At 63.0% G+C, this 54,390-nt stretch carries 61 protein-coding genes, 1 tRNA gene and 2 pseudogenes (2 of these 64 only partly in view); 31 read left to right on the top strand and 33 right to left on the bottom strand.

What is annotated here, in order from left to right; all coding sequences use genetic code 11:
* Both NKI97_RS00870 and NKI97_RS00865 read right to left on the bottom strand, forming a co-directional pair.
* Positions 1-11, bottom strand: partial view of a sensor domain-containing diguanylate cyclase gene (locus tag NKI97_RS00870; protein WP_352832189.1) — the beginning only. Its footprint begins 2,221 nt before the window's first position; only the first 11 of its 2,232 coding nucleotides appear in the window; the start codon lies at positions 9-11; the stop codon falls past the left edge of the window.
* Between the two features lie 121 nt (positions 12-132).
* Positions 133-699, bottom strand: coding sequence for a putative glycolipid-binding domain-containing protein (locus tag NKI97_RS00865; RefSeq protein WP_352832187.1), 567 nt, complete (start codon positions 697-699; stop codon positions 133-135).
* 217 nt (positions 700-916) lie between these two features.
* Here NKI97_RS00865 and ubiG point away from each other — a divergent pair, with 217 nt between their 5' ends.
* Complete coding sequence (gene ubiG / locus NKI97_RS00860) at positions 917-1,666, top strand: bifunctional 2-polyprenyl-6-hydroxyphenol methylase/3-demethylubiquinol 3-O-methyltransferase UbiG (RefSeq protein ID WP_352832184.1); 750 nt, start codon at positions 917-919, stop codon at positions 1,664-1,666.
* Positions 1,667-1,685: 19 nt separating this feature from the next.
* Here ubiG and NKI97_RS00855 read toward each other — a convergent pair whose 3' ends face one another.
* Complete coding sequence (locus tag NKI97_RS00855) at positions 1,686-2,576, bottom strand: DMT family transporter (RefSeq protein WP_352471318.1); 891 nt, start codon at positions 2,574-2,576, stop codon at positions 1,686-1,688.
* 101 nt (positions 2,577-2,677) lie between these two features.
* Here NKI97_RS00855 and NKI97_RS00850 point away from each other — a divergent pair, with 101 nt between their 5' ends.
* A complete protein-coding gene (locus NKI97_RS00850; RefSeq protein WP_352832181.1) occupies positions 2,678-3,163 on the top strand; it encodes a MarR family winged helix-turn-helix transcriptional regulator in 486 nt (161 codons plus the stop codon).
* Between the two features lie 40 nt (positions 3,164-3,203).
* Here NKI97_RS00850 and NKI97_RS00845 read toward each other — a convergent pair whose 3' ends face one another.
* On the bottom strand, positions 3,204-3,857 hold the full coding sequence (locus tag NKI97_RS00845; protein WP_352471321.1) for a Vgb family protein: 654 nt from the start codon (positions 3,855-3,857) through the stop codon (positions 3,204-3,206).
* Positions 3,858-3,866: 9 nt separating this feature from the next.
* Positions 3,867-5,087 carry a helix-turn-helix domain-containing protein gene (locus NKI97_RS00840; protein WP_352832178.1) on the bottom strand — a complete coding sequence of 407 codons (1,221 nt, stop codon included), beginning with the start codon at positions 5,085-5,087 and terminating at the stop codon, positions 3,867-3,869.
* A gap of 180 nt (positions 5,088-5,267) precedes the next feature.
* Here NKI97_RS00840 and NKI97_RS00835 point away from each other — a divergent pair, with 180 nt between their 5' ends.
* Entirely contained in the window at positions 5,268-6,068 is an 801-nt protein-coding gene (locus NKI97_RS00835; RefSeq protein WP_352453073.1) for an SDR family NAD(P)-dependent oxidoreductase, read from the top strand.
* Positions 6,069-6,281: 213 nt separating this feature from the next.
* Here NKI97_RS00835 and NKI97_RS00830 read toward each other — a convergent pair whose 3' ends face one another.
* The 5 genes from NKI97_RS00830 to NKI97_RS00810 are packed head-to-tail and all read right to left on the bottom strand — an operon-like array spanning position 6,282 to position 9,248.
* Complete coding sequence (locus tag NKI97_RS00830) at positions 6,282-6,842, bottom strand: hypothetical protein (protein WP_352832175.1); 561 nt, start codon at positions 6,840-6,842, stop codon at positions 6,282-6,284.
* A gap of 8 nt (positions 6,843-6,850) precedes the next feature.
* Positions 6,851-7,276: a DUF1178 family protein gene (locus NKI97_RS00825; protein WP_352453071.1), complete on the bottom strand. Its 426-nt coding sequence runs from the start codon at positions 7,274-7,276 to the stop codon at positions 6,851-6,853.
* Positions 7,273-8,139 carry a carbon-nitrogen hydrolase family protein gene (locus NKI97_RS00820; RefSeq protein WP_352832172.1) on the bottom strand — a complete coding sequence of 289 codons (867 nt, stop codon included), beginning with the start codon at positions 8,137-8,139 and terminating at the stop codon, positions 7,273-7,275. The genes NKI97_RS00825 and NKI97_RS00820 overlap by 4 nt, the downstream gene beginning before the upstream one ends.
* A gap of 10 nt (positions 8,140-8,149) precedes the next feature.
* Positions 8,150-8,419: a glutaredoxin 3 gene (grxC, locus tag NKI97_RS00815; protein WP_352453069.1), complete on the bottom strand. Its 270-nt coding sequence runs from the start codon at positions 8,417-8,419 to the stop codon at positions 8,150-8,152.
* A gap of 28 nt (positions 8,420-8,447) precedes the next feature.
* A complete protein-coding gene (locus NKI97_RS00810; protein ID WP_352745490.1) occupies positions 8,448-9,248 on the bottom strand; it encodes a ComF family protein in 801 nt (266 codons plus the stop codon).
* A gap of 54 nt (positions 9,249-9,302) precedes the next feature.
* On the opposite strand from NKI97_RS00810, the gene NKI97_RS00805 reads away from it, so the two are divergent.
* Positions 9,303-10,175 (top strand): methyltransferase domain-containing protein, encoded by an 873-nt coding sequence (locus NKI97_RS00805; RefSeq protein WP_352745487.1) that lies wholly within the window; start codon positions 9,303-9,305, stop codon positions 10,173-10,175.
* A 50-nt stretch (positions 10,176-10,225) separates the two neighbouring features.
* Here the strand turns inward: NKI97_RS00805 and NKI97_RS00800 are convergent, their stop codons facing one another.
* The 5 genes from NKI97_RS00800 to argJ form a co-directional block, all read right to left on the bottom strand.
* Positions 10,226-10,405 (bottom strand): Flp family type IVb pilin, encoded by a 180-nt coding sequence (locus tag NKI97_RS00800; RefSeq protein WP_352453066.1) that lies wholly within the window; start codon positions 10,403-10,405, stop codon positions 10,226-10,228.
* Positions 10,406-10,530: 125 nt separating this feature from the next.
* Complete coding sequence (locus NKI97_RS00795) at positions 10,531-10,836, bottom strand: hypothetical protein (RefSeq protein ID WP_023677980.1); 306 nt, start codon at positions 10,834-10,836, stop codon at positions 10,531-10,533.
* A gap of 127 nt (positions 10,837-10,963) precedes the next feature.
* Positions 10,964-11,386, bottom strand: coding sequence for a (deoxy)nucleoside triphosphate pyrophosphohydrolase (locus NKI97_RS00790; RefSeq protein ID WP_352832169.1), 423 nt, complete (start codon positions 11,384-11,386; stop codon positions 10,964-10,966).
* Entirely contained in the window at positions 11,383-12,162 is a 780-nt protein-coding gene (locus tag NKI97_RS00785; RefSeq protein WP_031212044.1) for a GNAT family N-acetyltransferase, read from the bottom strand. Before NKI97_RS00785 ends, NKI97_RS00790 begins: the two co-directional genes overlap by 4 nt.
* Positions 12,162-13,403 (bottom strand): bifunctional glutamate N-acetyltransferase/amino-acid acetyltransferase ArgJ, encoded by a 1,242-nt coding sequence (gene argJ / locus NKI97_RS00780; RefSeq protein ID WP_352832166.1) that lies wholly within the window; start codon positions 13,401-13,403, stop codon positions 12,162-12,164. Before argJ ends, NKI97_RS00785 begins: the two co-directional genes overlap by 1 nt.
* Positions 13,404-13,582: 179 nt before the next feature.
* Between argJ and NKI97_RS00775 the strand changes: the two genes are divergently transcribed.
* Positions 13,583-14,809: a caspase family protein gene (locus tag NKI97_RS00775; RefSeq protein WP_352832163.1), complete on the top strand. Its 1,227-nt coding sequence runs from the start codon at positions 13,583-13,585 to the stop codon at positions 14,807-14,809.
* A 3-nt stretch (positions 14,810-14,812) separates the two neighbouring features.
* Here NKI97_RS00775 and NKI97_RS00770 read toward each other — a convergent pair whose 3' ends face one another.
* Positions 14,813-15,049, bottom strand: coding sequence for a putative antibiotic biosynthesis monooxygenase (locus tag NKI97_RS00770; protein ID WP_352471336.1), 237 nt, complete (start codon positions 15,047-15,049; stop codon positions 14,813-14,815).
* A gap of 110 nt (positions 15,050-15,159) precedes the next feature.
* Between NKI97_RS00770 and NKI97_RS00765 the strand changes: the two genes are divergently transcribed.
* On the top strand, positions 15,160-15,816 hold the full coding sequence (locus NKI97_RS00765; RefSeq protein WP_352832564.1) for a TetR/AcrR family transcriptional regulator: 657 nt from the start codon (positions 15,160-15,162) through the stop codon (positions 15,814-15,816).
* A 43-nt stretch (positions 15,817-15,859) separates the two neighbouring features.
* Here NKI97_RS00765 and NKI97_RS00760 read toward each other — a convergent pair whose 3' ends face one another.
* A complete protein-coding gene (locus tag NKI97_RS00760; protein ID WP_352453062.1) occupies positions 15,860-16,777 on the bottom strand; it encodes a peptidylprolyl isomerase in 918 nt (305 codons plus the stop codon).
* Positions 16,778-17,029: 252 nt separating this feature from the next.
* Here NKI97_RS00760 and secA point away from each other — a divergent pair, with 252 nt between their 5' ends.
* Positions 17,030-19,762, top strand: coding sequence for a preprotein translocase subunit SecA (secA, locus tag NKI97_RS00755; RefSeq protein ID WP_352816602.1), 2,733 nt, complete (start codon positions 17,030-17,032; stop codon positions 19,760-19,762).
* A gap of 148 nt (positions 19,763-19,910) precedes the next feature.
* On the opposite strand, the gene NKI97_RS00750 is transcribed toward secA, so the two are convergent.
* Entirely contained in the window at positions 19,911-22,565 is a 2,655-nt protein-coding gene (locus NKI97_RS00750; RefSeq protein WP_352832161.1) for a helix-turn-helix transcriptional regulator, read from the bottom strand.
* Between the two features lie 142 nt (positions 22,566-22,707).
* Here NKI97_RS00750 and NKI97_RS00745 point away from each other — a divergent pair, with 142 nt between their 5' ends.
* From NKI97_RS00745 to NKI97_RS00735, 3 genes are all read left to right on the top strand, one after another.
* Complete coding sequence (locus NKI97_RS00745) at positions 22,708-22,980, top strand: DUF4242 domain-containing protein (protein ID WP_023677971.1); 273 nt, start codon at positions 22,708-22,710, stop codon at positions 22,978-22,980.
* 67 nt (positions 22,981-23,047) lie between these two features.
* Positions 23,048-23,269 carry a hypothetical protein gene (locus NKI97_RS00740; protein ID WP_352832159.1) on the top strand — a complete coding sequence of 74 codons (222 nt, stop codon included), beginning with the start codon at positions 23,048-23,050 and terminating at the stop codon, positions 23,267-23,269.
* 162 nt (positions 23,270-23,431) lie between these two features.
* Positions 23,432-23,932, top strand: a complete 501-nt coding sequence (locus tag NKI97_RS00735) for a hypothetical protein (protein ID WP_352471340.1) — start codon at positions 23,432-23,434, stop codon at positions 23,930-23,932.
* 345 nt (positions 23,933-24,277) lie between these two features.
* Here the strand turns inward: NKI97_RS00735 and NKI97_RS00730 are convergent, their stop codons facing one another.
* Positions 24,278-25,228, bottom strand: coding sequence for a 2-hydroxyacid dehydrogenase (locus tag NKI97_RS00730; RefSeq protein WP_352832156.1), 951 nt, complete (start codon positions 25,226-25,228; stop codon positions 24,278-24,280).
* A 229-nt stretch (positions 25,229-25,457) separates the two neighbouring features.
* Positions 25,458-25,615 (bottom strand): annotated as a pseudogene (locus tag NKI97_RS00725) (IS1380-like element ISCARN79 family transposase); the annotation flags it as partial.
* On the opposite strand from NKI97_RS00725, the gene NKI97_RS00720 reads away from it, so the two are divergent.
* On the top strand, positions 25,571-25,828 hold the full coding sequence (locus tag NKI97_RS00720) for a hypothetical protein (RefSeq protein WP_352832592.1): 258 nt from the start codon (positions 25,571-25,573) through the stop codon (positions 25,826-25,828). The pseudogene NKI97_RS00725 and the gene NKI97_RS00720 sit on opposite strands and share 45 nt — an antisense overlap.
* 102 nt (positions 25,829-25,930) lie before the next feature.
* Here NKI97_RS00720 and NKI97_RS00715 read toward each other — a convergent pair whose 3' ends face one another.
* The 3 genes from NKI97_RS00715 to NKI97_RS00705 all read right to left on the bottom strand — a co-directional run bounded on the left by NKI97_RS00715 (position 25,931) and on the right by NKI97_RS00705 (position 28,101).
* Entirely contained in the window at positions 25,931-27,049 is a 1,119-nt protein-coding gene (locus NKI97_RS00715; protein WP_352832153.1) for a helix-turn-helix domain-containing protein, read from the bottom strand.
* A 1-nt stretch (position 27,050) separates the two neighbouring features.
* The gene (locus tag NKI97_RS00710; RefSeq protein ID WP_352832150.1) at positions 27,051-27,593 is read right to left on the bottom strand and encodes a hypothetical protein; all 543 of its coding nucleotides are present in this window, start codon (positions 27,591-27,593) and stop codon (positions 27,051-27,053) included.
* 310 nt (positions 27,594-27,903) lie between these two features.
* Positions 27,904-28,101, bottom strand: coding sequence for a hypothetical protein (locus tag NKI97_RS00705; protein ID WP_352832147.1), 198 nt, complete (start codon positions 28,099-28,101; stop codon positions 27,904-27,906).
* Between the two features lie 266 nt (positions 28,102-28,367).
* Here NKI97_RS00705 and NKI97_RS00700 point away from each other — a divergent pair, with 266 nt between their 5' ends.
* The 5 genes from NKI97_RS00700 (at position 28,368) to NKI97_RS00680 (ending at position 32,936) form a co-directional block, all read left to right on the top strand.
* Positions 28,368-29,768 (top strand): lipopolysaccharide biosynthesis protein, encoded by a 1,401-nt coding sequence (locus NKI97_RS00700; protein ID WP_352832561.1) that lies wholly within the window; start codon positions 28,368-28,370, stop codon positions 29,766-29,768.
* Entirely contained in the window at positions 29,768-31,048 is a 1,281-nt protein-coding gene (locus NKI97_RS00695) for a GNAT family N-acetyltransferase (protein ID WP_352832144.1), read from the top strand. Before NKI97_RS00700 ends, NKI97_RS00695 begins: the two co-directional genes overlap by 1 nt.
* Before the next feature lie 209 nt (positions 31,049-31,257).
* Positions 31,258-31,866 carry a hypothetical protein gene (locus NKI97_RS00690; protein ID WP_352452432.1) on the top strand — a complete coding sequence of 203 codons (609 nt, stop codon included), beginning with the start codon at positions 31,258-31,260 and terminating at the stop codon, positions 31,864-31,866.
* Positions 31,867-32,070: 204 nt separating this feature from the next.
* Positions 32,071-32,547 carry a hypothetical protein gene (locus tag NKI97_RS00685; RefSeq protein ID WP_352832142.1) on the top strand — a complete coding sequence of 159 codons (477 nt, stop codon included), beginning with the start codon at positions 32,071-32,073 and terminating at the stop codon, positions 32,545-32,547.
* 182 nt (positions 32,548-32,729) lie between these two features.
* Complete coding sequence (locus NKI97_RS00680; RefSeq protein WP_023677964.1) at positions 32,730-32,936, top strand: hypothetical protein; 207 nt, start codon at positions 32,730-32,732, stop codon at positions 32,934-32,936.
* A 94-nt stretch (positions 32,937-33,030) separates the two neighbouring features.
* On the opposite strand, the gene NKI97_RS00675 is transcribed toward NKI97_RS00680, so the two are convergent.
* Together NKI97_RS00675 and NKI97_RS00670 are read right to left on the bottom strand one after the other, a co-directional pair.
* Positions 33,031-33,768, bottom strand: a complete 738-nt coding sequence (locus NKI97_RS00675) for an SDR family NAD(P)-dependent oxidoreductase (protein ID WP_352832139.1) — start codon at positions 33,766-33,768, stop codon at positions 33,031-33,033.
* A 149-nt stretch (positions 33,769-33,917) separates the two neighbouring features.
* Positions 33,918-34,736, bottom strand: a complete 819-nt coding sequence (locus tag NKI97_RS00670; protein ID WP_352452435.1) for an antibiotic biosynthesis monooxygenase — start codon at positions 34,734-34,736, stop codon at positions 33,918-33,920.
* A gap of 150 nt (positions 34,737-34,886) precedes the next feature.
* Here NKI97_RS00670 and NKI97_RS00665 point away from each other — a divergent pair, with 150 nt between their 5' ends.
* Positions 34,887-35,318 carry a winged helix-turn-helix transcriptional regulator gene (locus NKI97_RS00665; protein ID WP_352452436.1) on the top strand — a complete coding sequence of 144 codons (432 nt, stop codon included), beginning with the start codon at positions 34,887-34,889 and terminating at the stop codon, positions 35,316-35,318.
* Positions 35,319-35,687: 369 nt separating this feature from the next.
* Here NKI97_RS00665 and NKI97_RS00660 read toward each other — a convergent pair.
* The 3 genes and pseudogenes from NKI97_RS00660 to NKI97_RS00650 form a co-directional block, all read right to left on the bottom strand.
* A tRNA-Leu gene (locus NKI97_RS00660) sits at positions 35,688-35,772 on the bottom strand.
* 157 nt (positions 35,773-35,929) lie between these two features.
* Entirely contained in the window at positions 35,930-36,709 is a 780-nt protein-coding gene (locus tag NKI97_RS00655; protein ID WP_352452437.1) for a CPBP family glutamic-type intramembrane protease, read from the bottom strand.
* Between the two features lie 126 nt (positions 36,710-36,835).
* Positions 36,836-38,694 (bottom strand): annotated as a pseudogene (locus NKI97_RS00650) (ABC transporter ATP-binding protein).
* A 378-nt stretch (positions 38,695-39,072) separates the two neighbouring features.
* Between NKI97_RS00650 and NKI97_RS00645 the strand changes: the two are divergent.
* On the top strand, positions 39,073-39,660 hold the full coding sequence (locus NKI97_RS00645) for a YqaA family protein (protein ID WP_023677958.1): 588 nt from the start codon (positions 39,073-39,075) through the stop codon (positions 39,658-39,660).
* A gap of 29 nt (positions 39,661-39,689) precedes the next feature.
* Positions 39,690-40,208, top strand: a complete 519-nt coding sequence (locus tag NKI97_RS00640) for a disulfide bond formation protein B (protein ID WP_352452439.1) — start codon at positions 39,690-39,692, stop codon at positions 40,206-40,208.
* Positions 40,209-40,364: 156 nt separating this feature from the next.
* Here NKI97_RS00640 and NKI97_RS00635 read toward each other — a convergent pair whose 3' ends face one another.
* Entirely contained in the window at positions 40,365-40,922 is a 558-nt protein-coding gene (locus tag NKI97_RS00635) for an HNH endonuclease (protein WP_023677956.1), read from the bottom strand.
* 129 nt (positions 40,923-41,051) lie between these two features.
* Positions 41,052-41,693: a DNA-3-methyladenine glycosylase family protein gene (locus NKI97_RS00630; RefSeq protein WP_023677955.1), complete on the bottom strand. Its 642-nt coding sequence runs from the start codon at positions 41,691-41,693 to the stop codon at positions 41,052-41,054.
* A 122-nt stretch (positions 41,694-41,815) separates the two neighbouring features.
* Between NKI97_RS00630 and gluQRS the strand changes: the two genes are divergently transcribed.
* Both gluQRS and NKI97_RS00620 read left to right on the top strand, forming a co-directional pair.
* On the top strand, positions 41,816-42,691 hold the full coding sequence (gluQRS, locus tag NKI97_RS00625) for a tRNA glutamyl-Q(34) synthetase GluQRS (protein WP_352452440.1): 876 nt from the start codon (positions 41,816-41,818) through the stop codon (positions 42,689-42,691).
* A gap of 149 nt (positions 42,692-42,840) precedes the next feature.
* Positions 42,841-43,731 carry a DMT family transporter gene (locus tag NKI97_RS00620; protein ID WP_023677953.1) on the top strand — a complete coding sequence of 297 codons (891 nt, stop codon included), beginning with the start codon at positions 42,841-42,843 and terminating at the stop codon, positions 43,729-43,731.
* Here the strand turns inward: NKI97_RS00620 and NKI97_RS00615 are convergent.
* Complete coding sequence (locus tag NKI97_RS00615; RefSeq protein ID WP_031212039.1) at positions 43,698-44,552, bottom strand: YihY/virulence factor BrkB family protein; 855 nt, start codon at positions 44,550-44,552, stop codon at positions 43,698-43,700. The two genes, NKI97_RS00620 and NKI97_RS00615, sit on opposite strands and share 34 nt — an antisense overlap.
* A gap of 57 nt (positions 44,553-44,609) precedes the next feature.
* Here NKI97_RS00615 and NKI97_RS00610 point away from each other — a divergent pair, with 57 nt between their 5' ends.
* The 7 genes from NKI97_RS00610 to NKI97_RS00580 all read left to right on the top strand — a co-directional run bounded on the left by NKI97_RS00610 (position 44,610) and on the right by NKI97_RS00580 (position 50,166).
* On the top strand, positions 44,610-45,476 hold the full coding sequence (locus tag NKI97_RS00610) for an SDR family oxidoreductase (RefSeq protein ID WP_352832133.1): 867 nt from the start codon (positions 44,610-44,612) through the stop codon (positions 45,474-45,476).
* A gap of 23 nt (positions 45,477-45,499) precedes the next feature.
* Positions 45,500-45,691 (top strand): twin transmembrane helix small protein, encoded by a 192-nt coding sequence (locus NKI97_RS00605; protein ID WP_023677950.1) that lies wholly within the window; start codon positions 45,500-45,502, stop codon positions 45,689-45,691.
* 29 nt (positions 45,692-45,720) lie between these two features.
* On the top strand, positions 45,721-46,302 hold the full coding sequence (locus tag NKI97_RS00600) for a cob(I)yrinic acid a,c-diamide adenosyltransferase (RefSeq protein WP_023677949.1): 582 nt from the start codon (positions 45,721-45,723) through the stop codon (positions 46,300-46,302).
* A gap of 25 nt (positions 46,303-46,327) precedes the next feature.
* Complete coding sequence (locus tag NKI97_RS00595; RefSeq protein ID WP_352456677.1) at positions 46,328-47,131, top strand: rhomboid family intramembrane serine protease; 804 nt, start codon at positions 46,328-46,330, stop codon at positions 47,129-47,131.
* A 208-nt stretch (positions 47,132-47,339) separates the two neighbouring features.
* Positions 47,340-48,089: an electron transfer flavoprotein subunit beta/FixA family protein gene (locus tag NKI97_RS00590; protein WP_352452443.1), complete on the top strand. Its 750-nt coding sequence runs from the start codon at positions 47,340-47,342 to the stop codon at positions 48,087-48,089.
* 154 nt (positions 48,090-48,243) lie between these two features.
* Positions 48,244-49,173 carry an electron transfer flavoprotein subunit alpha/FixB family protein gene (locus NKI97_RS00585; protein ID WP_352832130.1) on the top strand — a complete coding sequence of 310 codons (930 nt, stop codon included), beginning with the start codon at positions 48,244-48,246 and terminating at the stop codon, positions 49,171-49,173.
* Positions 49,174-49,287: 114 nt separating this feature from the next.
* Positions 49,288-50,166, top strand: a complete 879-nt coding sequence (locus tag NKI97_RS00580; RefSeq protein WP_352832127.1) for a 3-hydroxybutyryl-CoA dehydrogenase — start codon at positions 49,288-49,290, stop codon at positions 50,164-50,166.
* Positions 50,167-50,174: 8 nt separating this feature from the next.
* Here NKI97_RS00580 and NKI97_RS00575 read toward each other — a convergent pair whose 3' ends face one another.
* Together NKI97_RS00575 and NKI97_RS00570 are read right to left on the bottom strand one after the other, a co-directional pair.
* Positions 50,175-50,813: an NrsF family protein gene (locus tag NKI97_RS00575; protein ID WP_352832124.1), complete on the bottom strand. Its 639-nt coding sequence runs from the start codon at positions 50,811-50,813 to the stop codon at positions 50,175-50,177.
* Between the two features lies 1 nt (position 50,814).
* Positions 50,815-51,357, bottom strand: a complete 543-nt coding sequence (locus NKI97_RS00570; RefSeq protein ID WP_352832121.1) for a sigma-70 family RNA polymerase sigma factor — start codon at positions 51,355-51,357, stop codon at positions 50,815-50,817.
* A 202-nt stretch (positions 51,358-51,559) separates the two neighbouring features.
* Between NKI97_RS00570 and NKI97_RS00565 the strand changes: the two genes are divergently transcribed.
* The 3 genes from NKI97_RS00565 to NKI97_RS00555 all read left to right on the top strand — a co-directional run.
* Positions 51,560-52,567 carry an iron ABC transporter substrate-binding protein gene (locus NKI97_RS00565; protein ID WP_352452473.1) on the top strand — a complete coding sequence of 336 codons (1,008 nt, stop codon included), beginning with the start codon at positions 51,560-51,562 and terminating at the stop codon, positions 52,565-52,567.
* Positions 52,568-52,736: 169 nt separating this feature from the next.
* A complete protein-coding gene (locus NKI97_RS00560; protein WP_352832118.1) occupies positions 52,737-54,320 on the top strand; it encodes an ABC transporter permease in 1,584 nt (527 codons plus the stop codon).
* Positions 54,317-54,390, top strand: the 5' portion of a protein-coding gene (locus NKI97_RS00555; protein ID WP_352743791.1) for an ABC transporter ATP-binding protein. 1,009 nt of this gene lie beyond the right edge of the window; only the first 74 of its 1,083 coding nucleotides appear in the window; its start codon is at positions 54,317-54,319; the stop codon falls past the right edge of the window. Before NKI97_RS00560 ends, NKI97_RS00555 begins: the two co-directional genes overlap by 4 nt.

The following is a 54,390-nucleotide window of genomic DNA, read 5'->3' as shown; positions in this document are numbered from 1 at the left end:
CTTATGCGCACCGGGCTGCCCCTACTCGGACAGCAATCTAAATGCCAAACACTGACCCAACGTTAAGAAACCGCCAATATCGTAAATTTGCCGTTAAGCCACACCGGCCAGCTGCACTCCCAATGCGGGCGGTCAGCCCGTCCGCACGATGGCCTGCCACAGGCGCGGATAGTCGAGGACGAAACCGAGCGGCGAGACCTCCAGTGTCTCGTGGTAGTCGAACATCGGGGCGGCATAGGCGTAATGTGCAGCATCGACGCGCTGATAGGTTTGCTCGAGGCGAACGAGCCTGAGTTCGGGAAATGTCAGATAGGCTGCCGGCGCGGGCGTCGCCATACCGACATCGAGGGCAAAACGGCGAAGCGCCAAAAGGTTTGTGGCGGGCGTGAAGCCGAGATCGACATCGATGAGACCGTCGACTTCCGCTTGATGCTCGCCGTTCAGCGTCCATTGGCGCTCGGTCAGCCGGTCGATCCTGTAATGCAGCTGTTGCGTGCCGAGAAAGCCGTCGGCGCGCGCCGATCGTGTATGCCAATCGGCGTCGCAGTCCGCCTCGTAGGCGATGCTGCACGGCTCGCCGTCCTGGACGAAAAGCGCGTGTCCCCTGAGGTTCCACCCGGAACTCGCTTCCGACAGAAGGCAAGCGTCGTGGCCTTCCTGGTCAAGCCGGCACCAAAGAATGGAAGCAACCGCTCGCATCGTTGCGCACTCCTCCGAACCCGATGTCTCTGCTTCGTCCGCCAAAGCCTAGGCGTTTCCTTCCGGCACACCATCAGCTGACACGTGCTGACACAAATGCAGCCGGCAAAAGGCGGCGACGGAAGGCATCGCGCGCATCGCACCGCCGGCGGTGAATTTCGCGCCTTGACATTCGCAGCCTCGCGCCCGACTTCCTAGCGTCCGAGGAGACCACGCCATGCCAGAGCCCCGACGATCGACGATCGATGCCGGAGAGGTGGAACGCTTTTCCGCCCTTGCCGCCGAATGGTGGAACCCGAACGGCAAGTTCCGCCCGTTGCACAAGTTCAACCCGATCCGGCTTGCCTATATCCGCGACCAGGTGGCGGCCCGCTTCGGCCGCGATCCGCGTGCGGCACGGCCGTTCGAAGGCCTGCGCTTCCTTGACATCGGCTGCGGCGGCGGGCTCTTGTGCGAGCCGATGGCGCGGCTTGGCGCCGAAGTGGTCGGCGCCGATGCCTCCGCCACCAACATTGAAGTGGCCAAGCTGCATGCGGCGGAAGTCGGCGTGAGCGTGGATTATCGCGCCACGACCGCGGAAGACCTTGCCGATGCCGGCGAAAAATTCGACGTCATCCTCAACATGGAAGTGGTCGAGCATGTCGCCAATGTCGATCTGTTTCTGGCCAAATGCGGCGAGATGGTCAAGCCCGGCGGCATCATGTTCGTCGCCACCATCAACCGCACGCTGAAGGCCCTGGGCCTGGCCATCATCGGCGCCGAATATGTGCTGCGTTGGCTGCCACGCGGCACCCACCAGTTCGGCAAGCTGGTGCGCCCCGAGGAACTGGAAAAGGCGCTTGCCGGCGCCGGTCTGACCGTCATCGACCGCACCGGCGTCACCTACAACCCGCTCGCCGACCGCTGGCAGCGCTCGAAGGACATGGACGTCAACTACATGGTGCTGGCGGAGGAGGCATCCGTCTGAAGCTTACGCCTTCTGGCCCCTATGGCCTCTGGCTTTGCGCCTTGGTGGTGATGAACACGCCGGCGGTGATGATGACGGCACCGGCCCAGGTCAGCAGTTGATAGCGCTCGCCGAGGAAGAGCGTCCCGGCAAACAGCCCGACCGCCGCCGCGACATAGCCGATCTGGCTGAGATAGACCGGGCCGCCGACCGCTTGCAGGCGGAAGAAGAAGGCGAACATCGCCGAGGCTGATGCCACCTGTGCCGCGGCGACCAGCGGCACGCCGCCGAGCGAGCCGAATGCATTGCCGCCAAGCAGGACCAGAATGCCGGCAACCAGCATCAAGGCTGCTGCCAGATGGCTGCCGACGGCGAGCTCGATCGGGCCGGTGCCTTCGGGCCAGTCGACGGTGCGGTAAATGTTGCCGGCGGCGAGGCTGACCGGGATGAGCAGGCCCATCGCAACCCAGAAAAATTCGGCCGGCTGGCCCGCTTCGCCGCGCGTCACCGCCACCATGACTGCGCCGACGAAACCGACGACTATGCCGACGATGCCCAGCATGGTCGGGCGCCTGACGCCGAGCAGCATCGAGAACACCAGCGTGACGACCGGCGACAGCGTGAACATGATGCCGCTGTAGCCGGCGCCCAGATGCGGAATGGCTGAAAACATCAGCAGATTGGGGATTGCATATGAGACGGCCGCGGTGACGAAGAAATAGCGCAGCCTGTGCGGCGTAAGCCGCATGCGCTTCCCGTTGAGCAGCAATGCGCACAAAAGCACGCCGCCGGCACCAAGCGAGATGACGAAGGCCCAGACCATGGCGGCCACGCCGGCCGCCGTCGCGATCTTGCCGAACGGCAGCGTCAGGCCGAGCAGTCCACCGGTGACAACCAGAAGGCCAAGCGCCGAGTCCCAGAGAAATTTCATCGCACCGTCCCGTCGTCCGTTCGCGGCACTTGGCCAATATCGCAAGCTGAGGTAAGATAAGGTAAAGATTCTTCACGTCAAGATACATAACGGTGAGAGACATGGATCGCGCAGCAAAAGCGATCGGGCAATGGAAAAAGGAACGGCCGGATCTCGATGTCTCGCCGATGGCCGTGCTGGGACGGTTGAACGAGGCCGCCTCGCTGATCGCACGAGAGCGGCTGGCGCCGCTGTTTGCAAGTTACGGGCTGCAATCCGGAGAATTCGATGTGCTGGCGACGCTGCGTCGTTCCGGGCCGCCATACGCGCTGACGCCGACGGCTCTCTACGAGGCGACGATGGTGACGTCGGGCGCGATGACCAACCGCCTCGATCGGCTCGAGAAATCCGGCCTGATCAAGCGCGGGCCGCACCCCGACGATCGCCGCGGCATTGTCGTGCAGCTGACTAAAAAGGGTCTGGCGTTGATTGACGAGGCGGTTACCGCTCACGTCGCCAACGAGCACCAGATACTTTCTGGGTTAGTACGCCCGGAGCAGATCATGCTCGCACGCCTGCTCGAAAAATTGATAGCGAGCCTAGGCTAACCCAGGGCGGCCAAGAGGGCCGGCCGAGAGGGTGGAAAGCTTAAATCCTGGTCGCCGAGCCTCGTTTGGGCCGGCGAACAGCTCTGATCTTGCCGCTGTTTCCGCCGCCACAGAAAAACTGGTCGCCGCCATCGGATTCGAGCCCCGACACGCCTGTTCCCGGCGGCATATCGAGCTTCTCAAGGACCTTTCCCGTTTCAGGATCGATCCGCCTGACATCGCTCTCCTCCCCCTCCCAGGTGCCATGCCACAGCTCGCCGTCGACCCAGCTGACCCCGGTGACGACGCGGTTGGAAACGATGGTGCGAAGGATTGCCCCTGTCTCGGGATCGACCTGATGAATCTTTCGGCCCCGATGCTGCCCGACCCAGAGCGTTCCTTCGGCCCAGGCGAGCCCGGAATCACCGCCATTGCCAGGAGCCGGGATCGTCGCCAGCACCTGGCCATTCTTCGGATCGATCTTCTGGATACGATCCTCGGCGATCTGATAGAGGTGCTGGCCGTCGAAGGCCGTTCCGGCGTGTGCCGCGACGTCGATCGAGCGCACCACTTTGCCGCTTGCCGGATCGAAGGCGTTCAATCTGTCGCCTGAGGCAAACCAGACATGCTCACCGTCAAAGGTAACGCCGTCTACGTGGTCGACACCCGGAAAGGGCCCATATTCTCGAAGGATTTCGGCTGCGGATCGTTCCATGATTCCATCCTAGTAGCCCGGCAGTGGGCCGGGGAGTAACAAGATTGTCGGGAAACCCGTCAGCGGCGGGGTCATCCAGCGACGCGCCCGTCCGCGGCCGAACGACTGCACCTTGCCGGCCTGGGCGAGCTGCTCGAGCGCTCGCTGCACGGTACGCGAACTGGCTCCAAGCGCAATCGCCAGGGCCGAACTCGACCAAGACTCGCCGTCCGCGAGGAAGGCGAGCACGGCGGCATGCTCTTCTTCGACGGGTGGCGCCAGCACGACGACCTCACCTGCGCGGCGCGGGGCCAGCGCAAAGCCCCGCTTCGTCGCGCTCACATCCGCCAAGCTCCGAAGCTCCGCGCGAAGCCGCCCGACTTCGACGCGCAATCGTGCGCGATGTGATTCGTCCGCGTCCTTTCCGCGGAAAGCGCGCGCAATGAGCGTCGCTCTTGCCACGTCCCCCGGCCAGGCTTCGGCCAGCGCGCGGGCCAGCGCGAACAGCACCGGGCGGGTCGCCAGCGAGACGACGGTGTCTGCGACACGCACGACATTGCGGCATGCATCCACCACGAGCGCCCCCGACGCCAGGAGCGCTTCGACTTCATCGAGCAGGAGGGGCCGTTCCCCGCCACGCGCGACAAGGCGCGCGGCCGGCGTGTCCAGCACCAGCGATGCGCTCTCCACCTCCGCGATCAGCGCGGGGATGCCCGCCGCGCGCGCCGCCCGCGCCGCCAGCCCGAGCGCGGCGCGCGCAGGACCGGTCCGCAAGCGGCGGATGGCGATGCCGGCGACAGCCAGCTCGTGGGCGGCCCGCGATGCCGGCGGCAGCGGCGACGGATCGAAGCCGTCCAGCCTGCGCTCGGCTTCGTCGAGATGGCCGATCAGCAGCAGGCGCCGAACGTCGAGGTTGCGCGCATGCGCGGCGTTGACGCGGTCGCCATGCTTTTCAAGCGTCGCCCGTGCGGCGTCGAGTGCCTTGGCCGGCCAGGCAAGGTCGCGCGAGACGAGCGCGATCTCGGCCTCGGCGACGATACACCGCGCGCGGGCCACAGCCTCCCTCGGGCTGAATGCGCGCGCCGCCCTCTTGAGAAGAACCTTCGCCCGAACCAGGTCGCCAAGCTGCGCCATCGCGATACCGCGCAACGCCAGTGCCGGCGCATCGTCGCGCAGCGCAACCCGCTTCAAGGCGCCGAGCGGATCGCCCGCCGCAAGCGCATGCGCCGCGGCCGTGATCAGCGAGTCCATCGGAATCCCGTCACACTTGTCACTCCCATGGCTTCGACATCCGGCGCTAAGTCCATCTCACCAACCAGTCGTATCGACAACGGCGACTGTAGCCAACCTGAGTTGCGGTGCGCCAACCTTGAGTCGCGGCTAGACTGTGCACTGGGCTCGAACACAACGATAAGCATTAGGAGAGACGCAATGAAGATCGAAGGTACAACCATCCTGGTGACTGGAGCCAATCGGGGCATCGGTCGGGCACTGGTCGAGGAAGCCCTGAGCAGAGGCGTAAAGCGCGTCTTCGCCGCAAGCCGCCAACCGATGGCTCATCCGGATCGGCGTGTGACGTCCCTGACCATGGATGTGACCAACGCTGCGCATATCCGGGAGGCGGTCGAGAAGATCGATGCTCTCGATATCCTCATCAACAACGCCGGCGTATCGCCCTTCGATGACCTCAGCGACCGTCGTGTGCTCGAACAACAGCTCGCCGTAAACCTCTTCGGCTCGTACGACGTTACCCAGGCTCTGCTGCCGTTGCTGGCCCGGTCGCGGGGAGCCATCGTCAACATTCTGTCGCTGGCCTCGATTGCCGCCGTGCCGTTCAGTCCGGCCTACTCGGTCTCGAAGGCGGCCTCGTTCTCGCTGTCGCAGTCGTTGCGCACGCTCCTGGCCGGACGGGGTGTCAGCGTCCACAGGGTCCTTCCCGGCCCGGTGGACACGGACATGACACGGGGCCTGGACATCGCGAAGGCTTCTCCGGAGTCTGTCGCGCGGGCAATCCTGAACGGCGTGGAGAACGGCGAAGAGGAAATCTTCCCCGATCCCATGTCGGAATCCCTGGCGGAGGGCTGGCGCAGCAGTGCAGTCAAGGCGCTTGAACGCCAGTTTGCAGCCTATGCGGAAGCAAGTCCGTCAAGTGAAGCAAGCCCGTCAGGCAGTGGGCATGAAAGAAGCAGCGAAACGATTACCCGCGAGGCCCATCCTTGCTGCTCGGCCTGAAATTGCGGACGCTTGTGCAGGGGGCGGCGGCATCGCCGCTCTGGGCGGAAGCGAATCCCCACAAGCGAAACGGAGCATCATTTTCGCTTGTCGAAATGCGCTTCAGCTTCTTGTCGCCTGATACGCCTCTGATATCGCCGCCGGGCGAAAAAGACGATCAAGTCTGCCAGCCAACCTGGAGCATTGAGATGGAGCAAGGCATCACGCGCGCTATCAATTTGCCGACCATTCATCGCTACATTGGAAAAATCCGAGGGTTTCCGTTTGTCGAGCTTCGACCCATTGACGAATACTCGCCCCGTCCGGCAGTTTCGCCGCAAAAGCCAGTTCACGTCTCATGCAAACCCACTCCACCCGGTGGCGCAATTCCTCCTCATAGCCAATGCCTCGCTGATGGAGACGCGCATGCGTCGCCTCATGCACTATCGCGCTGGCGATCTGGTCGGTCGGCGTGTGCTCGCCTAGAACAAATCGCCGATCAAGCTCGCAAGTCGAAGTCGATTTCACAAATTGCGCAGCGGCACCTGGATTGATTGTAATCCAGATCCGTTTGAGATCGCGGACCAGGCGGCTATATCGAACAGGGTCAAATTCTTGAATCAATCGCAGCGCGGCGGCAACCTTATCTGCATCTTTCCCACCGCTCTCGCCATTATAGAAAATTGGCAACCCATCGATCGTTCTCTTGTCGATCGACTTTATAGCCAACCAGCTGAAAACACGGATCACTATCTCTGAACTACGCCGCTTTTCAGTCTTCTCCGGATGGGGCAAGACTTTCCTCAGTTGCGGTCGTCGGGGAAGCTTGGAATAGGCATGAACTCGACGCCGTCTTCGGCCAGGCTCTTGGCCTCGTCTAGCGTCGCCTCGCCATAGATGCCGCGCGGATCGCTTTCGCCGAAATGGATCTTGCGCGCTTCCTCGGCAAATTTGTCGCCGACATAATCGGCGTTTTCGCGCACCTTCTCCGCCATCGCCTTGAGCTGCGCCAGCGCCTGCTTCTGCGCCTCGCCCATGGCCAGCGCGATGCTTTCGCGCTTGCGCCCGGTGGAGACGGCAGGCGCCATCAGCGCCTTGTCGACCTTGTGCGAGCCGCAGGCCGGGCAATCGACGAAACCGCGCCTCTTCTGTGTGTCGAAATCGTCGTTGCTGCGGAACCAGGCCTCGAATTCGTGCTCGTGTTCGCAGATCAGGGAAAAGCGGATCAAGAGGCGGCACCCCTGAGCGGCATTGCCTCCGCCGAACCGGCGTTTACGGCAAAATCGCGTGCGTTCTTGAGATTCGGTATCTTCTTGCGCGCAGCGACTGACTGCGCCGGGTCGATCTCGGCGACGATCACCGCCGGCTCGTCATGGGCAGCTTCGGCGACGATGCGGCCCCAGGGATCGACGATCAGCGAATGGCCATAGGTTTCGCGGCCGTCCTCGTGCACGCCGCCTTGCGCGGCGGCAACGACATAGGCGCCGTTCTCGATAGCGCGCGCCCTGAGCAGCACATGCCAATGCGCTTCGCCGGTCTGGCGGGTGAAGGCGGCGGGCACCGAAAGCAGATCGGCGCCGGCCAGCGCCTCGGCACCGAACAGCTGCGGAAAGCGCAGATCGTAGCAGACGGCAAAGCCGAGCTTCGCGCCATTGATTTCGGCGACGACGGCCTCGGTGCCCGGCTCATAGGCGGCGGATTCGCGCCAGCTCTCGCCTTCGTCGAGATCGACGTCGAACATGTGGATCTTGTCGTAGGTGGCAATCGTGGCGCCGTCCGGCCCGAACAGAAGGGCGCGGTTGGCAAGCTTGCCGTCGGCGCGCAGAATGGCGGTCGAGCCGATATGCAGGAAAATGCCGAGCTCCTTGGCCAGCCGCCGCGACGTCGAGACGACGATGTCCTTGTCTTCGGAGGTGAAGGAAGCGGCCCGCGCCTGGCTGTCGCGGATCAGCGCGCCGGTCATTTCCGGCGTCTGGATATAGGTCGCGCCAAGGCCTGCCGCCTCGCGCACCAGCCGTTCCAGATCAACCGCATTGCGCTCCGGGCTGGTTCCCGAACGCATCTGGATCGCCGCCGCCTTGAAAGCACCCATGGTCATGTCCTTATCTGGTCGAGCCGTTGGCGAGCAATTTGTCCAGCCGTCCTTCCGCCTCCAATTCGTGGAGATCGTCGGAGCCGCCGACATGCGTGTCGCCGATGAATATCTGCGGAAAGGTGGAACGGCCATGGGCCCGGGAAATCATCTCCTGGCGCAGCTCCGGCGAGAACGAGGCGTCGTGCTCGGTATAGGTCACGCCCTTCCTGTCGAGCAGCCGCTTGGCCGCGGTGCAATAGCCGCACATCATCCGCGTGTAGATCGTCACATCGACCATCGGTCAGCAATCCTGCCTCGTTCCTAGGCTATATAGGCGCCGATTCGTCGGCCCGAAAGTCCCCCGGCAGCACGCGCGCGAAGGTCAGTACGTCGACCGCGCCGGCACCGCCCTTCTTCAACGCCTTGGCGACCGCGCGGACGGTGGCGCCGGTGGTGTAGACGTCGTCGATCAGCAGCACCCGGCGGCCGGCGATTTCGATCTCCGCCTCATCCGGCACTTTGAATGCGGCGCGAACATTTTCCTCGCGTTCCCGCCGCACCAGCCCGACTTGCTGGCGCGTGAGTTTGATGCGCCTGATGGCTGATGGCGCGAAAGGCCGCTCCCCGAGCTGCGCCACCGCCCGCGCCAGTTCCGCCGACTGGTTGAACTGCCGTCGGAAGAAACGCCGCCAGTGCAGCGGCACCGGCACGACCACGTCGGCCTCGGCGATGAGTTCGGCACCGGCGCGAAGCATCCAGCGCGCCATCCACGGCGCCAGATCGGTGCGGTCCTGGTATTTCAGCCCTTGCACCATCTGGCGGGCAACGCCGGAATAGGCAACCGCCGCCCGCGCGCGCTCGAACGGCGGCGGGTCGGCTATAGCCTCCGCCGACAGGAAACCCTCACCCATATTGTGGGTGAACGGAGTGCCCATCACCGGGCACCATGGCCGTTCCAGCAACCTGAGTTTCGGCCAGCAGGCGCCGCACAACACGCCGGGCTGCGAGACATGGCGGCGGCAGCCGGCACAGACCGGCGGGAACAAGAGGCGCGCTGGCCAGCCCAATGCCTTGCGGGCAATGCTCTTGATCGCAATACGCTTGATCTCTGGCATGGGATCGGCCACGTGGTTGGTCCTCCGCATCACTATATCAGAGAGCGAAGCACAAGGACCTGCCAATTGCAGCCTGTAATTGACACCTCGCTCTGGCTGGCGCGCAAGCGCCGGGCACTGACCCGTCCCATCGCCGGCGCGGATTTCCTCATGCGGCGGGCGGCCGAGGATCTTGCCGACCGGCTCGGCGCCGTCGAACGCAGGTTCGGCAAGGCGGCCTCATTGTTTTGCCAGACGCCGGCAGCAGCAGAGGTGCTCGCCGAAAGCGGCAAGGTGACGGAAAACGTGCGCGTCGAGGCCGACGCCGCTTTCCTGGGTGGCCAGCCAGGACTGTTGGCGCCGTTGGAAACCGTGCCATTCGAGCCGGAAAGCCTCGACCTCGCAGTCTCGCTGCTGTCGCTGCAGGCGATGAACGACATTCCCGGCATGCTGGTGCAGGTCCGCCGGGCGCTGAAGCCGGACGGGCTTTTCCTCGGCGCCTTCGCCGGCACAGGCACACTCTCCGAACTGCGCGAAAGCCTGCTTGCCGCCGAGACCGAGCTCTATGGCGGCGCCAGCCCGCGTGTGATCCCGTTCACCGACGTCCGCGACGCCGGCGCGCTGCTGCAGCGCGCCGGCCTGGCACTGCCGGTTGCCGACGTCGAGACGATCACGGTGCGCTACGATTCGCTATTTGGTCTGATCGCCGATCTGCGCGCCATGGGCGAGACCAGCGCGCTTGTCGACCGCAGCAGGCGGCCGGGCACGCGAGCGCTGTTCGCGCGCGCCGCCGAAATCTATGCGGAGCGGTTTTCGGATGCCGATGGCCGCGTCAGGGCGAGTTTCTCGGTGGTCTGGATGTCAGGCTGGGCGCCCGATGCCTCTCAGCAAAAGCCGCTGAAGCCGGGCTCCGCAAAAATATCGCTGAAGACAATCCTGGAAAACCCCGGCGGCCCCTGAGCGGATCCTTGCGCAAAAGCTAAGCGTATCCCACGCAAAAGCTAAGCGGGTCACTGTGCAAAAGCGTTGGCAAGCTTGCTGCTGTTGTCGCTGAACAACCACTGGATGGCGCCGGCAGCCTGGCCAATACCAGCGACAATGGCAAGCGACAGCACGGCGACGATCAAACCATATTCGATAGCCGTCGCACCCCTCTCGTCTTCTAAAAATCGTTGCAGCAAGATTTTCATGGGCGCCATCCCTCTTGCCCGAACCTAGCGCCGACCCGTTAAGAAAGGTTAATGCGACAGGCTTAACGCGCGGTGAACCAGCTGCATTCTAGGAAACAGCCGAATCCTGGAGATCTGTTGAGCGGTCAGCAGTCGCCGCTGCTTCTGCCATCGGCCCGTATAACGCAGACCGAACTGGGCAGCGGCTGCAGCACGCTCTTGCGTAGCGTATAGCTGTCGCGCTGGCCGATCGAGCCGGTGCTCATCGTATCAAGCCCGTCGCGGGCAAACTGCGAGCGGGTCCGGCTGTCGAGGTAGGGCGTCGCGATCAAGGCCAGAGCCACCGCGGCCGAGCCGAACAAGAGGGCGATGCGCAATATTCCCATGCCGGCATTCGCGGCGCCAGGAAGGCGGTCGGGCCAAGGCGAGTCCCAGTCCTTTTCAAGGCTCATGCAAATCGCTCCCCAGCGGTGGAATCGGCGTAACCGCCTAGCGTCAATTTTTCACGGTCAGATAAATCTTTCATTAACGCTGCTGCCAGCGCGTTGCGGCGCTGCCCGATTTACGGCAGGTCGGCCGTTACAGCAGATCGATGAGGAACTGGATCAGCGGGGCATCGGCCGGCGGAATTGGAAAATCGCGCATCTGGCGCGGCCGCACCCATTTCAGCACCTGGCCTTCCTTCGGCTGGGCAATGCCGCGGAATCGACGGCAGACGAACAGCGGCATCAGCAGGTGAAAATCATCGTAGGAATGGCTGGCGAAGGTGAGTGGGGCCAGGCAAGGGATGTCGGTTTCGATGCCGATCTCCTCGTACAATTCGCGGATCAGGCATTGTTCCGGCGTCTCACCGGGCTCGACCTTGCCGCCCGGAAACTCCCATAGGCCGGCGAGTTGCTTGCCTTCGGGCCGCTGCGCCAAAAGCACGCGCCCGTCGGCATCGACCAGCGCGCAGGCCGCGACCAGGAGCAGGCGTTTGCCGATCGTATCCAAGCCGCTCATGCGCCGGGTGGCCGGCGATAGCGATAGCGATAGACTTCGTCGAATCCGAGCGAACGGTAGAGCGCCAGCGCCGGCGCGTTGTCCGCCTCGACCTGCAGCCAGGCTTCCCGCGCCCCGCGCAGCCGCGCCCATTTCAGCGCCGACCGGATGAGATGGCGGCCATGGCCCTGGTTGCGCACCGACCTGTCGGTGGCGATCTCGAACAGGCCGGCAAGGTCGCCGTCATGCACGCAGATCAACGTTGCCAGCGGTTCGCTGCCGGCCTCCAGCGCAAACAGCCCGGCCTCCGGCTGGATGGCGCCGATGATCTCCGACAGGCCCGGCCGCAGCGACACATCCGAGCCGCTCACCTTGAGCGCCGCGCCGATGAAACGGCTGATGTCCTTCAACGGAATCTGGTCCATGGCGTCGTCGAGCGCGGCGTCCGCCAGCGGCAGCCGCATGACCAGCGACTCCGCGAATATGCTCCAGCCTTCGCTGTCGAGATACTTCGAAAGATCCGGCCCCGACAGCGGCGAGATGCGAAAGGTCAGCGGCCTGCCATAGGCGTCGAAGCGGCGGCTCGCACGGCCGATGCGCTCGGCAATGTGCTGGATGTCGCCCGGATCGAGCGGATTGACCGAGTTCAGCCGCTTGGCCGGGTGGCCGGCCGTCAGCCGAACCACCCAGGTGCCGTCATAATGGACGGCGGCCGCCGGCCAGGCGCGAAAGCCGGCCGCCTCATAGCGGCGCACGATCGCCAACACGCTTGCCGGATGTCTGGAAGCCAACGCCATCAGCTCCGATAATCGCCGTTTATGGCGACATATTCCTTGGTGAGATCGCAGGTCCACACCGTCGCCTTGCCGCGGCCGATGCCGATATCGGCGCGGATGCGGATCTCGTCGCGCTTCATATACGCCGAAGTCGCCTCCTCGGAATAGGCGGCGTCGCGCTCGCCCTGATAGGCCAGGCGGTTGTCGCCGAACCAGATCGACAGAAGGTCGCGGTCGGCCGGTTCGCCGGCCTTGCCGACGGCCATGACGACGCGGCCCCAATTGGCGTCCTCGCCGGCGACTGCCGTCTTGACCAGCGGCGAATTGGCGATCGACAGCGCGATGCGCTTGGCCGAGCGGGCCGATTTGGCCCCGGTGACGGTGACCTCGACCTGCTTGCGGGCGCCCTCGCCGTCGCGCACCACCTGCAGTGCCAGCGATTTCAGCACCTTGCCAAGGGCACGGCGGAAGGCGCCGAGGCGCGCATCCTTGGGGTCGGAAATTGCCGGCGCGCCACGCCTGGCGGCAGCACCCGTGGCGAACATCAGCAGCGTGTCGCTGGTCGAGGTGTCACTGTCGACTGTAACCGCGTTGAAGGTCTTGGCCGTGCCACGCGACAGGAGGTCCTGCAGCACGGGTGCTGCGATCGGCGCATCGGTGGCGATGAAGGAAAGCATCGTCGCCATGTCGGGCGCGATCATCCCGGCCCCCTTGGCGATACCGTTGATGGTGACGTCGGCATCGCCGAGCTTGACCGTCGCGGTCGCCAGTTTGGGATAGGTGTCGGTGGTCATGATCGCCTTGGCGGCTTCGGTCCACAATTCCGGCTTGCCGTCCTTGACGAGACCGGCCAGCAGATGGCTGAACTTGCCGGCGTCGAGCGGTTCGCCGATCACGCCAGTCGAGGCCAGGAACACCTCGCCCGCTGTGCAGTCGGCCGCTTTCGCCGCCACCTCGCCCGTGAGTGCCGTCGAGGCGCGGCCTTTCTGGCCGGTAAAGGCATTGGCATTGCCGGAATTGACGACCAGCACGCGTGCTTTGCCAGCCACGAGGTTCTGCCGGCAGAAATCAACTGGCGCCGACGGGCATTTCGACCTGGTGAACACGCCGGCGACGGTGGTGCCGGCGTCGAACACCATGGCCAGCAAGTCGGTGCGGTTCTTGTATTTTATGCCGGCCTCGGCGGTGGCGATGCGCACGCCCTCGATCACCGGCATCTTGACATATTTCTTCGGCGCGAGCGGCGAAACCTGTGTGGACATGGAAGACCCCGGGCGGGAAAAATCGCGAAATGAACGCCGGTTTGCCCGATAGCACGCGCCGGCGCAAGGCGTTTCACAGCCGTTACGGGTGCCGGAAGCCTGACACCGCCTCATGCAGCAAGCAGGCTGTTGCAAATTTGTTGGCGTCGCTGCGACCGATAGCGCTATGATCCTACCCCATGGGCAGGCTTGTGGTCTTGGCACTGGCGTTTCTGGGCTTTCTGCTGCTGCGCGCCGATGCGCAGACGGCGCGGCGCGTGGCGCTTGTGGTCGGCAACGGCAGCTACGCCGAAGCCGGCACGCTGGCCAATCCCGTCAACGATGCGCTCGACATCGCCGACAAGCTGCGCGCCATCGGTTTCGAGGTGATCGAAGGCAACGATCTCGGCAAGCGCGAGCTCGAACGCAAGATCGGCGAATTCTCCGATGCGCTGCAAGGCGCCGGTGCCGGGCTGTTCTACTATGCCGGCCACGGCCTGCAGGTCGACGGGCGCAACTTCATCGTGCCGGTCGACGCCCGGCTGGACATGCCGGTCAAGCTGCAGCTCGAGGCGGTGCCGATCGACGAGGTTCTCGACATCATGGAGCAGCAGACCAAGGTCAGCCTGGTCTTCCTCGATGCCTGCCGCAACAACCCGTTTGCCCGAAGTCTCAGCCGCAGCACCACGACGCGCTCGGCGACGGCTCTCGCCGGTCTTGCCCAGTTCGAGTCGACACGCGGCTCGTTCATCGCCTTCTCGACGGCGCCCGGCGCCGTCGCAATGGACGGGACGGGGCGCAACTCGCCCTTTGCGGCGGCACTTTTGCGGCATATGGCCGAGCCCGGACAGAGCATCAACGACATGATGATCGCGGTGCGCCGCGACGTCGTTTCCGCAACGCGCGAGGCGCAGCGTCCCTGGGAGCAGGGGTCGCTGCTCGAGCGTTTCGAATTCGTTCCGGGCGCAGACACTGCCCAGCAACCGAAACCGGCTGTGAGCCCGGCTCCCGCGTCGCAGGTGGCTGCGCTCGAACGCTCCGTCGGCGACAAGAGCGCCATCGAGCAGTTTCTGCGCGAGGACTATCTGGCGCCTGATGCCAAGAGAATGCGCGAAACCGTCAAGCGGCTCTACGGTGCGTCGGCCATCATCTACGGCACGCGCTACGACAGCGAGGCGATCGTCAAGGTCAAGACCGACTGGTTCGCGCAATGGGCATCGTGGTCGTTCGGTCTCGAGCCCGGCAGCCTTGAGGTGACGCCGCACGGCAAGGACCGTGCCGACGTGGTTTTCGCCATGCGCTACGACTATGTGCCGAAGGACAAATCGGCGCAGCGCCTGACCGGCAAGGCGCGGGTGACGCTGGAACTCGTGCTGGCCGATGGCGCGTGGCGCGTTGCGTCGGAGACGTCGCAAGCGCTGGAATGAACATCAGCGGACCGCCGGGTTGATGAACCCGCGAAACGCCCGCTGCACGCCCGGAATCAGTCCCCAGATCATGATCGAGACCATCAGCGGCGCGATGACCAGCGTGCGCTGCCAGATTTGCCATTCCTGCGTCAGCGGAAAAACCACGTACAAAATGGCAGTGATCAGCGGATAGACGCCGAGCAGCACCAGCAGGGCGAAGCGCAGGCGCGAAAAGCGGGTCACGGCGGTCGAGTTCATCAAACTCTCCTTTATCGTTACGGAACGTTCCGTTACATATAAAACGGATCGTTCCGTTTCGTCAAGAGTTGTATATGATGGCTGCTGAAATCGCGGGTAAGGAAGAAAAGATGGGCGAAATCACCGATCCCGGGCGCAAGTCGGCTGGCGCACGGCGCAGCCCGGAAAGCGCCGATGCCATTCTCGATGCCGCCGAGGCGGTACTGGTCGAAGCCGGCTATTCCGGCTTCTCGATCGAGGCGGTGGCGCGCCGCGCACGCGCCGGAAAACCGACGATCTATCGCTGGTGGCCAAGCAAGGCCGCCTTGCTGCTCGACGTTTACCAGCGGCAAAAGCGCGTCGACAATCCCGATACCGGGAACCTTGCGGAGGATCTCGTCGGCTTCCTGAAGAGCTTGTTCGCGCATTGGCGCGACACGTCGTCGGGCAGCGTGTTCAGATCGCTGATTGCCGAGGCGCAGTCGGACGAAAAAGCCGCCGCCGCCCTCGCCGAATACGCAAGAGGCCGTCGCATCCACACCGGCCAGATGGTCGAACGCGCCAAGGCAAGGGGAGAGATAGCTGCCGACGTCGATGCCACTGTCGTCGCCGACCTGGTCGCCTCGTTCGCCTGGACGCATCTTCTGACGAACCGCCTGGACGAGGACGAAGCAACGCTGCGCAGGGCGGTCGGCTATGTCTTGAAAGGCATAGTCGCTGACGATGCCGGCGACGCCACGGCGGTCCGGCGGCGACGTCGACGCATCATCGCTCGCCCTACCAAATAGAAGCGACAGGGCGGCAGCGCGCCCTGTCGTAGCCTAATCTGGCCTATTTGGCGCTTTCCAGCGCGTCGACCGTCTTCTTCAGGTTCGCATCGGGGATGTCGACCTTGGCGTTGGCGCGCAGCGACTTGACCAGCGCGAAATACTTGTCGCGGATGACCGCCTGGCGCGCCTGGTCCTTGACCTGGTCGAACGCCGGCGGCTGCTTGGTGCGCTTGTCCTCAACCTTGATGACATGCCAGCCGAACTGTGACTGCACCGGCTGGTCGGTATATTTGCCGACCGCCAGCGCAAACACCGCCTTGTCGAATTCCGGCACCATCTGGCCAGGTCCGAACCAGCCGAGATCGCCGCCGCTGGTCTTGCCGCTCGGATCGCTGGTGTGCTCGTTGGCAAGCTTCTGGAAGTCGGCGCCGCCGTCGAGCTGCTTGATGATGGCGTCTGCCTCCTCCTTCGTCTTCACGAGGATGTGACGGGCGTGCACCTCATTGGTGGGCGGCGTGTTGGCGATTTCCTGGTCGTAGCGGGCGCGGACCTCGGCATCGGTAACCTTGTCGACGACGCCCTTCTCGACCATTTCGCCATGCAGCGCGCGCTGCTGCAGGAAGGCCATGCGGCGCTGGAAGTCGGGATCCTTGTCGAGGCCGGTGGTCACCGCCTGAGCCGCCATCACGCGGATTTCGATCGCCGCCGAAAGCGCCGCGGCGCGGCGCTGCTCGGGCGGAAGCTGCGCGAACTGCTGCGACAGCTCGCCCTCGGCAAGCCCAAGGTCTGCCTCGGTCAGCGTCTGGCCGTTGATGGTGGCGACCACGGCGTTCGGATCGACCGGCTTGGCCGCCGGAGCGGGTGCTGCCGGCTGGGCAGGGGCGGCCTCCTGTGCCATCAGCGGCGACAGCGAGAGGGCCGACAGGCCGAATGCCAGACCAAGGATGGCGAGCGACGCGCGGCGGAACAATACTGACATTACGATTATCTCCAAAGCGGGGTAGCTAGAGCGGAATGGCTTCCAGACCAGCAGGATTGTGGCGGAATTTGGCGCGGTCGACAGGGCGAGCGCGGCGTTGACATCGAATGAGCCCCCTCTTATCTGTCCAACGACTTTGCGTCCAGAACCGTTTTCCGGGCGCTTTTTGCGTTTGTCCGCGTTCACGTGGAGTTGATGGGGCCAGCCGGCGCCCGTCGCAATGACTTGGAATGCTATCGAAAGGGCCATTGGATGGTCAGTCTCGGCGGTCTCGCCCGTAAGGTTTTCGGCTCCTCCAACGATCGTCGGGTCAAATCGACCCGGCCGCGCGTCGAGGCGATCAATGCCATGGAAAACGAGATGCGGGCGCTTTCCGACGCCGAGCTTCAGGCCCGCACCGACAAATTCCGCCAGGACATTGCCAACGGCGCCAGTCTCGACGACCTCCTGGTGCCGGCCTTCGCCACCGTGCGTGAGGCCGCCCGCCGCGTGCTCGGCATGCGGCCGTTCGACGTACAGCTGATCGGCGGCATGGTGCTGCACAATGGTGGCATCGCCGAGATGCGCACCGGCGAAGGCAAGACGCTGGTGGCGACGTTGCCGGTCTACCTCAACGCGCTCGCCGGCAACGGCGTCCATGTCGTCACCGTCAACGATTACCTGGCCACGCGCGACTCCGAATGGATGGGCCGCGTCTACAAATTCCTCGGCCTCAAGGTCGGCGTCATCGTCCACGGCCTGTCCGACGAGGAGCGCCGCGTCGCCTACGCCGCCGACGTCACCTACGCCACCAACAACGAGCTCGGCTTCGACTATCTGCGCGACAACATGAAATACGAGCGCGCCCAGATGGTGCAGCGCGGCCACAGCTACGCCATCGTCGACGAGGTCGATTCCATCCTGGTCGACGAAGCCCGCACGCCGCTGATCATTTCCGGTCCGCTCGAGGACCGTTCGGAAATGTACAACACCATCGACACCTTCATCATCCAGCTGCAGCCGCAGGACTACGAGATCGACGAGAAGCAGAAGACCTCGATCTTCACCGAGGAAGGCACCGAGAAGCTGGAGAACATGCTGCGCGATGCCGGCCTGCTCAAGGGCGAGGCGCTCTATGACGTCGAGAACGTCGCCATCGTCCACCACGTCAACAACGCGCTCAAGGCGCACCGGCTGTTCCAGCGGGACAAGGACTATATCGTGCGCAACGGCGAGATCGTCATCATCGACGAGTTCACCGGCCGCATGATGCCCGGCCGCCGTTATTCGGAGGGCCTCCACCAGGCGCTCGAAGCCAAGGAGCATGTGGCGATCCAGCCGGAGAACCAGACGCTCGCCTCGGTCACCTTCCAGAACTATTTCCGCCTCTACAAGAAGCTCGCCGGCATGACCGGCACGGCGCTGACCGAGGCCGAGGAATTCGCCAACATCTACAATCTCGACGTCACCGAGATCCCGACCAACCTGCCGGTCATCCGCATTGACGAAGACGACGAGGTCTACCGGACGGTCGAGGAGAAATACAAGGCGATCGTCAAGGAGATCAAGGAAGCCCGCGCCAAGGGCCAGCCGACGCTGGTCGGCACGACTTCCATCGAGAAGTCCGAGCAGCTGGCCGAACGCCTGCGCAAGGAAGGTTTCAAGGATTTCGAGGTGCTGAACGCCCGCCACCACGAGCGCGAGGCGGCGATCGTCGCCCAGGCCGGCAAGCCCGGCGCCATCACCATCGCCACCAACATGGCCGGCCGCGGCACCGACATCCAGCTCGGCGGCAATGCCGACATGCGCATCGCCGAGGAGCTTGGCGACATGCCGGCCGGCCCCGAGCGCGAAGCCAGGGAAAAGGAAATCCGCGACGACATCGCCCGGCTGAAGGAAAAGGCGCTCGCCGCCGGCGGCCTCTACGTGCTGGCCACCGAACGCCATGAATCGCGCCGCATCGACAACCAGTTGCGCGGCCGCTCGGGCCGCCAGGGCGATCCCGGCCGGTCGAAATTCTTCCTGTCGCTGCAGGACGACCTGATGCGCATCTTCGGTTCCGAGCGCATGGACGGCATGCTGCAGAAGCTCGGCCTCAAGGAAGACGAGGCGATCATCCATCCGTGGATCAACAAGGCGCTGGAAAAGGCGCAGAAGAAGGTCGAGGCGCGCAACTTCGACATCCGCAAGAACCTCTTGAAATACGATGACGTCTCGAACGACCAGCGCAAGGTGGTGTTCGAGCAGCGCATCGAGCTGATGGACGGCGAGGGCCTGTCCGAGACCATCACCGAGATGCGCGAAGGCGTCATCGAGGAGATCGTCGCCAAGAACATTCCCGAAAATGCCTATGCCGAGCAGTGGAACGTCGCCGGCCTCAAGGCCGAGATCGCCGAATTCCTCAACCTCGATTTGCCGGTCGAGGACTGGGTCAAGGAAGAGGGCATCGCCGAAGACGACATCCGCGAGCGCGTCAGCCAGGCCGCCGAGGCCGCCGCCAAGGAGCGCGCCGAGCGTTTCGGCCCCGACGTGATGACCTATGTCGAGCGCTCGGTGGTGCTGCAGACGCTCGACCATCTGTGGCGCGAGCACATCGTCAATCTCGACCATCTGCGCTCGGTCGTCGGCTTCCGCGGCTATGCGCAGCGCGATCCGCTGCAGGAGTACAAGGGCGAAGCGTTCGAGCTGTTCCAGGCGATGCTGGGCAATCTGCGCCAGGCCGTCACCGCGCAATTGATGCGCGTTGAGCTGGTCCGCCAGGCGGCGGAAGCGCCGCCGCCCGAGGCCCCCGACATGTTCGGCAGCCACATCGACGGCTTCACCGGCGAGGACGATTTCGAAGGCGGCGAGACGGCCGTGCTGGTCCGCCAGGAGACCAACGCCATCGTCGCCCCCGAAGACCGCGACCCGAAGAACCCGGCCACCTGGGGCAAGGTCGGCCGCAACGAGGCTTGCCCGTGCGGGTCAGGGAAAAAATACAAGCATTGTCATGGGGCGTTTGCGTAAGGCACTGCTTTCCTTCGCCCCGTTCACGGGGAGTAGGTGCCCGAAGGGCGGAGCCAGCGTTTGCGATTAGCCAATCTCCCCACCTGAGGGGGAGATGGCCGGCAGGCCAGAGGGGGGCGCGAAGGATCGCGACCCGAAGAAGACAGGCTCAAATCAACCCCGAATCGCGCGCCGCGGCCGTCGCCTCACCCCGCGAAACCGCGTCCAGCTTGCCCAGAACCGCCGAGACGTGGTGATCGACCGTCTTCGGCGAGATGGTCAGGTGCTCGGCGATCCGCTTGTTGGAAAAGCCGCGCTCGATCAGTTGCAGCACCTCCATCTGGCGCTGGGTCAGGCCGGCGCGATTGGCGCGCGTGGTTCGGCGCGGCCCCCTTGCGATGCCGTTGACGCCGTTGCGGCGCATGATATCGCGCAGGTGAACGGCGACCGCCCTGGCGCCGAGGTTTTCGAAAATCTCCAGCGCCAGGCGCTGCGCGGTCTCGTCGCCCTCTGCCAACGCCAGCCCGCGTTCGTAGGGCGCGTTCATCTCGGCCCATAGTTCTGCCGCCGCCTGCCAGTCGCCGGCGAGCAGCAGCCGGTAGGGCGCGGCCATGCCGATGGTGTCGCCTGGATCCATGTCCGGCGCCAGCTTCTGCCGCCACGTCGCCAGCTCGCCGAAACCCGCCCGCGTCGTCGACAAGCTCTCAGCCAGTGCGATCAGGCCGAGCGCCTCATCCTTGTCAGCCTGGCCGAGCCACGCCCGTTCGGCCATCAGCGCCGCATAGGGCGCCAGCCGCTGCAATTCCAATCCCTTGTCCAGGAACTGCGTCATTTCGGCAAAAAGCGGCTCGGCGGACGGGTCGCCGCGCCGTATCCGCAACTTTGCCAGGGCCACCACGGCGGGATAGCGGACCAGCATCGTCGCCTGATCGTTGGCGATCACCTCGAGCGCCTCGCCGGCAGCCTCTTCCCATTGCCCCTGGCGCAGCAGCAACTGGGCCAGCACGCCGCGCATATAGTCGCGCCAGGTGACGAGATCGTTTTCGACGCAATAGTTGATGCCGCGATCGAGGAACGACCGCGCCTCAGCGAAGCCGAGCTGGTTCATCTCGCTGCAGGCGCTGTTGGTGAAGGCGCGCGCCGCATGTTCCTGAAAATTCTGCTCCAGCGCGATCTCCAGGCTGCGAGCAAGGTGCAGCCGTCCGTTTGCCAGATCCAGCCACTGCTCGGCGCTGCCGACATTGTTGAGCGCGTGGCAGACGATGTCGGGCCGGTTCAGTTGTTCGGCGAGCGCAATCGCCTTGTTGCCGAGCCGCAGCGTGTCGTCGAGCCTTTCGGCCAGCATCGCCAGTTGCGAGAGGTTGGAATAGGCCATGGCCAGCTCCGGCCCGGCCGGCGCGGTCTCCAGCAGCTGAACCGCCTGCTCGCCAAGGGCATCGGCAGCCATGCGGTCGCCAAGCAGGTAAGCAAAGCGCGACAGCCATCTGAGGCAATCCCCTTCCTTCGCCGTATTCCCCTGGGCCTGATGCAGCCGGCGCGCCTGGTCCTGCGCGGCGATGGCCTCGTCGATCTTGCCGATGAGGTGGCACTCGAAGGCATATTTCTCATGGAGCGCCGTGCGCTCCTCCACCGGCAGGCCGTCGGCCTGCCGCAACACGGCTTCATAGAAGCCGGCCGCATCGCGATGGGCGCCGACGCGGGAGGCCTCGCGCGCCGCAACCGGGGCCAGCTCGCGCACCGCCTGCAGATTGTGCGCCTCCACCGCGTGATGCACCAGGCGGCCGGTGGAGACCTCACTGTTTTCGAGCAGGGCGGCCAGGGCGCGCTGGTTGAACTGCCGCCGGTGGCTCGTCGTCAGCATCGCCTCGATGGCGCGGCGGGCGATCTCGTGCCGGAACGCATAGCCGTCGCCCTGATCCTCCAACAAGCCGTTGGCGACGCATTCGGCAAGCTGGCCGGCGCTGGCGACGCCGCACAGGCCCTGCAACGCCCAGGCATCGGCCCGCCGTGGAAACACCGACACCGCGTCGAGCATCGCGCGGGCGCCGGCCGACAGGCGCTCGGCCCGCGCCAGAACCGCGTCGCGCACGCTTGCCGGCAGCGCCGTTTTTTCCTCGCATCCGCTGCACAACAGCTCGGTGACGAAAAAGGCGTTGCCCGCCGTCGCCCGGTAGATAGCCTCGCCATCGCGCCCCGCCGCCTCGGCCAGCGACAGCACCGCCGACTCGCTGAGCAGCGGCACGTCGATGCGCGCGACGCTGCCTGCCGGTATCTCGCCGAGCGCGCGGCGCACCCGCATCTGTCCCTCGCTGCGATCGGTGCGCGCCGTCAGCAGCAGCAAGAGATGCCTGTTGGCGATGCGCCGGCCGAGAAAGCGGACGAAATCGAGCGTCGCATCATCGGCCCAGTGCAAGTCCTCGATCACCAGCAGGGTCGGCTGCGCCTTTGTCTCGAAGATGTCGAGTGCATCCGAAAACAGCGGCAGCCCCTGTCCCTGCCGATGATCGATCGCCTGCGGCAGCGCCCATTGCGCGTCCCGCGCCAGATCGTAAAGCGGCCCGAGCGGATCGGGTATCGACAGATCCTCGCAGGCGCTGCGGAATATGCGCGTGGCTTGCGCAGTCCGGTCGATGAAGGCCTCGACAAGCGCGGTCTTGCCGGCCCCGGCCTCGCCAGCAAGCACCGCGACGCAGCCAGGGCCGCGCCCGGCATCGGCCAGCAGCCCGTCGAGTCGCTCCAGCTGTGTCTGCCGTTCCAGAAGCATCATTCGCTCACGCAGATCGAGTTCGCCGAAAAGGCGGACCCGCGATGGACCCGCCAACATATCCCCCGCTCATAACGCTGCCAACATAGGGAATCGTCCCGCCAAAAATGGGGAAAGGCTCCGATGTGCGCTCTTGCCGGGCGTGATCAATGTCGAGCCGCGCTCAAACCGGGCGTGACCCACTGGAGAAAGGAAGGCTTCCATGCCTCGCTATCTGATCGAACGCACATTCCCGGACGGCCTCAATGTGCCGATGAACGAAGCCGGCGCCGACGCGCTGGGCGGTGTCGTCATGCGCAATGCCGAAAAGGGCGTCACCTGGCTGCAGTCCTACGTGTCGCCGGACAAGAAGCGCAGCTTCTGCATCTACGACGCGCCCTCGCCCGAGGCGATCCGCAGCACCGCCCAGAAGAATTCGCTGCCTGTCGACAAGATCACGGAGGTGCGGGTTCTTGACCCCTACTTTTACCGTTGATGGCAGGCAAACCCCAAGTGGCGGACAAAAGGATGAGTATCAAACTGCCATTCGCGGCAATTGCGACATGCCTGATAGCATGCCGGTCGGCGAACCGGCGCCTGTCGTGGGAAACCCCGGCGGTTCCCTGCTTGGCCGTCTATGGCGGATCGCGGCGGCGCTGCCTTCGCGTCTGCTGGGCAGGCGGCGCCGGCTGCCCCCGCAAGACGATTATCTGAGGCAGGACATCGGACTGCCCGAACGCGAGCAGCGGCGCGAATACTGGGAATATTATTGGTGGGACCATTAGGCCGCCGCGCCGTTTGGACGGGCTGAAACAAGCCGTGCAACCGGCCGCGTCATTGCGGCCGACATGAAAACAGGACGAGCGACCTGTTTCGCAAAATTCCAATGGACGCCGCAGCGTTGAGCAGACCCGATCGGTGCGCGTCCTCAAACAACCGGAGAGAACATGAACATCAATCTTTGCACCGGGCGTCTTGCCGCCCTGGCCATCCTGTCGATCGCCGCCACCGCGGCCCAGGCAAAGGACGGCAATCCGCTGGCCGACATGGTACGCGCCGCCAACAGCCGCTTCGAGAATGTGGCGGCGGCGACCGCTGAGGGCTACGCGCCCATCCCCTGCGCCAGCGGCATCACCGGCGGCGCCATGGGCATCCATTACGTCAATCCCGGCTACCTCAAGGACGATGCTGTCGATGTCGCCAAGCCGGAAGCGGTGATGTACGAGCCGATGGCCGACGGCACGCTAAAACTGATCGCGGTCGAATACATCACCTCGAAAGGCCCGGCCTCGCTCGATGGGCATCTGTTCAACTTCAACAGCGCCCCCAACCGCTACGGCCTCGGCCCGTTCTACGAGCTGCATGTCTGGGCCTGGAAGGGCAACCCGACCGGCGCCTTCGCCGACATGAACCCGAATGTTTCATGTGATGCGATGAAGGGGACGTAGAGGCGCCCTTTCCTTCTCCCCGTAATACGGGGAGAAGGTGCCCGAAGGGCGGATGAGGGGCAGCGCGGACGTCCGCCGTTGGCCAATCTCCCCACCTGAGGGGGGGGTGAGAAGCGGTCCGCGCAGCGGACGAAAAGCCAATTGCTTGGCTTTTCGAGCTTCGAACGCCGGCAGGCCAGAGGGGGGCGCTGTCCCGCCGACACCAAAATACGCATTCGAATTTTCTGTATCTCGACCGTCGGTGGTATTTCAGTTTGAAATCTAATAGCCGGGTGACGCACGCGCTGATGTCCGCGCTTCATGAAGATCGGAACCTGCTAAAGTGGGTAAAGACACTACTTCGATTCAATAACCCCGTTCGAGGTCGATTTTATTGGACAGAGGCTCTCCTCTTGCGACTTGACCACAGAGATCGGCGACCTGGTCGATTCCAGAATCCACCCAGAAGCTCGCGACATGAGGTGTGATGGTCACCTTGGGATGAGTCCACAACGGCGATGAAGCCTCCAGCGGTTCACGCTCAAACACGTCAAGACAAGCACCAGAAAGCTGACCTTCGTCGAGAGCGCGGATCAGGTCGGCTTCGTTGACATGCGCGCCCCTGCCGACATTCACAAGGTAGGCACCTCGATTCATTTTTCCAAAGGCACTGGAGTTCAGTATCCCACGAGTGTCACCAGTCAGGGGAAGTGAACAGATAACGTAGTCCCGACTTGTGAGTGCGTCCGCAAGCTGGGCAGGGCCAAAGTAACTATGTATACCAGGAAGCGTCTTTTGATGACGAGACCAGACTGCCGTGTCGTAGCCAAAGTCCGCAAACAGCTTTGCGGCCCAGCCGCCGATCCGGCCCGCACCCAGCACAACAATTCTTGTCTCGGAGATCTTCTGCGGCGCGATCGGATTCCACAACTTGCGGGCTTGTAGACTCATGTAATCCGCAACATGCCGTTGCTGGCAGAGAACGCGAAGGGCGATGTACTGCACCACTTCCGAAGCTTGCTCACGCGTTGCGAGCCTGATGAGCGGAACACTCTTGGGAAAGCTCTGAAGTTCAATACCCTCGACACCGGCTCCCAAATAGACGACGGCGCTTAGCCCCGTCATGGTATCAAAAAAGCCAGGACTGGCGCCCTTGTCGATCAGCACAATATCTATGTCACTTTTGTTCCCGGCGTCTGGCCAAAGCCTGAACTCCAGCTGCGGCACACGGATTTTCAGCTCAGCAGCCCATACTTGTGCATCAATGTAGTCAGGATACTCATTGACCATCAGAACGGTAATGGGCTCGCCTAACACTTCGCCCCTCCCAGATTCAGGTAATCAGGCATCCACCGGATTACGGTCTGTTGAGACTGAGGTTTGCGCAAACTGGCACCAGTTGCAAGACCAGACCCCGGCAAAAATGGCGTTGGTGATCCGCCAAAGCCGTGATGTCTGCCCGTTGCTGGCCGAGGATGTCGATTTCGCTTTCTTCAAGGCATAGCTCTCCCCTGGATTTGCTGGAACGCATGACAACCGGGGCCGGTCACGCCGGTGACGGATGGGGCGATGGCCGGAGTTCCGCGATCAGCCGCAGGATGTCGGTGAAGAGTTGCCTCGGGATAGCGACCTCCGCATCTGGAAGGCGACATAACGCCCATGGCTGATAACCTCGGCACCGATCTTGATGAGCTTCTTTGTGAGCTGGTCAGTGGTGCCAGAACATCCTTCCTGCTGTCGGCACTGTGGACGTTGCCGGGACGCAGGGCACGGCGTTCGAGGTCACCTAACTGGTTGAATTCCACGCATCCCTCTTCTGGGATAGGGATTCTTGCAAAGCCTATTTCGGCAGATGCTGCGATCAGGTTGATCGATATTTTTTCACTGGCGGCTATGAGAGAACCAGAAAACACTTAATCTGTGCTTTTCTTATATGGGCCACGCTTGCCTGGCTTTGGTGCTATGGCGCCCATCTTTTTGCAATATCGTCCATTGATCAGAGAGTTTGCGAAAGACCGTTTACCTTACAATATGAAGCGCGGGCCTCCCTGTTTGACCTCCCGCGCCATGGGGGCCGAGCATTTTTGAACCGTACATACGCTCAAACTCGGCCTCAGAAATGTACAGCGCTTTCGCCAATTCCCTATCAGAATATCCCAATACATTCTTGTGGTAATCCACAAGCTTATTTACCTTGATCGGATATTCCTTGGGAGGTTCATACGGTTCATTCTTTCTATATCCAAGCTTGCTCATCTGTATAAAGAACGATTTCTTTTGATATGGCGTTACATAGCTCAAACGATCTGCCCTCATGACTATGGAGGACATTGAGACCTTCCAATATTTCTTCATATTGGCAATTTGTCGGAATTCAAATTTGGTCAACTGAGACCGAATGGATTTGGCCGGCAAAAGGAATGCCCCGGCAAACTGGTCGGCTTCTTGTTCCATGACCTCATCATCCAAAAATGTGGTCGTGTGCAAAACCATGTGCGCAAGTTCGTGGCAGAGGGTATGCCGTATCCGATCTGCGGGAGCATTTATGTTCACGAAGAATAGTACCGGAAGGCCATCAATCCGCTGGCTGACAGCGTCGATCAAGTCGCTATCAAAATTACATGGGATCACGATGCCTCCGTGGTCCTCGATCAAAGCGGTAACATTTTCAACGGGACCATCCGGCAGCATCCAGGCTTCGCGCAAGTGCCGAGCAGCATCTTCAATGCTGAAAGCGCGAGAAGTCGAGCCCTGATATTCATCCCGATCAATCTCCGGAATGAAGCCGTTCGTTTTCACACCACCGGATTTTAGGAGGATGCCGAGTTGGATGCGCCGGATATTCATTTCCGCGATCATCTTGTCGAGCGGCTTTTGGCCGAGCTTTTTTCGCCTTCTGTAATGGAAGGGCGGCATGCCGTACGGGCGGCCAGTCTCGAAAAAGAAATCGGGCTCATAGCCGAGGGTGCCGGCAAGGGCGACCACAAAGTCCTCTGGCGCTGCCATCAAGCCGGCCTCGATTTTTGAAATCGTGCCTTGGGCCACGCCCATCCTGTCGGCAAGCACAGACTGATTAATCCCGCGAGAATCGCGAGCGAGCGCCATCATGTGGCGATTAAAAAGTTCAATCTGCTGCATTTTAGAACCGGCGCTGCCGGGTAACCTCATGCCAAGCAGCTTCGTCGGCTCCTCTCGATTCAAACGGAACAATCGCTGCACACCACATCGCGCCCTTATTCGTTGGCAACGATATCTGCGACCGCATGAACCCCGTGCCAGTGGCGTCAAGAAGATAGCCGGCAGTCAGCCTCGTTGGCATGGGGGTAAGCCCAGGCAGTTCGTCACCGTCATCAAACGCAACGGCTTGGGGAGTTGGATAGTTGGACGACACGCCATCTTCGTCCGTCTTCTTAAAACGTATGACTGAATTGGCGGTCTCAATTAGCCATAGATTTTGCCCCCGGATTTCCATGTGCCGGACATTTGGCAAGTCATCCAGAGTTCTGTGAGCTTCCGCCAAAGTGTGCCGAAAGGTGCAGTGAGCCTGAGTGCTGGCGTCGTGGTCCAAGACAATCTCAGCCGCATAACGCTCATAGGTCGTGTGGCCATGCCGCAGGATGGCGTCGATACAGTCCAGATACGGCGACAGCCGATCCATGATGATGCCGATATCATTTTCCACGGGCCAATCTCTCCTGCCTGATTCTGTTTGGCAGGATATATCACCGCGCGACGAAAATGAAGAAAATTATTCCGAAAATTATTCCTAGCGCCTACCCATCGCTTTTCCGCAGCCTTTTTGGCGATCTCAGCGCGACGCTCTGGCGTCATATTCTCGGCCCGCTTCTTGCCGCCTTTCGCGCCCCGCACTTTCGCGGCAGGTCTTTGCGGTCACGTCGTCGGCTTCCTCCCCAGTGGCAATGCGCATGACGCGAACGGCATTGCCGATGTTGCGGCGGAGCGCTTCTGGCCTTTAGGTCCGGTTGGCATTCCTAGTTCTCCGCATGGCTAAAGACGACAACGCCGTTGTCCTTACGAACTTCAACGGACACGATTCCATCGTCTCCCTTTCGGGTTTGGAACATGGAGGTTGCATGATCTTTCGCGGTCTTCTCGTCGTCGAAGATCACCTCGTCGACGATGCCCTGCCTTCCACACCAGATGACAGTGTAGACCATTGTTGCTGCCATGCTTTCCGCTAGGCATATAGGCGTTTTCGCATATGGGGGCAAACGAGATAGGCGTTTCCGCGTATTTCAAACTGAGACACTACCGAGCAGGGTGAAGGGTTGCGCGAATGATGAATATGAAGCAGCGCACCCGCCCCTCATCCGCCTGCCGGCACCTTCTCCCCGTATAGAGACGGGGCGAAGGGAACTCCCCACCCAACCGTTTCTTAATGTGTCTCCGCTACACCCACCCCCTGTAAATTGGCGGAAAACGGAGTGTGATCGGGGTGCGCTTTTCCGCGGCGACGACAGCCGGGCGGTTCCTGCCGCAGCGCCTTGCGCTGCGCATAAGGCCGCTGCTTGGCCTGATCGATGCCGTGCTGTTCAGCGCCGGCGCGCGCGGCGAGGCCGGCCGCATGTCGCTGATCGCCTTTTCGGTCCGCATCGTCAGCGCCGTCATCGCCTTCGTCAGCCAGGTTTTGATGGCGCGCTGGATGGGGTCGTTCGAATACGGCATTTTCGTGCTCGTGTGGGTGACGATGGTCATCGTCGGCAATCTCGCCTGCCTCGGCTTCCATACCTCGATCATCCGCTTCATTCCCGAATATCGCGAGCGCGGCATGATGGCCGAACTGCGCGGCATCGTGCGGGCCAGCCGGCTGTTCGTGCTGGTTGCCTCGACGCTGATCGCCGGCCTCGGCGCGCTCGGCGTCTGGCTGCTGTCGCCCTTTATCGAGAACTATTATGTCGTGCCGTTCATCCTCGGCATCATCTGCCTGCCGATGATCGCCATGTCCGACCTGCTGCAAGGGCTGGCGCGGGCCAATTCCTGGGCGCTGTTTGCGCTGTCGCCGACATTCCTGGTGCGGCCGCTGTTGATCCTGGCGTTCATGGCGCTGATGCTGCTGGCGGGCTACGCGCCGGACGCCAGAACGGCGATCTTCGCCGCGATCGCCGCCACCTACGCCACCACGCTCGGTCAGCTCGTCGGCGTCACCTCGCGCATCGACAAAAGGATCCCGGCCGGGCCGATGAAGCTGCATTTCGGCCAATGGTTCATCGTCTCGCTGCCGATCTTCCTGGTCGAGAGCTTCTTCTTCCTGCTCACCAATGCCGACGTGCTGATGGTCGGCGCCTATCTCGATCCCAACGACGTCGCCGTCTATTTCGCCACCGTCAAGACGCTGGCGCTGGTGCATTTCGTCTATTTCGCCGTCAAGGCCGGCGTCGCCCAGCGCTATGCGCAGTTCACCCATGGCGAGCCGCAAAAGCTCGCCGCCTTCGCCCGCGAAACCGTGTCGTGGACCTTCTGGCCGTCGCTGGCGATGGCGCTGCTGGTGCTGGCCCTGGGCGAGCCGATGCTGACCTTGTTCGGTCCCGAATTTTCCGCCGGCTATCCGCTGCTCTTCCTGCTGGTGCTCGGCGTCGTCGCGCGGGCCGCCGTCGGCCCTTGCGAAAGCCTGCTCACCATGAGCGGCAACCAGAATATCTGTGCCGCTGTCTATGCCATGACGCTGGCCTTCAACATCGCGCTTAGCGTCGTGCTGATCCCGCTCTTCGGTCTGTGGGGCGCGGCGATGGCCACCGTCTTCGCCATGATCTTCGAGGCCGGCGCGCTGTCCTTTACGGTCTGGCGCAAGCTCGGCATCGCCATGGTCATTTTCGTGCCCGCCAAAGGAGCCGCCTGATGGCTGCCGTCCCCTTGCTCGAGGAAACCAGCGGCGGCCCGGCCGGCGCCATGGTGTCCGGCCTTGCCGGGCTTGCCCGCGAAGCCGATCCCGCCCATGTCGAGATCCTCGCCAACAACCGGCCCGAGCGCAAGCTTGCCATCTATACGGCCTCCGCCGGCTTCGACCTGGTCGAGGAGCTCGACTATCTCTGTACCCGCACGATCGAGTCCAACGTCTTCTTCAATCCGCGCTTCCTGGCGCCGGCCATGCCCAGGCTCGAGGACCGCGAGGTGCGGCTGGCCGTCATCCGGGACGGTGACCAGTATCGCAACCGGCTGCGCCTGCTGGTGCCGTTCTCGGTCGAGCGACCGGTGGTGCCGCTCGGGGTTCCCGTCATGCGCACCTGGTCGAGCCCGTTCGGTCCGATCGGCACGCCCCTGGTCGACCGCGACGATCCGATCGGCGTCATCGAGGATTTCTTCTCGATGCTGTCGAGGCCGCATCTCAAGCTGCCGAAGGTCTTCGTGCTGCCCGACATAAGGCTGGACGGCCCGGTGGCGAGCCTGCTCGCCAGCGTCGCCGAAACGCGCGGCCTGACGCTGGTCACCACCGGCAAGGCCGAGCGCCCGGTGCTCGAAAGCGAGCTCGACGGCGAGGAATATCTGAAGGCTTCGCTGCGCGCGCACCATTATCGCGAGTTCCGCCGCCTGAAGCGCCGCCTCGCCGACCTCGGCCGGCTGGAACATCATGTTGCGCGGGGGCCGGACGAGATCCGCCATGCCATCGAAAATTTCCTGACGCTGGAGGCTGCCGGCTGGAAAGGCCGCGAGCGCACCGCCATGGCCATCGACCGCTACCGTGCCGCCTTCGCCCGCGAGGCGGTGTACCGGCTGGCCGAGCAGGATCTCTGCCGCATCCATTCGCTGACGCTCGACGGCCGCACCATCGCCTGCCTGGTCGTCTTCGTCGAGGCCGGCGTCGCCTACACCTGGAAGACCGCCTATGACGAGACGCTCGCTGCCTATTCGCCGGGCACGCTGCTGATGATCGAGGTGACCAGGCAGCATCTCGACGACCCCAACATCATGATGACCGATTCCTGCGCGGTGCCCGACCATCCGGTGATGAGCCGGCTGTGGAGCGAACGCAAGCCGATGGGCACGCTGGTGATCGGGCTGACGCCGGACGCCGACCGCCCCGCCCGCCAGGCGGCGTCGCAGCTTCACCTCTACCGCGAAACCCGCAACATGGCGCGCCTGCTGCGCAACCGGATGAGGAGCCTGCTGCGCCGGCGCTAGTGTATGGGGTCCAAAGTGGGCCCGACTGTCCGTCTCCGCACCGTCGGCTCTCTCGGGCCTAGGTCGTCAGGGTTAATTCTCCCGATCAGTGGAAAGGATTAGCATCGACGCAGTCCCAACCGGGATGAGGCGATCAATTACGGCCGCGCGTCCAGCATCACTGCCGCCTCGGTCCTGCACGGCCAGAAGAAAAAATCTGGGAGGAATGCATGATGAAAACAACTCACCTCAGGCGTGTCGGTGTCCTCACCTTGGCAGGTCTCGTTGGCGCGTGTCTGAACGCCGCCACTCCTCGGGCGGCCGAACCCGACAAAGCCGAGATCGATGCCCTGCGTAAATCGCTGTCCAGGTATGAAGACTACAAGGTTGCCATTCGCGAGCTTTATCTATCGACGGTAGGATGCGTCTTCTACAGCGGCGAAAAGGTAGAGGGGGCGATGGACTACCCGAAGGGCGCAATGGGCATCCATTTCGTCAACGTCACGACTGTCGGCCCGACCGCGGATCCGACGCGCCCCAATGTGCTGATCTATGAGCCGGTCGGCGGCGAATTGCGCCTGGTCGGCGCGGAATGGCTCGTGCCCTTGACGCCGGACACAAAGGAGCCGCCGAAGCTCTTCGGCCAGACATTCCAGGGGCCGATGGAGGGGCATTATCCGCTCATCCCGAAGGAGTTCCACCACTACGACCTTCACGCCTGGCTGTTCAAGGACAACCCGCTCGGAATGTTCAGCCCGACGAACCCGGACGTGAAATGCGACAACTATCCGTTTCCGATGCCTGAGCAGCCGACCAAGATGGTGCCGGGGCCGATGTAATAGCGGCCGGGCTACGATCCGAGCCTACCAGGAAATGCAGCCGGACCTCAAAGGCGTTATCCCAGAGGACGCTCCTGGGATAACGTCCAACCAAAAGTCCGTGCTCGGACCTTCGGACTCGTTTTGCCGTTTTGGCAATCACGACACTGCCGCGAATTCACAAAGGCGTTCCAAGGAGCCGACCGCGAAACGACGGAGGACCAAGTGAGAAGTCTGATCCGGACAGGATTGTCCGCAGCCGTTTCGGGTACGATCGTCAGCTTCGCCACGACAGTTGCATTGGCCCTGCTTGCCAGGCGGGAAGGCAAAGGCGCCCTGCAGCCCACGAATGCGACCAGCCACTGGCTCTATGGCGAGCAAGCCGCGTCGGTGCGGCGCGGCGACGTGGCGCACACGCTCGTCGGCTATGGCACGCATCACGCTTCCTCCATGTTCTGGGCATTCCTTTTCGAACTATGGCTCGCCTCGAGGCCGCCGCGTCCGTCGCTTCTGATATTTCGCGATGCGTTGGCGGCAGCGGCCATTGCCGCGGCGACAGATTATGGCTTCGTGCCGAAGCGGTTGACGCCAGGTTGGGAGACGATGCTGCCGAAGCGATCTATCGCGGCGACTTTTGCGGTGATGGCGGTCGGTCTAGCGATGGGCGGCATGATCAACAAGGAATTGCGCCGGCAGCATTAGGGACAGGGATTTGAGACAGATGCTTCGCACGGCGCGTTCACATCATCGCGACGGGCGGATCGCCGCGCTCGTCCCATTCTGCGGCATCTCCACCTCATCGGGAACCTTTCTCAAGGGACATGGTTCCGAATGTGCGGCGAAAGCGTGCTGCTCATTCCTGCTATCGCCAAGGAGATTCGACCATGAAGCTTCGCGAGTTGTTGGATCAAGTAAAGGACCTGCCGCCGGACACCTTGGTCTGTGCCGCCGAAATCGATGAAGCCTTTGCAGTCAACGTTGTTGGCGTTGAAGCTGTCGAGAGCGCCAGAATCCAAAGCCGCAAACCGGATGGCACCGAAGCTGTCGAACTCGCCAACGGGACCGACAAAGTCATCGTGATCCGCTGGTGAAAACCGGGGAAGTTGCGTTCAACAGCATGATGTTCCGCTCCACTGTGGGGTGCTGAATTGCGAATGCTGGCAGCGTATCGATGGCGGCGGTCGCCTATGGCTTGGTGGGCATGGCTTGGACGAAAGCCGCCATTTGGCGTTCGAGCGCTTTGAACGCGCTGCCGCGCCAGCTCTCGGCCATGGACGCCGATTTTGGATCAGGGAAAATTTCCTCTTCCCCTCGCGCCATGCCGTCCAGGATGCCTTTCGCGACGCTCTCCGCGGAACTCTTCGGTATATCGGCGTCTCTGCTCATGTCGGTGTCTATGGGACCGGACAGGACTGCATGAACGCTCACGCCACGAGCGCCGGCGAGAGCACGCAGCGATTGCGTCATGGAAAACGCGGCGGCCTTCGACAGTGAGTAGGACGGAATAATCGGGAACGGAACGAGAGCCGCTTCCGACAGGATGTTGACCACGGCGCCGCGCGAATGCGTGAGCAGCGGCAGGAATGCGTGGGTTACGCCATGCACGCCGAGCAGGTTGACGGCGAGGTGTCGCTCGAGCGCAGCACGATCGCCAAGATCGTCGTAGAGCCCGATGCCGGCGTTGTTGATGAGGACGTCGAGAGACCCGATCCGCTCGACAGCCGCCCCAATCTGCGCCGCGTCGGTCACGTCCAGGATCAGCGGCGTGACGCGCCGATCCGCGTGGGCCAGCGGTTTGCGCGCGCCGGCATAGACGCGCTTGGCACCCCGCCTCAATATTTCCTCGACCAGCGCCTTGCCGAGGCCGCGATTGGCCCCGGTCACGAGAACGGCTTTGTTTGTGACTTCCATTGATTTCGGCACGGCGATCTCTCCTCCTCTTGCATAAATGCAAGCCATTCGTTCTTGCATCATGCAAGTAGGGTATGATTTTCTGTTCCCACGCTTGGACGCCGTCTCCCCCGTTGCATTGCTCCAGGGCAGCCGGCGCCGTGACCAGGCGAACCTTGCAACTAGGACCCGACTTCCAATGTCGTGTAGGAGATCGGCGAAGGCCGCTCCAGGAAGGCGCCGGTTATTGCCGAAACGAAATTCTTCGCGTCCGCCGAGCGTAGAAAAGCGTCGCGCTCCTGCTTCGATGCCCAGCGCTCGACGCAGATGGTAACGTTGGGCTCGGCCTCCGAGCGAAAGACGCTATAGTCGATGCATCCGCTTTGCTTGCGGGCCGCCCCCGCCACGTCCCGCAGGGCATTCCGCACCTTGCTTTCGATGCCGGGCTTCGCCGCTGCCGTCGTCATGACGATCATCCCGGCGCCATCGCCTGCCGCCTTGCGCTCGACGGTGCGGGTATCCTCGCTTTGCGGCACGACCGTTGGGTTGGCGTTCTCTTCGCCCTTGTTGGGTTGCCCCTTGCCCGTCGAAATCAGCTCGCGGAGACTTGCGACATAGAAGCGCCACGAGTCATGGCAGACATCGTAGCATTCTTCGCTCGGCTTCAGCCCGACATGGGTGAAACGCAGCTCGGTCCCCTTTTCGGTCGGCGCGATTTCGAAGACCACGTCCGTGCCGGTCCACTCGGTCGCATCCCTGACGAAGTTGAAGTAGTTCAGAACGACGTGCCAGACGACCTTCTTGCCGGGCACAAGCTCCGTGACCTTGAACGTGCCGCGGTGGATATCCTTGAAATGATAGTAGAATATCGCACCGAGCTTGTTGGTATCGCCATCGATATCTTCGGACCACCAGGCGCGCGGATTGATAACCGCCGCAAAAACCTTTTCCGGGCTTTGCTCGACGACAAATGACGTCGTGTAATCTTCTTCCTTTTTCATGACATATCTCCTGTCTGGATCTGATTGGCTGATGGACACCCGAAATCTCGGGCGATGAAGTGGAGCGACGCTCTCTCGACCTCTGTCGCTTGCATCATGCAAGCACAATGCATACTTGCATGATGCAAGTCAATAGGGTATGTTCACACCATGCTTGGTCGTCTCTATGAAAAACAAAACTGCTCGGCCTCACGCGCCCTGGAGCTGGTCGGCGAGCGCTGGAGCCTGTTGATCCTGCGCGACGCGATATTCGGCGGCTGCACGCGCTTTTCGCAATTCCAGAAGAGCCTGGGGATCGCCACCAACATCCTGGCCAAGCGCCTCGAGGATTTCGTCGAGGCCGGCCTGATGGACCGTCGCCCGGGTGCCGCCGGCGAGCAGGCCGAATACGTCCTGACCCGGAAGGGGCTGGAATTCAAAACGGTCATTATCGCGCTGACCGAGTGGGGCGACAAATGGGTGCGGCCCGGACCCATCGTCTACTGCGACCAATCCGACGGCAAGCCGGTCGAGGTGCAATTGCGTCGCGCCGGCAATGGCAAGCGGGCCGACTTCGCCGACGTCGTGGCGGCCCTACGCTAGGCACGGCGGCGGCTCCGGCCCGCAGCACGATCCAAGACGAAGCTGTTTCGCATCGTGCCATAATGCCCGCATATCTCACCTCCCGAGGTTGCATCTGTAGGCCGGGTCTGGTGGGTAGTTCGCGGGAGGAAACATGTCCGTCGGGCAGCGATCGACTTTGCGGCAACGTCTTTTTTGCGGGACCGCGGCACGCCTGATCGCGTGCGGTGAGAAACGCCAGATTGCGCTTGGGGCTGGTCCGCGTCAGCGGAAGCTTGGGCAGCTTGCGGCAACAGGCAAGACGCAACCATTCGGTGGCCGTCGAGGGCGTCGTGGACGATCCCACCCACGCCATTAGGTTCAATAAGAAGTGGGAGGGAATTTAAAAAGTGGTGCCCCTAGCCGGGATCGAACCAGCACTCCTTGCGGAACTCGATTTTGAGTCGAGCGCGTCTACCAATTCCGCCATAGGGGCTCAGGCCGGGCGGCCTGGATGGGCGCGGACTATACGGTTGGAGGCCTGTTCGTCAACTGGCCAATTCCCGAGAACCTATCTAGCCCAAGCCTAGGCTTTCGATTTCGTCGTTGGAGGCTTCGGTCCATAGTGGGCATCTCAGCCCGTTTGAACCCTTCTACCGCAACAGCGGCCACAGAATGCCGATGAATACCGACGCCCCATCCATGAGCCAATGCGCCGTCGCCAGCGGCAGGATGCGGCGCACGCGCAGGTACACGAGGGTGATGAATGTCGAATGCGCGATTGGTGCCAAGAGCCGGTAGAGCATGAAGTGTGGGTCGAACGTCAGCGGCATCACCGCATGCTGAAACGACCAGGAAAACGCTACGACGGCAACGGCAAATCCCGTGCTTCCCGACAAGACTTGGAAACGCGGCAGAAGATAGCCGTTATAGGTGGTCTGCTCCGTAATGCCCCAGACCAACGGAAAGATCAGCACCCCGTAGAGCGCAGGCAAGAGCGGCAAAGGTCCGTATATTTGCGGTGCGTCAGGGTTGCCATAGACCAACAGGCTGCTGGCGGTGATCCCAGCGTAGATGAAAACGAGGCTCGGGAGGATGAGCGCAACGCCCAACAACAGATCGCGCCCCAAGCGGTTGCGATCGAAACCGACCAAATCGAGCAACGTGATGCCCTCGCGCCGCGCAAGGCACCAAAGGAGTCCAAGGCAGCCCGCGTCGATCAAGCTGCCATACACCGGCAGCCAAGCCCCTGCGTCGCGCCAGGGCGTCGCCGAACCGTGCGCAGCGTACACGGCCGCAACCAGGCCCTGCGCGGCAACAGCGAAAGCCGACCGCGCGAACAACATCAGGGCGGGGCCGGACCATGTCAGCGCGCCGGCAGATCGCCGCTCGAGAATGGCGGCACGGGAGTTCGGGATTATGGCTTCGCTCATGATCGATGAAGTTGGGATCGGCTTCCGAACGTTATGGTGGAAACGAGTTCAGCCAAGTCCGGTTTCCGGAGTGAAAGCAGAATGTATCGAGCCGGCCATGAGCAAAACATCATCACCGAGGGCGGCTCACATCTCCTCGAGAGCGTCGGCAATATAGCCGCCGGTCTGAAGCTTCCACAGTCGGGCATAGAGCCCGTCGCGCTCCAGCAGCGCCGATGGTTTTCCCTCCTCGACGATGCGGCCTTTGTCGAGGACGACGATCCGGTCCATCCTGGCAATCGTCGACAGGCGATGGGCGATGGCGATCACAGTTTTGCCTCCATCAGAAGAGCGAGCTTGTCCTGGACCGCCGCCTCGGCCTCGCTGTCCAATGCGGACGTCGCCTCATCGAGAACCAGGATTGGCGCGTCCTTGAGCAACACCCGGGCGATCGCGACGCGCTGACGCTGGCCGCCGGAAAGTTTTACCCCGCGGTCGCCGACGAAAGCGTCGTAGCCGGTGCGGCCTTCGCCATCTCTGAGATCGGCGATGAAGCCGTCGGCCTCGGCCAGCATCGCGGCGCGCTCCAACGCCTCCGGCGGGGCATCGGGCCGGCCATAACGGATGTTGTCGCCGACGGAGCGATGCAGCAGTGAGACGTCCTGGGTGGCGACGCCGATGCTCTCCCGAAGGCTGGCCTGGGTCACGCTACGGAGATCCTGCCCATCGATCAGGATCGCGCCGCCCTTCAGCTCGAAGAACCTCAGGAGCAGGCTGACAAGGGTCGACTTGCCGGCCCCGGAGAGGCCGACGAGCCCGACCTTCTCGCCTGCGCGCACGGTGAGCGACAGGTCTTCGATCACCCGTTGCCCCTCGCGGTATTCGAACTGGATGTTCTTGAACTCGACTTCGCCGGCCGTGACCTCGAGCGGCTTGGCGGTCGGCGCGTCTTTTATGGTCGGCGGCGTCGTCACGACCGGCATTGCGTCGCGGATCGTGCCCACCGCCTGGAAAATCTGCTGGCCCATCTGCAGGAAGGCACGGGAGTTGGCATTGAGCCGCTGCACGATGGCGATCGAAGCGGCGAACTGACCAACCGTGACGAAGCCGGCGACAAATCCCCAGAGCCCTATGGCAACGTTGGTGAGAAAGAGGGCAACGTTGAGCAGGACGACGCCCATATCGGTCATCAGATAGATGCGCCTTTCGCGCTGCTGGGTCTCGATGGCATTTTCCATCACGGTCCGCATCGCGCCCGCCTCGCTGTCTTCCGCCGCAAACAGCTTGACCATCTGAATGTTGCTGTGGAGGTCGGTCATGGCGCCGACCACGAGGCTTCGCCCCCGCGCCGAGCGGCGCGACCGCTCGGAATATTGGGGTACCGCCACCACCGCAATGGCGATGTTGGCGGAGATCCAGAGGAAAACCGGAAGCGCAAGCGGCCAGGACAACGCGCCAAGCAGAACGAGCGAACCGACGAGTTGCACCAGAAACAGCGGTATTCTGTAGAAGGCCACGACGATCTGCTGCTGCACGGCGGATGCGACTTGCGAAATGCGCGACGCCACCTGACCTGCGAAGAGGTCGTGGAAGAAGGCAAGATCCTGACGTTCCACCGCCTTGTGGCCCTGCCACTGCATCGCCGCCGGCATGCATACGGCCACCGTCTGCGAGTTCAGCGCATTGCCCACGAAGATGAGCAACGGCAGCACGGGGAAAACCAGCACGCCGAGCACGACCAGCGTCGGCCAGTCCTCCTGCAGGAAAACCGCCGCGCCCTTCGCGCTCACCCCATCGACGACGAACGAGGCCCCCCAAATCGTCGCAAGGTTGATCCCCTCGACCGCCATCATCAGGACGGTAATGGCCGCAAGGGTGCCGCGGAACATCCGCGCAAAATGCAGGAGCAGTGCAAACGGCCCGCTCGCAGGCAGCGGCGCGGGTGGAATATCCAGCGGACGGATGAGCTTCTCAAAGGCGCGATAAATGAAATCAGACAACGACATGGCGGCGCAAAGGGCGAAGCAGGGAGAGAGGATGCGACAGGAATCGCCGGTATTTAAACACGGATCGTGTTCGGCCGGAAAACCCACGATGTAATTGGAAACTGCCTTGACGCACTTCAGGCAGGCAAGTGTTCGACGCCATGGCTTGCTCGTCAATCAACTGGCCAAATCCCGACATCTGGGCTCGCTCAAGCCTCAGCCTTTCGATTTCGTGAAGCAGCTGCCATTGTGCAGCGCGGAAAATCTTTCTAGACAGGCGGCGCATGTCATTGAAGCGCACCTTGTCCGACGAGGTTGATGCGGGGCGCTTCCAAGTCTTGTTTGTACATGTCGTGATCCCAAGACCGCTTCTGGTTTGGGCGTGCATTAGGAGTGCCGATGCTTCGCGGACTTTACGACTGGACCTTGTCGCTGGCGGCGAGCAAATCCGCCGAATGGTGGCTGGCCTTCATCGCCTTCGTCGAGAGCTCGGTGTTCCTGGTGCCGGCCGACGTCCTCTATCTGCCGATGGCGCTGTCGCGGCCGGATCGCGCCTATCGTTACGCGCTGGTCGCCACCGTCGCCTCGGTGCTGGGCGGCATCGCCGGCTGGTTCATCGGCCATTATGCCTATGATGCGGTGGCGCGGCCGATCCTCGAATTTTATGGCAAATATGACGAGTTCGAAGCGATGCGCGTCTCATCGGGTGTCGGCTTCATCATCCTGATGCTGGTCACCTCCGGCCTCGCCCATCTGCCGCCGATCAAGGTTGTGACGATCCTGTCGGGCGTCATCGGTGTTCCTTTGCTGCTGTTCATCGTGCTGGCAATCGTGGCGCGCGGTGCTCGCTTCCTGTTTCTCGCGTGGCTGTTGCGCCGCTATGGCGAGCCGATCCGCCACTTCATCGAAAAGCGCCTTGGCCAGATTGCAGGCGCCGCCGCCGCTGCCCTGATTTTGCTCTATATTGTCGTCAAATACGCCGTCTGAACGGCATCGAACCGAATGGACTGAGTCCGATGACAGCGACCGTGAATGCCGATACCGGACGCCAGCGGCTGCGCACCGCCCTGTTTCTCGCTGTCGCCATGGCCGCCACGGTCGGCTCGGCGCTGGCCTTCCAGTATCTCGGCGGCTACATCCCCTGCAAGCTCTGCCTCGAGCAGCGCACGCCTTACTACGTCGGCGTGCCCTTGATGCTGCTGGCGGTGCTTGCGTCGGCTCTTCACGCGCCAGCCTGGGTAAGCCGTGGCCTGCTGGCTATTGGCGGCCTGCTGATGCTCTACGGCGTCTATCTCGGCGTTTATCACTCCGGCGTCGAATGGGCGTGGTGGCCAGGCCCGACCGATTGCACCGCAGCCGCCGGGCCGGTGGACACCGGCGGCAAGGGCGTGCTCGATGCGCTCGACAAATTCGTCCCGCCCTCCTGCGACAAGGCGGCGCTCCGCATCCTCGGCCTGTCGCTGGCCGGCTGGAACGCCATCGCCAGCTTTGTCCTGACGGTCGTAGCCTTCCGCAGCGCCTTCGCCCGCGACTGAGCGGCACAACGCAGAGTTCGTCCAGAAATTCGTCAGGCCGGAGTGCATGACGTGGCTTTCGAGAACCGGAGCGGAGCGTACTAGTCTAAAGTACGTGAGCACCGGAAGCGCGGAAAGCTGCGTCAGGCGACCGGCATGGCGGATTTCTGCCGAACTCTATGGTTCGAGTTCGACATCCCAGTACAGATAATCCATCCAGCTTTCGTGTAGATGGTTGGGCGGGAACAGCCGGCCGTTATTATGCAAATCATGCACCGTCGGCTGGTAGGGCTTCTGCAGCGGCCACATCTTGGCGTGGGCCGGCATCATGCCGCCCTTCCTCAGATTGCAGGGCGAGCAGGCAGCGACGACATTCTCCCAGGTCGTGGCGCCGCCGCGATGGCGAGGAATGACATGGTCGAACGTCAGATCGTCCGGCGTGCCGCAATATTGGCATTGGAAACGGTCACGCAGGAAGACGTTGAAACGGGTAAACGCCGGATGCCTCGACGGCTTCACGTAAGCCTTCAGGCTGACGACGCTCGGCAGCTTCATCGAAAAGGTCGGTGAAGAGACGGCGTGTTCGTATTCGGCGACGATGTTCACCCTCTCGAGGAACACCGCCTTGATGGCATCCTGCCAGGACCAGAGCGACAGGGGGTAATAGCTGAGCGGACGGTAATCCGCATTCAGCACCAGCGCTGGAAGCCCATCCGGAGATACGGCAACCGTCACGTCGTTGACCTCCTTCACCCTAGAACCGGTCGACGCGGATACTGTAAGCCCGACATGACAGGGATGTGAAGCGGATTGTCGATCATGCCGGGTCTCAAAAACGCATGATTTCAATGCTTTTTTGCGGATTCAGGCCGGAGGCGCGGCATCCCTGCCCTTCAATTCGCGATAATAAGCCCAGAAAAGCCGCGATGCGACACCGCGCCACGGGCTCCATGATTCGGCAAGCCGGATCAGCATTTTCTCCGGCGGACGCGGGTCGATGCCGAGCGCATGGCCGACCGCGCTCTGCAATGCTACGTCGCGCGCCGGAAAGATATCTGGGTGTCCGGCGGCAAACAAAAGGTAGACTTCAGCCGTCCACGAGCCGATGCCCGGCACCTTGGTCATGGCCGCGATCGCCTCGCTTGCATCGAGCCGGCACAGGTGATCGAGGTCGAGTCCCTCGGCCACCGCCCGGGCGACGGCAACCAGGCCGCGCTGCTTGGGCCGCGACAGCCCGGCCTCGCGAAAGATCGCCTCGTCGGCGGCAAGTATCGCCTGCGGCGTCAGCGGATCGAGCAGTCTCGTCAGCCGGCCGAAGATGGCATCGGCGCTCGCGCGGGACACTTGTTGTGAAACGACGATCGAGGCAAGGCTCCTGAACCCCGGCTCCGACAGCCTGAGCGGCACCTCGCCGGCCATGCCGCGCACTTTTTCCAGGCGTGGGTCGAGCAAGCATAGCCTATCCAGCCCTTGCGCAATGTCGTCGAGACTGGCGATGCGTTGCATGTCTGCTTGTTCCAAAATCAAAAGTGCCGCACGCTTCGTCACGTGTCCCTCTGGACGCACGACGCCACCGGCGCAAAGTAGCAATTGGCGAAAGCGCCACACAACCCGATTGCCGCCGGACAATGACACTGCTGACATTCCGCTTCGCGCCGAGCCCGAACGGCGAACTGCATCTCGGCCATGCCTATTCGGCGCTGCTCAATCAGAAATTGGCAAAGGCGGCGGGCGGACGCCTGCTGCTGCGCGTCGAGGATATCGACACGACGCGCTGCACGCCGGAATTCGAGGCAGGCATTTTTCGCGACCTGAAATGGCTGGGGCTTGGCTGGGAGGAACCGGTGCGCCGCCAGTCCGAGCATTTTGCCGAATATCGGGCGATGCTCGAGCGGCTGATCAAGGAAGAACTTGTCTACCCGGCCTTCATGAGCAGAAGTGAGATCCGCGCCTTTATCGCCGACAGCGAGAAGCGTGGCCGCGACTGGCCGCGCGACCCGGACGGCGTGCCGCTCTATCCCGCCGCCGACAAGGCGTTGACGGCGAGCGAACGCGAGCGGCGCGTCGCCGAAAATGTGCCATTTGCCTGGCGGCTGGACGTCGATGCGGCAATAGCGCGCGCCGGCAAGGACCTGTCATGGGCCGAATACACGGACGAGACGCTCTCCGCGACGCGTCGTGTCGAAGCCCATCCGCAGGATTGGGGCGATGTGGTCGTGGCGCGCCGCGAAATCCCGACCAGTTATCACCTCGCCGTCACCATGGACGACGCGCTGCAGGGCGTCAGCCATGTCGTGCGCGGCCAGGACCTTTATTCCGCGACCAGCGTGCAGCGGCTGCTTCAGCAACTGCTTGGCCTGCCGCAGCCGGCCTATTTTCACCATCGCCTGATCCTCGGCCCGGACGGACGAAAACTGTCGAAGAGCCTTGGCGATACCGGCCTTGCCGCCCAGCGTAAGGCGGGCGCATCGCCCGCCGATCTCAAGTGGCTGGTCGGTCTCTAGACTAGACCGGTGAGCTCGCGGCCATCAACGGCGCTCCTTCAATTCAAATGACTCTATGGATCAACCGTTTGGTTTTGCTTGCCGGCCCGAACGGCATTAAGCAGTCGCCGCAGTCGATCCCTCACCCGAATTCATCGCGGCCTCCGGAAATGCACAGCCTCAAGCGGTTCATCCCCGCCTCTTTCGTCGTCCTGTGGGCGACCGGCTTCATCGGCGCGCGCTATGCCATGCCGTGGGCGGAGCCCTTTACGTTCCTGGCCGCGCGCTTTGTCCTGGCCGCAATCCTGCTTGTCGCTTTGATGGCCGCACTTGGTTCGAGCCGCGCCACCCGCGATGAGGCGCTGCACGCGACCGGTGCCGGCATCCTGATGCATGGCATCTATCTCGGCGGCGTGTTCTGGGCAATCCACCGGGGCATGCCCGCCGGACTTTCAGCCCTGATCGTCGGCCTGCAGCCGCTGATCACGGCAGTGCTCGCCGGCCGGCTTCTCGGCGAGGCCATCCTGCCGCGCCACTGGGCCGGTCTCGGCCTCGGGTTGATCGGCGTGGTGATCGTGCTTTGGCCGAAGCTCGGTGCGCTCGGCGGCGGCGTGACGGCCGAGACACTGGGCGCCTCGCTGGTCTCGGTACTCGGCATGAGCGCCGGCACCATCTGGCAGAAGCGCTTTGCTTCCGGCGGCGATCTGGTGGCTGCCACGTTCTGGCAATATGTCGGCGGCGCATCGGTGATGGCTCTGGCCTCGCTCGCCTTCGAGACCCGAACGGTCATCGTCAACGGCGAACTGATCTTCGCCATGGCCTGGCTCGTGCTGGTGCTGTCGATCGGAGCCATCTTCCTGTTGATGGTGATGATCCGCGACGGCGAAATGTCGAAGGTCGCCTCGCTGTTTTACCTCGTGCCGGCTGTCACCGCGGTCATCGCCTGGGCATTGTTCGGTGAGCACTTGAGCCCGCTCCAGATCGCCGGCATGGCGATCGCGACGCTCGGCGTCGGGCTGGCGACGGCTCAGCCGCCGACGCGGGCACGCGCCTCTAAATAGCGGCTGATCGCGGCGTTGAGCTCGCCACCGAGGATGAAGATCGCTGAGACGATATAGAGGAACACGACGGCGATCATGATCGAGGCGAGGCCGGCATAGGTCGTCACATAGGACGAGAAATGATCGAGATAGGCGGCGAAGATGGTCGACCCGATGAGCCAGCCGACCAGCGTGAAGATGATGCCAGGCACGATCGAAACGAGGCGGCGCTTGCCGGCCGGCAACCAGAAATGCACGGCGAACAGGCCGCCGATGATGACTACCGAGGCGATGACGTAACGCCACAGCGTGATCGTGCCCATATAGGGTTTTATCCATTCGAAATGCGACTCGGCCAGCCGTGCCAGCAATGGCGCGAAGACCAGCAGCACGCTGATCGCCAAAAACCCGGCCGTCGCGATCAGCACGAAGATGATACTCTGCACCCGCCGATAGATGATGCCGCGCGTTTCCGAGACACGATAGGCCCGGTTGAGCGAGGTGCGCAGCGCCTCGATGCCGTTCGAGGCGAAATATCCGGCAAGCACGATACCGTAGGTCAACAGGTCACTGCGCCGGACGGTAAGCACGTTGAGCACCTCGCGCGCGATCGGTTTGGCGATCTGCTCGGGCCATGTGTCGAACACAAGGTGCACGGCGGTGTCGGCGAAAGCCTGCGCGCCGAAAAAACTCGCCAGCGTCGTGGCGAAGATCAGGAAAGGAAAAAGCGCCATCAGCGCGGTGATCGCCAGATGGCTGGCCATTGCCCAGCCGTCGTCGGTGTTGAAATGGCCGAGCGCGTCGTAGAGGACGCGTTTGAGGGCTACGATCTTCCGCAACAAGAACCGCGTTCCCTTCGATTGTCCCGACGCCGCGAATATGGGAAGGGTTTGCGGTAAATGACAACCCTAGGCCAAACCACCATTCCTCCCGGAGAAGAGTTGCGCACCATCATTGTCACAGGTGCCTCTTCCGGTATAGGCGCCTATTGCGCCCATGCTCTTAAGAAGGAAGGCTGGCGGGTGTTCGCAACGGCCCGAAAGCCCGAAGATATCGCTGCGCTCGAGGCCGACGGCATCGAGGCCTTTTATCTGGACTACACCGAGTCCGGATCGATCGAGGCGCTGGTGGCGTCGGTGCTGGAACGGACCGACGGCCGGCTCGATGCGCTCTTCAACAATGGCGCCTACGGACAGCCCGGCGCCGTCGAGGACCTGCCGGTCGAGGCTTTACGGCAGCAGTTCGAGGCCAATGTCTTTGGCTGGCATGACCTCACTCGCCGTGTCGTACCGGTGATGCGCCGCCAAGGCCATGGTCGTCTCGTTCATTGCTCATCGATCCTCGGCCTGGCGCCGGTGCCTTTCCGCGGCGCCTACTCGGCATCGAAGCACGCTATCGAAGGGCTGATGCTGTCCCTCTACCAAGAACTCCTCGGCAGCGGAATCCATGTTTCGCTGATCGAGCCGGGGCCGGTGAAATCGAAGATCGCCAGCAACAGCCTTGCGTGGTTCCTGGCAAATATCGATCACGAGAAGTCCGTTCATCGTCTCGCCTATGCGGCGCAACTCAAACGGCTGCGGGCCGGCGGCAGCACATCGCGGCTGAAGCCCGGGCCGGAGGTGGTTTATTCCGCCTTGCATCATGCGCTTCTGTCGCGGCGCCCGCGCCCGCATTATGTGGTAACAGTGCCGGCCAGGATCGGCGCGATCCTTAAACGCATCCTGCCGCCATCGGTACTCTACCGTCTGCTCGCCAAACGCGCCTGAACGCAATCCAACTGGAACACACCATGGCAACCGTTTTCAACATCCTCGCCGTTCTCGTCATGGTCGCCGTGGTGATCGTGCTGATCCGCGGCCTCATCAACATGATGCGCGGCGGCTCCAGCATGACCTCCAACAAGCTGATGCAGACGCGCGTGCTCTTGCAGTTCGTGGCCTTGGTGCTGATCATGCTGGCGGTGTATTTCACCCGTAAGTGACGCAGCAGCCACCAGCCGGGAGGTAACCCGTGGTCAAGCTCAACAAGATCTACACCCGCACTGGCGACGATGGCACCACCGGTCTCGGCTCTGGCGAGCGGCGGCTGAAATCCGACCTTCGCATCGACGCCTACGGCACGGTCGACGAGGCCAATGCCTGCATCGGCATGGCCCGCATTCATACCGCGGCAGTAAATCCGGCGATCGATGCGATGCTCGGCCGCATCCAGAACGACCTTTTCGACCTCGGCGCCGATCTGGCAGTCCCCGATAATGGCAAGCCGCTCGACTACGAGCCGTTGCGCATCATCGCCTCGCAGACCGACCGCATCGAACAGGACATCGATCTCCTCAACAAGGACCTTGAGCCGCTCAAATCCTTCGTGCTCAACGGCGGTACGCCGGCAGCGGCTGCCCTTCACCTCGCCCGCACGGTGGCCCGCCGCGCCGAGCGCATCATGGTGGCGCTGTCGCAAGACCCGGACGAGCACGTCAACCGCGAGGCGATAAGATACATCAACCGTGTCTCGGACTTTCTGTTCGTCGCCGCACGCGCGGTCAATGACAATGGAAATGCCGACGTGCTATGGGTTCCCGGCAAGAACCGCTGAATCCGCCGGAAGCGGGAGAGGCCCGATGTTCATCCCGCTTTACGACACCAACCGGCTGCGGCACATCAAGCTGCAATATGTAACGATCAGCCTGATCGCGCTCAACGTGCTGATCTACTTTGTCACCACACTGGGCGGCGAGGATTTCGCCAACGCCGCGGTGCTGGGCCTCGGTTTCATCCCGTCGGTTGTGCATGACAGCGTCGAGCTCGCTCCGCAATTTGTCGTCATTCCGGAGAGCCTGAGCTATCTGACCTATTCCTTCCTGCACGCGGATATCTTCCACCTCGGCGGCAACATGCTGTTCCTGTGGGTGTTCGGCGACAATGTCGAGGATGCACTCGGCCATGTCCGCTACCTCGTCTTCTACCTGCTTTGCGCCATCGCCGGCGCTTTCTTCCAGGGTCTGGTTGCCTGGGATTCGCAGGTGCCGCTGATTGGCGCGTCGGGCGCCATCGCCGGTGTGGTCGCCGCCTATCTGATCCTTTATCCGCGGGTGAAGGTATGGGTGCTGGTTTTCGCGCGCATTCCGTTGCGCATCCCGGCCTTCATCCCGCTGATCCTGTGGATCCTGTTCCAGATCTTCATGTTCGCCCAGGGGGGCGAGGATCAGGTTTCCTGGGCCTGCCATATCGGCGGCATCATCGCTGGAGCCGTGCTGGTGCTTGTCTTGCGCAGCCGCGGCGTACCGCTACTCGCCGGCGCAGACGAGGAGCCGGCCGTGGTCGCCGGTCCGGTGCCCGTAGCCGTGGAGCCGGCGCCAAGCGACCCACAACCTGCGCAGCCGGCGCCGCGCTGGGGCCGAGGGACCGTTTCCGGTCCGGACTGAACCGATTTGAGTGCTTCGCCGAGGATCCGAGTGCGCCCCGGATATTGACGCGCGGGATCGCCGCAACTACGGAACAGCCACCCTACTGGCGTGGCGAAGACCAGAATTCCGTCCGGAATGTCGGCTTTCGACAACTCTGAAGAGGTGCACGCTGCTATAGCGCGCCCGACGAGCGTGAAGAGACTATCGTGAAAGAGGTGACAGGCAAATGAAGATCCTTGTGCCCGTGAAGCGGGTTGTGGATGCGAACGTCAAGGTCCGGGTGAAGGCGGACGGTTCGGCGGTGGAACTCGCCAACGTCAAGATGGCGATGAACCCGTTCGACGAGATCGCGGTCGAAGAGGCGATCCGGCTGAAGGAAGCTGGCAGGGCCGAAGAGATCATCGTCGTGTCGATCGGGCCGCAGCAGGCACAGGAGACCTTGCGCACGGCGCTCGCCATGGGCGCCGACCGCGCCATCCTGGTCAAGACCGACGAGCAGACTGAGCCGCTGGGCGTCGCCAAGGTGCTGAAGGGCGTCGTCGAGGCAGAACAGCCCGGCCTTGTCATTCTCGGCAAGCAGGCGATCGACGACGATTCCAACCAGACCGGCCAGATGCTGGCCGCACTTCTCGGCTGGGCGCAGGGCACCTTCGCCTCCAAGATCGTGCTCGACGGTGACAAGGCCACGGTGACGCGCGAGGTCGATGGCGGCCTGCAGACGCTGGAACTGAAGATGCCGGCGATCGTCACGGCCGATTTGCGGCTGAACCAGCCACGCTACGCGTCTCTGCCCAACATCATGAAGGCCAAGAAGAAGCCGCTCGACGAGAAGAGCCCTGCCGATTACGGCGCCGACGTCAAGCCACGGCTTAAAGTGATCAAGACCGAGGAGCCGGGCGGCCGCAAGGCGGGCGTCAAGGTCAAGAGCGTCGCCGAACTGGTAGACAAGCTGAAGAACGAAGCCGGCGTGCTCTAAGGAAATCCGATGAGGCCGGCCTGCAACGGCCGGTTTCTCCGCTTCCGGTGCTCACGTACTGAAGTACGCTCCGCTCCGGTTCTCGAAACCAACCGTTTTCGGCTCGGCCTGACCGGATTTCAGGAGCCTCGAAGACGAAAGTCAGGAAAACATCATGGCTATTCTTCTGATTGCCGAACACGACAACGCTGCGCTTTCCGACCAGACCGCCAAGGCGCTTTCGGCGGCGCTGCAGATCGGTTCGGACGTGCATGTGCTGGTTGCCGGCAAAGGTGCCAAGCCGGCAGCGGACGCCGCCGCCAAGCTCAAGGGCGTCACCAAGGTGCTGCTCGCCGACGCCGACGAACTGACCGAGCGTCTCGCCGAACCGCTGGCGGCACTCGTCGTTTCGCTTGCTGAGCCATACGAGACGATCATCGCGCCGGCGACCTCGTCGGGCAAGAACGTCGCGCCCCGCGTGGCGGCGCTGCTCGATGTCGCCCAGATATCTGAAATCATCGAAGTCGTGTCGTCCGACACCTTCAAGCGGCCGATCTATGCCGGCAACGCCATCCAGACGGTGCAGTCCAGTGACGCCAAGAAGGTCATCACGGTGCGTACCGCTTCCTTCCAGGCAGCGCCCGAGGGCGGTTCCGCGCCGGTCGAGACGGTCCAGGCGGCGGCCAATCCCGGCCTGTCGAGCTTTGTCGAGAACAAGCTCTCCGAGACCGACCGTCCAGAGCTGACCTCGGCCAAGATCATCATCTCGGGCGGCCGTGCGCTGGGCTCCTCCGAGAAGTTCCAGGAGGTCATCCTGCCGGTCGCCGACAAGCTCGGTGCGGCGGTTGGCGCATCTCGCGCCGCCGTCGATGCCGGCTATGCGCCGAACGACTGGCAGGTCGGCCAGACCGGCAAGGTGGTAGCGCCCGACCTTTATATTGCCGTCGGCATCTCCGGTGCCATCCAGCACCTTGCCGGCATGAAGGATTCGAAGGTGATCGTTGCCATCAACAAGGACGAGGAAGCGCCGATCTTCCAGGTCGCCGACTACGGTCTCGTCGGCGATCTCTTCGTCATTCTGCCGGAACTGCAAAAGGCGCTTTGACGCCTTCTGCCAAAGCGTATTAAATTCTGAGGGGTGGGGTAGACGAAGTCGCCCCGCCCTTTTAGTTTGCACTGCACAAAAAACGGGCCGCAAAGGCCTCGACGGGATCGGGTAATGAGCAAGATCGAGACGATCGGCATCATCGGCGCGGGCCAGATGGGTGGCGGCATCGCCCATGTGTCGGCGCTGGCGGGCTATAAGGTGCTGGTTTACGATATTTCGCCCGACCGCATCGAAAAGGGCATCGCTACGATCAGCGGCAACATGGCCCGTCAGGTCGGCTCCGGCAAACTCGAGGAAAAGCTGCGCAATGAGGCGATGGCGCGCATTTCGTCGGCACCGACCATGGCCGACCTTGCGGGCGCCGATCTGGTGATCGAAGCAGCGACCGAGGACGAGACGGTCAAGCGCAAGATCTATGCCCAGCTCTGCCCGCAGCTCAACCCCGAGGCCATCCTGGCGACGAACACGTCATCGATCTCGATCACACGGCTGGCTTCGCAGACCGACCGGCCGGAACGCTTCATCGGCATACATTTCATGAATCCGGTTCCGGTGATGAAGCTGGTCGAACTGGTGCGCGGCATCGCCACCGAGGACCAGACCTTCGAGGCGGCAAAAACCTATGTGAAGCAGCTCGACAAGACGATCACCGTCTCGGAGGATTTCCCGGCCTTCATCGTCAACCGCATCCTGCTGCCGATGATCAACGAGGCGATCTACACGCTCTATGAAGGTGTCGGCTCGGTCGACGCCATCGATACCGCCATGAAGCTCGGCGCCAACCATCCGATGGGGCCGCTGCAGCTTGCCGATTTCATCGGGCTCGATACCTGCCTGTCGATCATGCAGGTGCTGCATGACGGGCTGTCGGATTCGAAATACCGCCCCTGCCCGCTGCTGGTCAAATATGTCGAGGCCGGCTGGCTCGGCCGCAAGACCGGGCGCGGCTTCTACGACTATCGCGGCGAGCATCCCGTTCCGACACGCTGATCGCCTCGCTACCAGCGCACAAAAAGTCGTCCGCCGAGCGCCCCGAGCACGGCAAGGATGGCGACCGCGATCGTATACCAGGTGCCGACGAAAAGCGGCGAATCGTCGAAGCAATGCGCCGCATAGAAGGTCGCCGCCAGCCCGCCGGCAAGCAGGCCCGCGGCCGCACCGGCAAGCACCGGCCTTGTCGGCGCGCCATGGCGCAGCACCGCGAGAAAGACGGCAAGCGGGCCGATCCCGATCAACGGAATGAAGGTCAGGCAGATGACCATGTTCGTGCCGACCAGGCGCGTGCCCCAGTCGGACGCAGGCACGGCGAAGAGTTCGAGAATCACAGCCGCAATCACCAGCAGCGGCGCGGCGACCATCCAGCTCACCGCCCGGCCGGTCGATGCACCGGGCGTCGACAGCCCACGCACCAGGACAAAGGCGCTGGCGGCAAGAGCAATCGTGAAGACGAATTTGGACAGGAACCGCATCGTGTGCATGGCGATCGCAATGTCGGGGCGCGGGCCGATCGTCAGCCAGAAAACCGCGGCTGCGATCACGATGGCCGCGCCGGCGGCAAGCCACCAGGCGGTGCCTAGCGGCAGCGCCTTGCTGCGGGCATCGGCGTCGAGCGCCTTGATGAAATCTTCGGTCCTCATGTTATTCCCGCCCCGTCCTGAACCGTTTGGCAATGGCGGCAAGCCCGCGGTGCAGTGACACCCGCACAGCCGTCTCGCTGATGCCGAATTTGGCCGCGGTCTCACCGATTGACCGGCCTTCGACCGATACGGCCGAGACGACGGAACGCTGTGCCGGCGGCAGGCTGTCGAGCGCCCGGTTGACGTCGCGCTCGCTCACCGTCTCCGATTCCGGCACGGCAAAGGTCTCGGCGATTTCGTCGATCTCGATCTCGATCCGCCGACCGCGCCGCCGGAACGCATCGATCAGCTTGAAGCGGGCTATTGCATAGACCCAAGGCAGCACCGGCGCATCATGGCGCCAGGTGTGTCGTTTCACATGAATGGCCAGCAAGGTTTCCTGCACGACATCCTCGGGATCCACCCCGCCCTGCACGATCTTGCGCCGGGCAAAGCCACGAACGAGCGCGGCGATCCGGTGCAGAAAGTCGGCATAGGCCCTTTCGTCTCCGGCGATCGCGGCGCGCAGCAGCCGTGAAAGCTCGGCTTCGTCCTTGCCGCTCACAAGAGTTCACTCCCCGATATTCGCGTCTCGGCGCTGATTTGTTACGGGGCCGGCGAAATAATGTCCAAGGCAAATTAGCTGAGCATCACGAAAGTTTGCTCCTTTTGAGCGATTGAGTGGGTCAGCAATGTTGACTGCACCAGTCAGGTATTGGTAGGTGCAGCGTGCCAAGCCAAAGACCATCGAAATCGAGGACGACGCCATGAAATATGCTCTTTCCGCCCTTGCCGGTGCGACAGCACTTGCAATCAGCCTGATCGCCGGCCCGGCAATAGCAGAGGACGAGGGCATCGTCGTTTACAACGCCCAGCACGAAAACCTGACCAAGGCCTGGGCGGAGGGATTTACCAAGGAAACCGGCATCAAGGTTACCGTCCGCAATGGCGGCGACAGCGATTTCTCCAATCAGATCGTTGCGGAAGGCACCGCTTCGCCCGCCGATGTATTCCTGACGGAGAATTCGCCGGCCATGGCATTGGTCGAGGCGGCCGGCCTGTTCGCACCGGTCGACACCGAGACGCTGGCCCAGGTTCCGCAGGAGTACCAGCCGGCGAGCGGCAAATGGGTCGGCGTTGCCGCGCGCAGCACCGTCTTTGCCTACAACAAGACCAAGCTGAGCGCCGACCAGCTGCCCAAATCGCTGCTCGATCTCGCCGATCCGAGCTGGAAGGGCCGCTGGGCCGCTTCGCCCTCCGGCGCCGATTTCCAGGCGATCGTCAGCGCGCTTCTGCAGCTCAAGGGTGAGGCGGCGACGGCCGAATGGCTGAAGGCGATGAAGGAGAATTTTACCGCCTATAAGGGCAACAGCACGGTGATGAAGGCGGTCAATGCCGGCGAGGTCGAAGGCGGCGTGATCTATCACTATTACTACTACGGCGATCAGGCCAAGACCGGCGAGAACAGCAAGAACGTCGAGTTGCACTATTTCAAGCATCAGGATCCCGGTGCTTTCGTGTCGATTTCCGGCGGCGGCGTGCTGGCCTCGAGCAAGCACCCGAAGGAAGCGCAGGCTTTCCTGAAATGGGTCACCGGCAATGGCGGCCAGGACGTGCTGAAAACAGGCGATTCGTTCGAATACGCAGTCGGCAAGGGCGCCGAGTCCAATCCGAAGCTGGTGCCGCTGGCCGATCTGCAGGCGCCGAAAGTCGACCCGACGACGCTGAACTCGAAAAAGGTGACCGACCTGATGACGGCGGCCGGCTTGCTTTAGCCGGCGTTCGTCCTAAAAGGGCAACCGACTGCGCTCCTGTGGGAATTCGCTTTCCACAGGAGCGCTCTGTTTTCAAGATGGCATTTGCCTATGACCCCAAGCTACCCGCGAGATTATCCGCCGCCGATCGTTTCCGCCTCCGGGCGGAGCTGGCGCAACGTCTGATCTGATGCAATCCGCGATCGATCTCGCACGCCCAGGCTTGCCGGCCGACGCCACGGCCGTGCGGGCACGTCCTTGGTCGGTCCCATGGATTGCGTTGGCTGCCGTCTTTGTCTCGCTTTTCGCGCTGCTGCCGCTTGCCTTCATCGTCTGGGTGGCAGTGCAGACCGGCTGGGAAACGGTGGCGGCGCTGGTGTTCAGGCCGCGCGTCGGCGAACTTCTGGTCAACACCAGCCTGCTGGTGGTGTTGGCGGTGCCGATCTCGATCGTGCTGTCGGTCATGCTGGCCTGGCTGACCGAGCGCAGCGATCTGCCGGGTGCCCGCCTATGGGCCTGGCTGTCGGTGGCGCCGCTCGCCATTCCGGCCTTCGTCCACAGTTACGCCTGGGTCACCATGGTGCCCAGACTGCACGGCCTGTGGGCCGGCGTGCTTGTGTCGGTCATCGCCTATTTCCCCTTCCTTTATCTGCCGGTGGCGGCGGCATTGCGCCGGCTCGATCCCGCTCTCGAGGATGCAGCGGCAGCCCTTGGTCTCGGCCCGTGGCGTGTGTTCAGGCGCGTCGTGCTGCCGCAGCTCCGGCTCGCCATTTGCGGCGGCTCCCTGCTGGTCGGCCTGCATCTCCTGGCCGAATATGGGCTCTATGTCTTCATCCGCTTCGACACCTTCACCACCGCGATCGTCGACCAGTTCCAGTCGACCTTCAACGGTCCCGCCGCCAACATGCTGGCCGGCGTGCTGGTGACCTGCTGCCTTGTGCTGCTCGGGCTGGAGGTGCTGGTGCGCGGCGAGGAGCGCTATGCCCGCGTCGGTTCGGGTGCTGCGCGCCAGCAGCAGCGCACGGGCCTTGGGCGCGCCACCATTCCTTGCCTGCTGCTGCCTGCCATTACCACGCTGCTGGCGCTCGGCGTGCCGTTCGCCACTATCGGCCGCTGGCTCATGGCCGGCGGCGCCGATGTCTGGCGGCTCGACGAGATCGGCCTGGCGCTTGGCCAAACGCTGTTCCTAGCAATTGCCGGCGCGCTGCTCGCCAGCGTCGCGGCAATGCCGATGGCCTGGATTTCGATCCGCGCGCCGGGGCGGCTGCAACGCGTCCTGGAGGGCTGCAACTATATCGTCGGCGCCTTGCCCGGCGTTGTCATCGCCCTGGCGCTGGTCACCATCGCCGTGCGTATCGCCATGCCGCTCTACCAGACCCTGTTCACCATCCTGGTCGCCTATGCGCTGATGTTCCTGCCGCGCGCTCTGATTAGCCTCAGGGCGTCGATCGCACAGGCGCCGGTCGAGCTCGAACGCGCCGCCTCCAGCCTCGGCCGGTCGCCGCTCAAGGCGCTGTGGTCGACGACCATCCGCCTGTCGGCGCCGGGCGCCGCAGCCGGCATGGCGTTGGTCGCGCTGGGTATCATGAACGAATTGACCGCAACCCAGATGCTGGCGCCCAACGGCACCCGCACGCTGGCCATGGCGTTCTGGTCCTATAGCGGCGAGATCGACTATGCGTCGGCGGCGCCTTATGCCCTGATCATGGTGGCGATGTCGCTGCCTTTGACCTGGTTGCTCTATGTCCAGTCGAAGCGGATGGCCGGGCGATGAGCTTTCTCGAGCTGAGCGGCATCCACAAGCACTACGGGCCCGTCGCAGCACTTGCCGGCGTCGACCTCAG

Source organism: Mesorhizobium sp. M0296, from assembly GCF_040321675.1.
In the GTDB taxonomy this organism is placed as follows: domain Bacteria; phylum Pseudomonadota; class Alphaproteobacteria; order Rhizobiales; family Rhizobiaceae; genus Mesorhizobium.
This window is presented reverse-complemented; position numbering and strand designations above follow the sequence as displayed.

Bases quoted from the DNA above. Each gene is read 5' to 3' on its own strand.
- NKI97_RS00865 (WP_352832187.1), bottom strand. From the start codon at position 699: ATGCGAGCGGTTGCTTCCATTCTTTGGTGCCGGCTTGACCAGGAAGGC.
- ubiG (WP_352832184.1), top strand. From the start codon at position 917: ATGCCAGAGCCCCGACGATCGACGATCGATGCCGGAGAGGTGGAACGC.
- NKI97_RS00855 (WP_352471318.1), bottom strand. From the start codon at position 2,576: ATGAAATTTCTCTGGGACTCGGCGCTTGGCCTTCTGGTTGTCACCGGT.
- NKI97_RS00850 (WP_352832181.1), top strand. From the start codon at position 2,678: ATGGATCGCGCAGCAAAAGCGATCGGGCAATGGAAAAAGGAACGGCCG.
- NKI97_RS00845 (WP_352471321.1), bottom strand. From the start codon at position 3,857: ATGGAACGATCCGCAGCCGAAATCCTTCGAGAATATGGGCCCTTTCCG.
- NKI97_RS00840 (WP_352832178.1), bottom strand. From the start codon at position 5,087: ATGGACTCGCTGATCACGGCCGCGGCGCATGCGCTTGCGGCGGGCGAT.
- NKI97_RS00835 (WP_352453073.1), top strand. From the start codon at position 5,268: ATGAAGATCGAAGGTACAACCATCCTGGTGACTGGAGCCAATCGGGGC.
- NKI97_RS00820 (WP_352832172.1), bottom strand. From the start codon at position 8,139: ATGGGTGCTTTCAAGGCGGCGGCGATCCAGATGCGTTCGGGAACCAGC.
- grxC (WP_352453069.1), bottom strand. From the start codon at position 8,419: ATGGTCGATGTGACGATCTACACGCGGATGATGTGCGGCTATTGCACC.
- NKI97_RS00800 (WP_352453066.1), bottom strand. From the start codon at position 10,405: ATGAAAATCTTGCTGCAACGATTTTTAGAAGACGAGAGGGGTGCGACG.
- NKI97_RS00795 (WP_023677980.1), bottom strand. From the start codon at position 10,836: ATGAGCCTTGAAAAGGACTGGGACTCGCCTTGGCCCGACCGCCTTCCT.
- NKI97_RS00790 (WP_352832169.1), bottom strand. From the start codon at position 11,386: ATGAGCGGCTTGGATACGATCGGCAAACGCCTGCTCCTGGTCGCGGCC.
- NKI97_RS00785 (WP_031212044.1), bottom strand. From the start codon at position 12,162: ATGGCGTTGGCTTCCAGACATCCGGCAAGCGTGTTGGCGATCGTGCGC.
- argJ (WP_352832166.1), bottom strand. From the start codon at position 13,403: ATGTCCACACAGGTTTCGCCGCTCGCGCCGAAGAAATATGTCAAGATG.
- NKI97_RS00775 (WP_352832163.1), top strand. From the start codon at position 13,583: ATGGGCAGGCTTGTGGTCTTGGCACTGGCGTTTCTGGGCTTTCTGCTG.
- NKI97_RS00770 (WP_352471336.1), bottom strand. From the start codon at position 15,049: ATGAACTCGACCGCCGTGACCCGCTTTTCGCGCCTGCGCTTCGCCCTG.
- NKI97_RS00765 (WP_352832564.1), top strand. From the start codon at position 15,160: ATGGGCGAAATCACCGATCCCGGGCGCAAGTCGGCTGGCGCACGGCGC.
- NKI97_RS00760 (WP_352453062.1), bottom strand. From the start codon at position 16,777: ATGTCAGTATTGTTCCGCCGCGCGTCGCTCGCCATCCTTGGTCTGGCA.
- secA (WP_352816602.1), top strand. From the start codon at position 17,030: ATGGTCAGTCTCGGCGGTCTCGCCCGTAAGGTTTTCGGCTCCTCCAAC.
- NKI97_RS00750 (WP_352832161.1), bottom strand. From the start codon at position 22,565: ATGTTGGCGGGTCCATCGCGGGTCCGCCTTTTCGGCGAACTCGATCTG.
- NKI97_RS00745 (WP_023677971.1), top strand. From the start codon at position 22,708: ATGCCTCGCTATCTGATCGAACGCACATTCCCGGACGGCCTCAATGTG.
- NKI97_RS00740 (WP_352832159.1), top strand. From the start codon at position 23,048: ATGCCTGATAGCATGCCGGTCGGCGAACCGGCGCCTGTCGTGGGAAAC.
- NKI97_RS00735 (WP_352471340.1), top strand. From the start codon at position 23,432: ATGAACATCAATCTTTGCACCGGGCGTCTTGCCGCCCTGGCCATCCTG.
- NKI97_RS00720 (WP_352832592.1), top strand. From the start codon at position 25,571: ATGGCTGATAACCTCGGCACCGATCTTGATGAGCTTCTTTGTGAGCTG.
- NKI97_RS00715 (WP_352832153.1), bottom strand. From the start codon at position 27,049: ATGCAGCAGATTGAACTTTTTAATCGCCACATGATGGCGCTCGCTCGC.
- NKI97_RS00705 (WP_352832147.1), bottom strand. From the start codon at position 28,101: ATGGCAGCAACAATGGTCTACACTGTCATCTGGTGTGGAAGGCAGGGC.
- NKI97_RS00695 (WP_352832144.1), top strand. From the start codon at position 29,768: ATGGCTGCCGTCCCCTTGCTCGAGGAAACCAGCGGCGGCCCGGCCGGC.
- NKI97_RS00690 (WP_352452432.1), top strand. From the start codon at position 31,258: ATGATGAAAACAACTCACCTCAGGCGTGTCGGTGTCCTCACCTTGGCA.
- NKI97_RS00680 (WP_023677964.1), top strand. From the start codon at position 32,730: ATGAAGCTTCGCGAGTTGTTGGATCAAGTAAAGGACCTGCCGCCGGAC.
- NKI97_RS00670 (WP_352452435.1), bottom strand. From the start codon at position 34,736: ATGAAAAAGGAAGAAGATTACACGACGTCATTTGTCGTCGAGCAAAGC.
- NKI97_RS00665 (WP_352452436.1), top strand. From the start codon at position 34,887: ATGCTTGGTCGTCTCTATGAAAAACAAAACTGCTCGGCCTCACGCGCC.
- NKI97_RS00655 (WP_352452437.1), bottom strand. From the start codon at position 36,709: ATGAGCGAAGCCATAATCCCGAACTCCCGTGCCGCCATTCTCGAGCGG.
- NKI97_RS00645 (WP_023677958.1), top strand. From the start codon at position 39,073: ATGCTTCGCGGACTTTACGACTGGACCTTGTCGCTGGCGGCGAGCAAA.
- NKI97_RS00640 (WP_352452439.1), top strand. From the start codon at position 39,690: ATGACAGCGACCGTGAATGCCGATACCGGACGCCAGCGGCTGCGCACC.
- NKI97_RS00630 (WP_023677955.1), bottom strand. From the start codon at position 41,693: ATGCAACGCATCGCCAGTCTCGACGACATTGCGCAAGGGCTGGATAGG.
- gluQRS (WP_352452440.1), top strand. From the start codon at position 41,816: ATGACACTGCTGACATTCCGCTTCGCGCCGAGCCCGAACGGCGAACTG.
- NKI97_RS00620 (WP_023677953.1), top strand. From the start codon at position 42,841: ATGCACAGCCTCAAGCGGTTCATCCCCGCCTCTTTCGTCGTCCTGTGG.
- NKI97_RS00610 (WP_352832133.1), top strand. From the start codon at position 44,610: ATGACAACCCTAGGCCAAACCACCATTCCTCCCGGAGAAGAGTTGCGC.
- NKI97_RS00605 (WP_023677950.1), top strand. From the start codon at position 45,500: ATGGCAACCGTTTTCAACATCCTCGCCGTTCTCGTCATGGTCGCCGTG.
- NKI97_RS00595 (WP_352456677.1), top strand. From the start codon at position 46,328: ATGTTCATCCCGCTTTACGACACCAACCGGCTGCGGCACATCAAGCTG.
- NKI97_RS00590 (WP_352452443.1), top strand. From the start codon at position 47,340: ATGAAGATCCTTGTGCCCGTGAAGCGGGTTGTGGATGCGAACGTCAAG.
- NKI97_RS00585 (WP_352832130.1), top strand. From the start codon at position 48,244: ATGGCTATTCTTCTGATTGCCGAACACGACAACGCTGCGCTTTCCGAC.
- NKI97_RS00580 (WP_352832127.1), top strand. From the start codon at position 49,288: ATGAGCAAGATCGAGACGATCGGCATCATCGGCGCGGGCCAGATGGGT.
- NKI97_RS00575 (WP_352832124.1), bottom strand. From the start codon at position 50,813: ATGAGGACCGAAGATTTCATCAAGGCGCTCGACGCCGATGCCCGCAGC.
- NKI97_RS00565 (WP_352452473.1), top strand. From the start codon at position 51,560: ATGAAATATGCTCTTTCCGCCCTTGCCGGTGCGACAGCACTTGCAATC.
- NKI97_RS00560 (WP_352832118.1), top strand. From the start codon at position 52,737: ATGCAATCCGCGATCGATCTCGCACGCCCAGGCTTGCCGGCCGACGCC.